This window comes from Neoakkermansia glycaniphila, from assembly GCF_001683795.1.
GTDB lineage: Bacteria > Verrucomicrobiota > Verrucomicrobiia > Verrucomicrobiales > Akkermansiaceae > Akkermansia > Akkermansia glycaniphila.
Genome location: NZ_LIGX01000011.1, coordinates 1 through 56116, shown reverse-complemented (window position 1 = coordinate 56116; position 56116 = coordinate 1). Strand labels below are relative to the sequence as shown.

Sequence of the window (56116 nt, the reverse complement as noted above, 5' to 3'; positions counted from 1 at the left end):
TCGGTGTCCTTTGTGAGGAGTTCGGCAGGGAGGGTTTTCTGGACGAGTTCCTTGCAGAAGCGGCGGATTTCGTCGATGTCCACGTCTTCGGTGTGCTGGGTGGAGACGACGACGTTGAGGATGCGGAGTGGCTGGCCGTCTTCGCCGTATTCGACGGCGACCTGAGATTTGCTGTCGGGGCGGAGCCAGGAGATTTTTCCGCTTTTACGTACGCCTGCAAGTGCTTGCATGATTTTGTGGGCGAACATGACGGGGGCGGGCATGAGTTCTTCGGTTTCGTTGGTGGCGAAGCCGAACATGATGCCCTGGTCTCCGGCTCCCTGTTCTTCACCGTCTTTGCCTGCGGCGGCGCAGGCGTCTACGCCCTGCGCGATGTCGGGGGACTGGCGGGTGAGGAGGTTGGTGACGGTGACGTTGTCCGCATGGAAGACGGGGTCGTCCTTTTCGGTGCAGTAGCCGATTTCCCGTATGGCTCCGCGGACGATTTCCTCAATGTCGAGTGTGGCGGAGGTGGTGATTTCTCCGGCGAGGATGACGCGGTTGCTTTTGACGAGGGTTTCACATGCGACGCGGCTGGCGGGGTCCTGTGCCAGGCAGGCGTCCAGAATGGTGTCCGAGATGAGGTCGGCTACCTTGTCCGGGTGACCTTCACCGACGGATTCGGATGTAAAGATATGAGGGTTTTTCATGAAAAAAGCGCTTGCCCGGCGAGTATGCTCTCGATCGGCAGTCAAGTCAATCTCGCCTTGTGTCCGCATCGGTATGCGAGACGGCTGTCCGGCAAAGTTCAGTAGAGGTTGTTGTCGTTGGAGATGTCCTGAATGACGCGGTACGGCGCGATGAGGGGCATGGCGATGTTGTAGAGGGCGGTGCCGGGGATGTCCACAATGATGGCATCGAGTACGGCCAGCGTCTGCCATGCCCAGGCGGAGGAGGTTTCCTTTTCGCTGCGGATGGCGGCAGTCTGGAGGCTGGGTTTGTCTTTGTCGCCGACGATTGCTTTGGACGGGATGCGGCGTGCGCCTGAGGCGGAGAAGGAGGGTTCCGGTATCCACGCATCGGGGGTGGCGTCGAGTTCGGTGTGAAGCTGGTTGAGCATGTCGAACCCGTTGGTGTGGACGAGGGCGTAGGCGACGTCCGGCGAGATGCGGTGGAAGGCGTAGAGGGTTTCGCCTTCCTGCTGAAGGGGGATGTAGGCAGGTTGCAGTTCCGGTCGGAAGACGGGGTCTTTGACCCACGGGTAGTGCAGGCGGAATTGCTTGTGCGGGCAGCGTACGTAGTAGTTGCCTCCTTTTTGCCAGACGGCGTCCACCCCGGTGATTTCGTAGCCTTCGTAGGTGGTGCCGCGTTCGGCGACGTCGAGTGAGGTGCGGCAGATGGAGCAGCTGGTGCAGGCTGTCGCCGCGGCGGCGGTCAGGAGGATGAGTCGCAGGTGGCGGAGCATGTGCGTATTGTAGGCGCCGGCAGGGTGGTTGTCAATGCCGGGCGGAGTTTCAGATGGCTCCCGGGGTTTCTTCCGTCCAGTCGGAACCGGATTGGATGGAGGGAGGGAGCGGCTGTGCGGGGGCGGCAGGCGCCGGAGTGGCGGGAGCGGCAGGTGTGTTTGCCGGGATGGAGGCCTGCGTTTCCGGTGCGGCAGCGGCTGCCGGGCGGGTGAGTTTCGTTTTGCCGATGGGCGTGTTGTAGATGCGCAGGTCTTCGTTGTCGATGTATTGCTGCACCTGGCATGAGGCGCAGAAGAGGACGGACAGGATGGCAATTCCCCGGTGCGGTTTCATGGTTCGAGTGTAACAAAGGAAAATGTGTTGTCAAGTTGGGATGCGCCGGGATGGTTGGCGGGCGGCTGTGCAAGCATGGACGGAAGGGCCGGAATAAATGTTAGTTTATCTGCTCGCATCCTTGCGGGGGCTGTTCTAGTATGCTTGCAGATAACCCCAATTTCAATTTTATGATGAATCAAACGATTATCAATTCGATTAATGAACAGGTGAAGCTGGAGATGGATTCAGCCAATCTCTACCTGTCGATGTCTTCCGCCATGCACGAAGCCGGGTTGACCGGTGCGGCCCACTGGCTGCGCGTGCAGTACCGGGAGGAGAACGATCATGCCCTCAGGCTGATCGATTACCTGATTGCCCGCGATGCGAAGATTGTCGTCCCCGCAGTGGATGCACCGCAGTACGACGCCAAGACGGCATGCGAGATTTTCGAGCTTGCCCTTGAGCACGAGCGTCTCGTGACGCGCAGTGTGAACAATATGGTCGCTCTGGCCAAGCAGGAGGGAGATTATGCGACGGAGATTTTCCTTCAGTGGTACGTGACGGAGCAGGTGGAGGAGGAGCAGAATGTGACGGATATTATCCATAAGCTTCGCCTCGCCCGCGATTGCGGCCAAAGCCTGCTGTTGATCGATGCGGAGCTGGCGAAGCGCGCCTACGTGCCGCAGGCATCGCAGGGTTGAGCCGGTGATGTTGTTTTCCGGGCCGGGGATGCGCTGCCGCGATGCTGCGCTTCCCGGCTTGTTTGTTTTCCGGGTTCGTGATATGCTGCGCGTATGGATTTGTCGAGTTTTAGAGAGGAGTATCTCAAAGGTACGTTGCACCGCAAGGATTTGCAGGAAGATCCGTTCAGGCAGTTCGATCTGTGGTTCAAGCAGGCGCTTGAGTCCGGCATTCCGGAGCCGAATGCGATGAGTCTGGCTACGGCCACGGCGGACGGCCGCCCGTCCCTGCGTACGGTGCTGCTGAAGTATTTCAATGAGGAGGGGTTCGTGTTTTTCACGAATTACGGGAGCCGCAAGGCGCATGAGATCGCGGAGAATCCCGAGACGTGCATGATGCTGCCCTGGGTGGTGCTGGAGAGGCAGGTGATCATTTACGGGCGTTGCGAGAAGATTTCGCGCATGGAGTCGCTGAAGTATTTCATGTCGCGCCCGAAGGAGTCGCAGCTCGGTGCGTGGGTGTCGCAGCAGAGTTCGGTTGTTTCCGGCCGCAAGCTTCTGATGATGAAGTTGCAGGAGTTGAAGAACAAGTTTTCCAATGGGGAGATTCCTTTGCCTTCGTTCTGGGGCGGCTACCGTATTGTGCCGCACCATTTCGAGTTCTGGCAAGGCGGCCCCGGCCGCGTACACGACCGTTTCATGTATACGAAGCAGGAAGACGGTTCGTGGACGATTGAGCGGTTGCAGCCGTGAGGCGTTTCTGTATGAAATGGCCTAGGTATGATTGAGTTGCCCGAGAGTCGCGTGCGGGTTGCCCAGCTTGAGGCATTGGTGTGATCCGTCCGCGAGGCATCAGCGGTTTTCTCGATTTCGTGCAAAAACGAGGGGTTATTCTGCTGCGTTGTGTTCAGGTGAAGGCTTTGAAGAGGGCTTGCATTTCGTCTTCGATCATGTCCCGGTTTTTCAGGGTTTGTCCGATTTCTTCGCGGAGGAGTTCGCGGTAGCGTTTGCGGAGGCGGTGGGTGTTGACGCGCAGGTAGTTTTCACTGAATCCGTGGCTGGCGGCGGTTTCGGCGTATTTGGCATCGTCCCTGTCGACGGTGAGGAAGATTTGCAGGAGGTCGAAGAGGGCTTCCTTGTGTTTGGCCTGCCATTCGGAGCGGAGGCGTTCGAGTACGTTCTGGAGGAGGGCGAAAGCCCATTCGCGGTCATAGATTTCATCCGGGGTGCCGGAGGTGGTGTCGGAGATTTCGAAGCGTGTTCCGGCTTGTTCCCAGTCGAGGGAGAGGTGCGGTGCCGCTCCGCCGCGTTTCAGGGTTTTGGCTTTGTCGGCTGCGTGGGAGATGTAGTGTTTGAGCGAGGCGAGCAGGAAGGAGCGGAATTTTCCTTTTTCCGGCGAGACGCGGTTCAGGTCCTGACGTTCGAACAGGGAGAGGAGGAAGCCCTGTACGATGTCTTCGGCATCTTCTTTGGCGGCTCCGTTGCGCCGGGCATAGGCGTACAGGGGGTACCAGTAGATTTTGCAGAGGTGCTGCCATGCCGTTTCGGAGGACGGTCCTTCCGAGTCTCCGGCCCGCAGGACGAGTGTCCAGCGGGTAGTGGAGAAGGTGCCGTGTGTCCGGTCGTTTTTCATGGGGTGGTGCAGAGGGTGGTTATAGGATGTGTTTGATGTCGTATCCGTAGAATTTCCAAGGACCGGGGTTCGTGTTCTGTCCGTTCGGCCTGGAACGGTACATGGTCACTGTTTCTATGCGTTCCGCCGTGTTTTTGTCCACGATGCAGGATGTCGCGAAGCGGATGCTGATGAAGTCGAATTTCTGTTCTTTTTGCGTTTGCAATAGTTCTTGCGCTTCATTTTCTACGTGAAAATGGGCGGGGTTGGTGTCTTTCCATTGCCGTGAGATGACCGGTCCCGCAGCTCCCCGGCAGGTGGCCATGATGCGTATAAATTCTTTCTCTGAGGGAAAATACGGGACGATGTTTTCCTGTTTGACGTAGCTTTTTTTCCATATCGCATAGAATTCTTCATATTTTCCGCTATCAAGGAGTTCCAGCCATGCCATGGCGGTTTTAACGCATGGTTCTTCCGCTCCTTTTCCGATTGGTGCTGGAGGTTGATCCGTTTGCCGGGATGGAGAGGTTATCGTGTCCGGATCCGTGGACAAAGGTTGAGCGTCGTATGAATAGACTTTCCATGTTCCATCGCTTTGCTGCTGCATGAATACCGTTTCGAGTACGGGGGCGCTTCCGGTGAGGGTGGTTTCAAAGTGGAGTTTGATCTTGTTTCCCTGGATCATGGTGGGGTCCAGATCATGGTCGGGAATGGAATATTTTTTTTGTCTGTTTCGGTCGGTGATCAAGGTGCGTTCGATGGTTTCGCCAAAATGCGTTCTGAGCCATTGGAGCCTGCGTGTCCATTTCAAGGAAGGCATGTGTGTTTTGGCTGCATCGGCCAGTTGCCTGTAACTTTCATCATATTTGAGCGTATCCAGCAACCGGAGCCATGCCTGAGCCGTCTGAATGCATTGTTCCGGTATATCCGTTTGTTGTTCAGGCTTTGTTTCGAGATGTGTTTGCCGGGTGGTCTCTGCCTGGTTCTGTTGAACGGCGGCGACGATGCCCGTCGTCAGGCAGAGGGTGCCGCAGGAAAAGAGGGCAGAAACGATGTGCTGTTTGCACCTTGGTGTTTTCATTTTGTTTGTTTCGTGGTCGTTGTTTGATTCCGAGCGGTTTATTGAATGTCGTGCTTGAGAGGGTTCCAGTCGCCGCCTTGGAGCTGTTTTCCGTTTTTCCCTTGTCCTCTGACCAGTACGGCGGTTTCGACGGCCTCAAAGGTGGCGGTCATGTAATCTCCGTGCGGCAGGCGCCGAGGAGGGCAAGGAGTGTTCGGCGAGCAGGAGGACAGCGAGGTAACAGGATGACATGGCCGTGCGTCTGTGTGCGGTGGTTGGTCGGTCCTGTAAGCCGCCTTTCTTTGATGATCGGCTTACAGGAGCGTGGGGCGACTGGTTATGGAAGGGGCTCGTCGGATGGGAGTTGCTCCGCATAATAGGCGGCCACTTTGCATGCTCCGTTGGTGCGACGATATACGATCACCGTTTCAATGGTGATTCCGTCGTAGCGGGATGAGCGGGTCGAGAACTGGATCGTGCGGGCATTGTATTCCTGATCCTCTGCCGGTGAGGTTGCACTTTTGCCGTCGTGAGTTTCTACCCATTCCTCTTCGAGGCGGGTGATGCTGTATCTCTTGTCGGGATCGGTGATCTGTTCCCTTTTGATAATCAAATCTCTTTCGGAAGGAGAGCTGAGGTCGGGCCGGTGATTTTTGATCCACGATATCCATTGAGCGGGGGAACAGTTTTCTTTGAGGCTGAAAGGGAGTTGCACGTAACTTTCGTTGTACTTGCCCTGGTCGATCAAGGCGAGCCATGCCAGAGCGGCCGCGGAGCATTGCGCCAAGTCTTCGGCATCGGCCGTGGGATTATCTGGAGCGGCGCTGCCGGATGCTGCCTGTTCCATGCCGGGAAGGATGAAGGCTGCGTCCGGCTGATCCCGGTTTGAAGTGGTGAAGAGCAGTTCTTCTTTGGCGACGGTCCATGTTCCGGTGTCCGGCTGTTTGGCGAGTACGAGCCGTTCGAATAAGGTGAGCAAGGGCATGGAGGATGGCGAGGCTTTGAAGGTGACGAGCGTATAGTCTCCGTCCGGCAGTCCTTTGAGGGTGCGGCAGGATTCCGTTTTCTGGTGTTGCCGGTTGTTGATTGTACCGAACTGTTGTTGCAATGTGTTCCATGTTGTCGTCCAGTCGGCCAGGGAGCGGTTGGTTTTGCCGGATCCGTCAAATTGGTTGTAGCTTTTTTCGTATTGGCCTGCGTCGATTTGTTCGAGCCATGTGCGAGCGAAGTCGGTCGGCTGGATTTCTTGGTGAGCCTGTGCCCCCGTTTTCGAGGCGGTGGAGGCGCTCTGGACGGCTGCGACGACTCCTGTGGTGAATGAGAGGGTGCCGCAGGCGAAGAGGAGGGGGACGAGGTATTTGTTTTTGAGCGTTGCTTTCATGATGATGTGGAATTGTTTGTGGATATGGAAGCTGTGTTGTCGGGGACGAATGCGTGTAAAGAGTTGTGTGGGTTTTCGTGAGGATTATTGTTCGAGGAGCGGTTTTGAGGGAATCATGGCCGGGTCGCGAGCTTCCGGAATGTCGAGGATTCTGCCGGCAGGGAGCCATTCACCGTTTTTCGGTTGTTTGATAAGGACGACGGATTCGATCAGTTTTCCCTCGGAGGCGGCAATGCCTCCCGGTATTGTTCCTGTGCCGGTGGCCTTGATGTATTCCCTGATCAGAGGAGCCGATGTTTCAGCGTGAAATGTGACGATCATCCACGAGTTTTTCGGCAAGCCCGGGGTTTCGGCGAGCATTTCGATTTTGATGTAACGGCGGCCGGTGATGATGCCGAAGTGCGTTTTCATGCTGTTGCAGGATTTTGCCCAGTCGGGCAATGTCAGGTTGTGGTTGCCGATGTGTTTATCCATTTGGTTGTAGCTTTTTTCATATTGGCCTGCGTCGATGAGTGAGAGCCATGATTGGGCTGTTTGAACGGCTTGGGATATTTCGTCCGATGGTGGTTCTTTGCCGGTTTCGGTACGGTCGTTCTGGACGGCTGCGATGACTCCCGTGGTCAGGGAGAAGGTGCCGCAGGCGAAGAGGAGGGGTATCAGGTGTTTTGTGAGATTATGTGTTTTCATGTGATTTTTTCATGGCCCGATGGATGAGGAATGAGGCTGCCAAGAGGATGGCTCCAGCGGCAATGAGGGTGGCGAAGGTTCCCTTATGGATGAAGGCCGGAGATGCATAGATGCCGAGCGATGCGCCTGCTGCGATGCCGATGAGGCCGCCTGCGGTGAGCCGCCAGTTGAGGTAGGTTGGGTGGGGAGGGGTGGCGGAGAGGGTTTCGAGGCTCGTTTTCATGATGCCGGCCTGCTGGTAGCGTTTGCCGGGGTCGCTTTCCAGTGCTTTTCGGACGATGTCGTTCAAAGGAGCGTCGATCGCGTTTTTGCGGAAGGGGGTGGAGAGTCGTGTGCCGGGGAGTTCTCCTGTAAGCATTTGGTAGAAGACGACGCCAAGGGCGTAGATGTCTGCCCGGTGGTCGACGTCGGATGGTGTTTCGAGTTGTTCGGGAGCCATGTAGGCGGGGGTGCCCATGACTTTGCCGTCGCGCGTGAGGACGGACGCATTGGAGTTTTCCTGCTGCGCGATGCCGCCGGTGGCGGAGGTTCGCTGTGCCGGTACGAGTTTGACGAGTCCGAAGTCGGCGACTTTGACGGTGCCTGCTCTGTTGAGGAGGATGTTTTCGGGTTTGATGTCTCGGTGGACGATGCCGCGGTCATGGGCGTATTGGAGGGCGTCGCAGATTTGGGGGACGATGGCGAGGGCTTCTTTGGGGTTGATGAGGCCGCGTTCCATGATGGTTCGCAGGTTGGTGCCGTCCACGTATTCCATGACGATGTAGTAGAGGTCGTCCTTTTTGCCGAATTCGTGGATGGCGACGATGTTGGGGTGGTTGAGTGTGGCGAGGGCTTTGGCTTCGCGGGTGAATTGTTCGGAGAAGGCGGCGTCTCCTCCGATTTCTTCAGGCAGGATTTTGAGGGCGATGAGGCGGTCGAGAGCGCATTGCCTGGCCTTGTAGACGGCTCCCATGCCGCCTTCTCCGATCAGTTTGATGAAGTCGAGTTCCGGGAAGAGCGGGGCGAGTTCTTCGAGGGAGGGAGCATGGAAGGGGGGCTGTGCGTTGTCTCCGATGGTGTCCGGCCGCATGCCCTGCCGGAGGAGGTCTGCGGGGTTCATTCCCTGGGGGAGGTTGTGGTCTGGTGAGTGGTGCATGGGATGGAAGGGGATGATGGCTTCCAGTGGTGAAAGACGGAAGCATGTTCTATTGTTACAATAAAAGAGGGTGAGGTGGCAATCTTATTCACGGCGGCGGAGGGGGAATGCGCGGGGAGAGGCGTCCGGCAGACTCCTGCCGATGATGGTGCAGGTTCCCGTGCTTGACGGGAGGCGGGCTTTCCTTTACTCTGTGTGTGCATGGCTTGCGGTGATGTTTTGGAAATTATGGCTCCGGCGGGTTCGTTTGAATCTCTCGCGGCGGCGTTGAGGTCCGGTGCGGATTCGGTGTATTTCGGCGTGGGCGAGTTGAATATGCGTGCTCGCGCTTCGGCCAATTTTACGCGTGACGATTTGCGGAAGGTGGCGCGGCTGTGCCATGCGGCGGGTGCAAAGGCTTATCTGACGTGCAATGTGATCGTGTACGATGAGGAGATGGCGGAGATGCGTGCGCTGTGCGATGAGGCGTTGAAGGCCGGGATCGATGCGGTGATCGCTTCCGATATTGCGGTGATTTCGTATGCGCATTCGATCGGGCTGCCGGTGCATATTTCGGTGCAGGCGAATGTGTGCAATCTGGCGGCCGTGCGTTTTTATGCGGCGTTTGCGGATGTGATGGTGCTGGCGCGGGAGTTGAAGCTTTCGCAGATTCGGCATATTATCGAGGGGATTGAGCGTGAGGATGTGCGGGGGCCTTCGGGCGGTCTTGTGCGGGTGGAGGTGTTCGCCCACGGGGCGTTGTGCATTGCGGTGTCCGGCAAGTGCTATATGAGTCTTGCGGGGTATAATTCTTCGGCGAACCGGGGGGCGTGCTATCAGCTTTGCCGCCGGGCGTATAAGGTGACGGATGCGGAGACGGGGTTCGAGCTGGAGATCGATAACAAGTATGTGATGTCTCCCCGGGATATTTGTACGATTCGCGTGCTGGATCAGTTGGTGGATGCGGGGGTGTCGGTGTTCAAGCTGGAGGGGCGTGGGAGGTCCGAGGATTATGTGGCGGCGGTGACGCGGGTGTATAAGGAGGCTGTGCAGGCTTGCCGGGAGGGGGCGTTTACGCCGGAGCGGGTGGAGGCATGGGAAGCGCAGCTGCACGGGGTGTTCAATCGCGATTTCTGGCACGGCGGGTATTATCTGGGCGAGGCGTGGGGCGAGTGGAGCGGCTGTTCGAATAGCCGTGCGACGGAGCAGCGGGTGCATGCGGCGAAGGTGACGCGTTTTTATGCGAAGAATGGGGTGGCGGAGCTGTTTCTGGAGGCTCTGGGGCTGGAGGAGGGGCAGTCGATTCTGGTGTGCGGGCCTTCGACGGGGGCTTTGCGCGTGGAGGTGGCGGAGATGCGGCAGGATGTGGATGGAGTGACGCAGCGTGTGGCTGCCGCTCCGAAGGGAGCGACGGTGTATGTGGCTGTGCCGGAGCGGGTGCGGAGGAATGATCGTGTGTATCTGGTGCAGCCTCGGGCACTGGCATGATGCCGGGAGTTTTTTCTGTTATGATGAAGGATGATTCATGGAACGAGTTGGTGAAGGCGTACCGCATGGGCGCCGAGTTGGGTGAGCCGGAGGCGCAGTTCCGCCTGGGTTCCTGCTTTGCGAACGGGTATGGCGTGGAGCAGGATAAGGAAGAGGCTGCCGGGTGGTATGCGAAGGCTGCGGAGCAGGGGTATATGCTGGCGCAGGCCGCGCTTGCCTTGTGCTATAGTTTCGGTAACGGGGTGCCGATGGATAAGGAGAAGGCGTTCGGCTGGTATCTGAAGGCTGCGGAGCAGGGCTATGCGAATGCCCAGTGCAATGTGGGCAATTGCTACGAGCTTGGCGAGGGTGTGCCCGTGGATCGGGCTGAGGCTGCAAAATGGTACCGATTGGCCGCCGAGAACGGGCAGGTGGACGCGATGATTTATCTGGCCGAGTATTATACGGCAGGGACGGGCGTGGAGAAGGATCTGGAGGAAGCCGCCAAGCTGTATTTTCGTGCCAAGGAGCTTGGTGCGGAAGAGGTGCCTGAGGGTTGATCGGTCAGGCGGAGAGCGGTTTTCTTGCCGAAGCGGAAGGCTGGTCGCCGTTCAGTTTTTGGCCTCCCAGATGAGGCTGTCCGGGTCGTAGGGCGGGTCTACCCGTTCTTCGTCGGGGACGGGGAAGTTGATGGCGCTGTAGAATTCTTCCGCGCTCGGCGAGACGAAGTTGGTGCGGAAGAGCTGGTAGAGCGGGGTTCCTTTGTCCGTGCGGTTCGGGTTGGTGTCGTCAAGGTCTTCGATGAGGAGGCAGAAGCCGAATTTGCCGCCTCCGATTTCGGAGATGAGCATTTCAAAGTCGTACCATTGTCCGGCTTTTACCTGAAAGGTGTCTCCTGTTTCGAAGCCGCCCGGCAGGTTGTTGGGTTCCATGGTGTCGAGTCGCAGGGCGTAGAGGGAGCGGCACAGGAGTTCGGTGTCAGTGGCGGTGCCGTATTGGGATCCATCGTGTATGGGTTGTTCTATTTCCCGTTCGCCGATGATTTTGCGTTCGCGGCCGGGGTCGATGGGGCCGTCTTCATAGATGGGGACTTTGACTTTTCTCGTGCCGACGACCCGGTATGTGGGTACTTCGATGTCTGTCGTCATGCCTTCGGGCATGGGGATGTGGGCTCTTCCGGCGTTCCATTGGAAGAGTTTGCACCAGTAGTCGATGCCGGGGTAGGTGACGGTGTCTTCTCCCCGGTCGAAGAGTTGTTTGCGGTGGGTTTCCCATGTGCCGTCCTGCAGGGAGTGGAAGCCGCACTGGAAGACGTTTTTTCTGTTGAATCGGACGGCCATGACGGAGTCGCCGATGCCGACGAAGCGGAAGCGGCCGGTTTTGGGGGCTTTGACTTTTCCTTTGTAGATGGCAACCCAGCGGGATTCGCTCATGGTGTCCGAGCAGCGGTAGGCGTGCGGTGCTTCTTTGTCTTCGCTGTTGGGCATGTAGAAGCAGGAGGTGTACAGTTTCGTTTTCGATTTCCAGAAGCGGCCCAGTAGGGAGGCGTTCCAGTTGCTTTTGTAGAAGTCGGCCAGCAGTTTGACGACTTCGGCGTTGGATTGGCTTTCCGCGTAGATGGAGGGTGCGCCGCTCTGGGTTTGCTTGAGGTCGTAGAGGGTGCCGGCGAGTGATGAGGCTCCGGCTTGTTCGCTGCCCATGCCGTATCCTCCGGCGCCAAGGTCGGTGCTGACGGAGCCGTTGCCGAATCCGGCAGCGATGACTTCGCCGGTGCCGAAGTCCTGTTCAGGAGGGGAGATGTCGATCTGGGGCATGGCGATGCTGCCGGCCGTTGCGGCAACGGCGATGGACGGTGCGATGGAGGATGCGGCGCTTGCGGGGCGGGATTGCAGTTGTTTGGTGACAGGGGCTTGCTGGCTGGGGGGTGCGTCGTTGGGTGGAATGTAGTGCGTGAGTTGGGCGGGGGGAGTGGTTTCGAAGAGTTTGACGCAGAAGTAGAGGATGGCTGCGGAGAGGAGGAGGCAGAGGAGGGTGACGGAGAGGGAGACCAGCCGTGCCTGCTTCAGGCGTGTTTTCAACGAGGCCAGTGCCGAAGGGGTGTTTTCGATGTGTATGGCCATGGTGTCAATAGGCGGACGGTGAGGAGGCTGTGGGAGGGTTGATGTAGGTGCCATCAAGCCGCCTGTTGTAGAAGTAGGGGTGGGACATGCCGTACGTTAGCGCCTTTTTGAGGTCGTTGGAGGAGTAAAATCGGGACCGCTGCAGGGAGGAGAGTGTGTTTTCCAGTTTGCGGAAGGCTTCCTGTACCTTGGCGCCGTACTTGGCCTGTACTTCGTTGTAGAGGGCTTTCGTGTAGGGAGTGATGCCGATGACGGCCCGGTTGTGCTGCATGATGCGCGTTTGCAGGGCGGGGATGCGGGTGGCGGCAGCATCGGCATCGGATTTGCTTTTGACTCCGGAGAGGAGGGTGTCGAGTTCGTTGACGATGGCGATGAGTTCTTCGATGGCGGCTTTGCGGTCTTCGCTGATGGTGGCGGAGGCTGCCGGGGGTGCGGCATGCAGAGTCAGTGCCCGGAGGCATGGCAGGATGGCGATGAGCACGGACAGGTGGCGTAGCGAAGTGAGGAGTTTCATGCGATGTGCGGGTTCAACATCCGGGGAGACGCGCGGTTACGGGATGAAACGTTTCTACAATCGGAAAGAGAGATTCGTTTCATATTGGATAATAATGTATTGCTGAGTTCGTGTCAATAAAAAAATGATGTGTGTTTGCGGATGGTCGGGAGGTGTGTCCGGGAGGTTGCAGACGGTTATTTGGAGCGGAAGATTTCGGCCAATTTTTTCGATCCGTAGGCGCGGGCGTGCATGATGCGCTGCATTTGCGTTTCGAATGCTTCACGCGTGTTTTTTTCGATCAGTGTTTCCATGCTTTGTCCCTTGTACGGTTCGCTGTGCATGACTTGTTTGATTTCCGACATCAGGCGTTCGAGTTCCGGAGCTGCCAGATCGGCGCTTTCTTTGTCGCGGATGTCGTTCAGGATGGAGATCGTTTGCCGGAAGAGGCCGTTCGGGCTGTTGTCGGAGCAGGCGGCAAGGATCAGGCAGAGGCCGGAGGCGGCAGGTATGAGGATGTGTGTTTTCATGTGTTCGATTGGTGTGTCAGGGGAAGGTGATTGTGATGGGAACATTGTCGAAGCGGGTAGCGTAGGAGAATCGGTCGCAAGCCAGATAGCCGCGCAGGGTTCCCGTGTAGGTGTTGCCGTTCCGTTGCGTGAAGGTGATGATGGCGGGAGGTTCGTTTTCTTTTTCCGGGTCGGGGTATGGGTGCTGTTCGTTGACGTTCCGTCCGATGAGTTGGTAATTGTAAAATTTGTGGGGATTGTGTGTGTCCGTATAGATGAAGCCGAATTCGGCTTTTGAGCCGTGCGGGTTGTATTCGATGGCGTTTAAGGAGTATGCTCGGTCGAGGCGGCCTTCGGTGCCCGTTTGCATTTCGATGAGTATGATCCGGTCATTTTCATCGGACGAGGCGAATCGTATGGTTGCTCCGGCGAGTGATGCAGGTGCAGTGATGGCGGGTGCTGTTTGGCCGACCGGGGCGGAGGGCTGGGTTTTCAGGCGGGCAGCGGCCTCTTTGTGTCCCAGTTCGGCAGCGGTTTGAAGGTTTTTGCGGGAGAGTTTGCGGTATTCCGTTTGTTGCTGCCCTGTGGTTTGAAGGGCACGCCGTTCGTAGTGGATGCCGAGCCGGTAGGCGGCGTGCGGGTCGCCTTTTTCCGTGAGGCGTTCGAGCCAGTGTTCGATTTGCCGGTACCGTTCCGGTTCCGTGGTGCCGGGCGGCATGCCTTTGCGTTCCTGATAGATGTCGGCCATCAGGGTTTGGGCGTGCGGGTCGCCGTTTTCCGCATCCTGAAGGATGAGGTTCCGAATGAGGGCATGGCGTCTGGTGTCGCTGCTGCCGAAGTAGATGCGGGCGAGGAAGACGCGGTATTCGGGCTGAGGGTCTTCCGCCAGGGCTCTGTTGATGAGTTCTACGGCTTTGTCCGTGTTTTGCGTGAGAGGCGGGATGCCACGGTAGTGTTGTTCGGCCAGTTTGAGTTGCGCCGCCGGGAGTTGCCTGGCGGCTAGCTGTAGCCATCGTAAGGCTTCGGTATGGTTTTTTTCGGTTCCTATGCCTTTTTCGGACATTTCATAGAGGATGGCTTGTGCCTGGGTGTGTCCGGCTATGCCGGCCCGCAGGAAGTGGGTGTGGGCTTTGTCCGGATCGGGTTCACTGTTTTTCTGGCCGATGTAGATGCATCCGAGCTGGTAGTCGGCTTCCGGGCTGCCGAGGGCGGCGGCTTTTTCAAAGCAGGAGATGGCTTTGGCGATGTCGGGCAGTGCGCCGGAATCCGTCGATTGTCCGGATAGAGTCAGGCCTTGTTCGAGGGCTTGTTCCATGGCAAGTTGCCTGCGACGTTTTTCGATTTGTTCCTCGGTTTCGGCTGGGGCAGGGTTTTGTTTGGGGGATTCTCCGGCAAGAGTGAGTTCCGGGGTGATGAGCTGAAGCGGCTGGGGCGTGTGTGCTGGCAGCGGGTGTTTTTCCGATTCGATTGCCGGGGGCGCGGTGTCGGGGGTGACTGCTGTATGCGGAATAGGCTGTTGTGCAAGGTACCATGCGGCTGCTCCTCCGCCGACGAGGAGTGTCGGCAGGAGGATGGCAAGCGTTATTTTGGTGGAGGATGAAGATGGCCCGGAGCAGGGTGAGGGTTGCCATGAGGGGTTGTCCGGCGGTTCGTTTTGCTGGCGCGTCCTCGTTCGGAGTGCGGGCGATGGATGGATCGGGGTTTCATCCGCCTTTTCGCCGGATGGCGAAGAGTGGTTGTCCGTTTCTTCTCGAAGAGGGAGGTGAGGGACATAGACCGGCACGGATGTGCGGTGTGCCGGGGTTGCCGTGTTTTGCCCGGCGGGAATGCCGGGCTGATTTTGTGTTGCCGCAGAGGGGGGCGGTGCGGCGGTGGGGCAGGGAGGGAGTGCGATGGATGTTTTCTGGGGTGGTTCAGGCAATGAGTCAACGGGGCGGCCGGGAGTGCAGCGCAGTGGCGGCAGATCAAGGGATGCTCCGGTTTTTCTGCGTGGAGGGGCGGGGAGGTCGTCGTTCATCGGAAGGTGGAGGTCGGTTTGTTTTGGTTTTGAGGGGTAGGTGATTAGGTGTTGTCCGGTGAGTTGGTGGCGTCGGGTTGCGTTTTTTTGTTTTGCAGGAGGTTGTCGACTATGTCGAATACAAGGGAGGATGCACAGAAGACGAGATAGATGACCAGAGGGAGGATCAGAGGTACGATGTTGCTTGCCAGTTGAAGCATGATGTAGGCTATGACGGAGTCGATGATTTTTTCGATGTTGAAGGTGGAGATGGTTCGATATCCTGCATCCAGCAAGCTGCCCCATGATGGGCCGGAGATGGCTTGGATGAGTTTGGTGAAGATTTGGCTGGCGAGGATGACGGGCATGCAGATGTGCGCGACGATGCAGGTGACGCGCAGGCAGAAGCGGGCGATGGAGATGCATTCCCTCCCCGGCTGGATGTCTTGTTTTGCAATGGTGACGAGGTAGCGGTCCGCCCGGAAGCATAGCCATGCCACGACTCCGCATACGGCAATTGCGGCGATGTTGCCCGGGATTTGCCTGCTTTGGATGAAGAGGCAGACGATGTAGTAGAGCTGGGCGATGAGGGCCAGTGTGCCGATAAGTCTGGGGATGAGCATGCTGACGAATGTGATGCGGCCCGATGTCAGTAGTTTGGCGTTGGTGGTTGTGAAGAGGTAGCTGATGTACTGGAGGAGGAAGCCCAAGATGATGCCGGGGAAGACCATGATCCATCCCCAGTCGCGGGAGACGGTGAGGCCTAGGGCGAGGCAAAGGACGGGCGTGCCGATCAGGGTGAGCATGACCTGGAGGGCGCCGATCTGGTTCATGCGGCCGCGCAGGGTTGCCGTGTTGTCGGGGTTGAGTTTCCCGAAGGTGATGATGGTGGTGAGCAGTTGGGAGATTTTATGATCCATGGCGAGGATGCCGCGTTGTTCGGAGTCGATGGCGGATGGCAGCTTCGGTGTATGGGTTTTATGGTTTTTCAGAATTTGCCCGACGGTCGTCCATTGTTTGTCGATGATGGAGATGGCGTAGGTGTCTTTCCCGATTGTGCCTTGTTGCAGGTGGGAGCGCAGGTCGTCAATGGTCATGGGGCCGATGTTTTCTTCCTGTTCGTTGCGGTAGCAATAGATGGCTTGAGTGTTCATTGCGGTGCAGGTGTGTGGTCAGTATGTTTGGCGTGTTTTTGCCTGGGTTTGTTTCAGTTTTTGCTGCCTTGTTTCCAGTGTTCGTTCTTGCTGCTGTTGTCGTGTGTGGAGCTGCTGCATGGCGCTGATGCGGTTTTGGGTTTCGTCCGGTGTCCAGAATATGCCGTCCGTACGTGCGCAGGAGGTGAGGCACAGGATGCCTGTCAGGATGAGGAGGGTTCCGTTCATGGCAATGTTATTTGATTTGCAGGGATGCGAGCTGGGAGCGTTGCGAGGCGTATGTTTTCCGGCCGGCCTGCATGCGTGCGATTTCGCCCCGGAGCTGAGCCAGTTCTTCACTTTTGGCCGTGTTTTGGGTGGCTTCGCGAGCGATGCGGATGTCGGTGTCGAGGACGTTGATGTTTTGGTCGATGCGTTGCAGTCCTTCGTTGATGGTTTTGTTGTGGGCAGCGATGGATTCGGTGGTTCCGGCTTTTTTCAGGGCTGCTTTTTGCTGTTTCATTCCGGAGATGTCTTTGGCGAGGGCGGTGTTGCCTCGGTTGAGCTGCGTGATGCGTTTACGGCTTTGTTCGATGTTGGCTTCCAGATAGGCGGCGTGGGATTCGTAGGCGGCGCGTTCCCGGACTTTGGATTTCCCCCAGTTTTCGCCGATTTTGTAGCCGATGAGGCCAGTGATCAATCCGGCGCCGGCGGCGATCAACCCAGCCGTTTTGTTGTCGGCTCCTGCCAGCCGGGCGATGCCGTAGCCTGCTGTGGCTCCGGCCAGTGTGCCTCCGGCGGCGCCGATCGTTTTTCCCTGGGCTACGGTTTTATCGGCTTCGGTGCCCTGGTAGTTTTCCAGAAAGGCGCAGGAGTTGACGAGGGGGAGGCTTGTTGCGAGGATGAGATGGGCGATGATGTTCGTTTTCATGTGGATGTTTCGATGGAGGTGGGCCATGCGGCAGAATGGAGGGCCGGTTTTTCCATTCTGCCGCGAGGAGGGGGGCTCAGAAGGCGTAGGATGTGCCGATGCGGGCGTTTTGCTGGACGGTGTCGCCGGTGGTGGTGATGCCGTATCCCGCGGTGAGGCTCCAGTTGTCCGTCAGGCTGTAGGCTGCGCCGAGGTTGAATTCGAAGGCGCAACGGCCGGGGTCTACTCCTCGGACAGTGGCGCGGTTGCCTTGGGCATCCTGTATGCGTGCGGCGGGGTTGGTTCTTGCTATGTCAGGGATGACGGAGGCATCGGCCATGAAGGACCATGCCGCCAGGTTGTGGCGGATGCCGATGCCGATCGGGATGCGGGTGCGGTTCAGGCTGTTGCCCGTGAATCGGTAGTCGCCGTTTTCACCGGGGAGGGTGAATGCGTCTTGCTTGCCTGTGGCATATTGGATTCCGGCGAAGGCATATACTGCCGTGGATTGGGTGACGGCATACGACCATGCGAGGCGCATGTCGAGCTGCCAGACCGTTTCATCCCATGAGCCGCGGATGCCGATGCCGGGCAGGTCCGAGCTGGCGATGGTGCCATGGTTGCGGGCGATTCCGAATGCTCCGGTCGTGGACAGCCAGAGGCTGTGCTGCTGCTGTTGCATGAGCCTGATGTTGGCATAGGCCCCGCCGAGCAGCGTGTCCTGATCAATGCGGCCATAACCGAGTTTGGTGGTGTTTTTGCCGAAGGTGTGGCCCAGCCCTGCGCCGATCTGGAGATGGGGTTCTACTTGATATTCGCCGCCCAGCGCTGCCCCCCATGCGGAGTAGTCGTATCCGGCGTGGGTGCCGTTCGAGCTTTGGCGGTAGAAGTTGCCGATGGTGTCGAACCAGACGGCGCTGCGTCCTGTGGTATCGAGGCTGATCCGGGTGGAGTGGTTCCGCAGTATTCCGGAGAAGCTGTCCAGATTTTGGGTCGATGCCCAGAGGGTGTTGATGGAGGCGTCGGCCAGTCCGGCGGGGATGTCGGCGTTTTGCGGGTGTCCGGGGTCGCCCGGGGTGTCCGGCGTGCCGGGCGTTTCTTCGGGGTCTCCGGCGATGCCGGGTTCATCGGGGTCGGCCGGTTTTTCGACGGTAATGTTTTCGGAGGTCCATGTCCACGTTTTCGTTTCCGGGTTGTAGGCGAGTTCCGATTTGTCTGCTGTGATGCCGACGAGGTTCAGGGAGATGGACGAGGTTTGCGATAGGTCGCCGTTGATTTGCAGGAGGGTGTATGTGCCGCTGGAGAGGGTTGTGTGGCCGTTGTCCGCCAGGAGGTTGAAGGTTGCTCCGCTGAGGTCGGCGTTTCCGGTGAGCGTGAGTAGGGGCGCCGATCCGGTTCCTGAGAGGCGGAATTCGAGGGTGGCTCCTTGCATGGAGACGCTGGCAGCGCTCAGGCCGACCGGGCGATCGCCGGATACGATGAGGGTGGAACCCGGAGCAAAGACGGCTTTTTGCTGGAAGTTCATCAGGCCGCCGTTGCGGAGATGGGTGATGCTTCCGGCTTCAGTCTGGTAGTTGCTGCCCTGGTAGACGGCGTTTTCCTTGACGAGGAAGGTTCCTCCGTAGAGGGTCGTTTCTCCTTTGACGGATGTCAGGCGTGACTGGGCGAGTAGTCGTTCCCGTGTTGCAGCATCAGGATTCAGACTTTCCCTTGCCAGAATGGCCTCCAGATCGACAGCAGTATGTTCGCCGGAAAGGACGATGGTTCCGGTAGCGACTGTTGGTGTGTCGGCTCCTTCGGGAATGTAAGCGTTCAGGATGACGGGGGCTTCCGAGTCCAGTGTGATGGGGTCATAAAAAGTGATGTTCTGTCCGTCGTTGGCAGCAAGTTCGAGTTCGCCTAAAGTATATGGAGATGCTTGATAGATGGCATTTAAAGCTGCACCGTCCGGAGTTTTTACATAGTTTCCACGGAAGACAGTACTCTTGTTGTCGATGATGGATAGATCGAAGTTGAAGTTGATCGCTCCACCCAGATTGCCGGCGCTGTTGTTTGAGAATATAACCGAATTATTCCCCTTAATCATGAGTGTGCTGCCGGACAGACGGATCGCGCCTCCGTCGACCTGTGCCGTGTTGGAATCGAAAATGATCGAGTTGTTGTTGCGGATTTGTGCTTCGTGATGATATCCCGAGTTATCAAGGAAGATCGCTCCTCCATTTTTGCCTGATGTATTTCCGAGGAATGAACAGAATCCGTTGTCCGAAAGGTTAACGTCGCTACGGAATGAATGGATGGCGCCTCCGGATTCCACTGCTGTATTTTTCGTGAATTCGATTCTTTCGTTATGATTCAGGTTCAGGGTAGCTGCATATGGTGCCGAGGTGGCAATGGCTCCTCCATTTTTGCCTGAGGTATTTTTCTGCCATAGGATGGTGCCATTGTGGTTGATGTCGATATTCGAACATCGAATGGCTCCTCCCGATTCCGTGCTGGCGTTTTCTTCAAAGACGAGTTTGCCGTTTTCAAGAATGGAGCTCAATGAAGAAGGAGAGGCGTAAATGGCACCTCCTGTGGATTTGGTGAAGTTCTTTGAAAATTTCACATCGTCGTTCTGATTCAAGGCCAGCGTGCCGGAGATGGCTCCTCCGTCGCTCGTCGATTTGTTGGCGCTGAAGGTGATGTCTTTATTGTCAAATATGATGATCGTTTTTCCGGATGAGTTGATGGCCCCGCCGCTTCCTTGAGTGGCTTCATTCGAAAGAAATGCCAGAATGCCGTTGTCGGTGATTCGTAAATTGCAGTCGTACATCTGAATGGCTCCACCGTTACTGGCGGTGTTGGATGAAAATTCGACATAGGCATTTTGGCTGACGCTCAGTGGGCTGCTGTCATTGTTGGCATTGTCGATGGAATGATGGTAAATGGCGCCACCGGAGGTGTTTCCGCATGAGTTATTCGAGAAGATCACTCTACCGTTGAGTGAGAGTGTGACGGGGCTGTCCCATGCCGCAATGGCACCGCCTGCTCCGTTGGGGGCATGATTGTTATCGAAAATAACGCTGGTGTTGAGGCGCAACATCACGGAACTATCAGTCGCCTTGATTGCGCTACCGCTCGTATTGTATGGCTGGCGGTGGTTATGGGCATAAAATCCGAGTGTATTTAAATTTTCAATCATCAGGCTGGATCCGTTATCCAACTGAATTGCCTGTCCGCTGTAGGTGGCTGAATACGCCGGACGGAAGATGACATCGAATAAACCTTTGTCCTCAATGCCCGCAGCAAGAAAGAAAGATGTACCGGACAAGGAGATTCTCGTCGCGGCGGGAGATTCTGTACCGGAGCCGTAGGAGGTAAACACCAGGCTGGTAAGGACGGGATAGGATGCCGGATTTTTGAATCCGACGAGAGGTACATCGCTGGGAGGTTGAGCAGCAGCGTATACACGATTGGTTTGAAGGCATGCTGAAATGCCGATGGGTACAATGAGTGCGCGAAGAGGAAGAGGTAAATGGATTTTCATAATGTGAGCGGAGGGATATAAAATTGGTATGAGGTGATAGGTTGGGATGGAACGAAGTGGTTATTTCAGGGTAATGGTGACAGGCGTATTCCGATAGACGCTTTCCGTTGTCTGCCATCCGCCGTCGATGACGTATCCGTTCAAATATCCCTTGTATGTTTTTCCTTGGCGGCTGGTAAAGGTGATGGTGGCAGGTTTGGTCGAGTCTGCGTAATTTTCGTCGCCGGAAAGAGTATATGTATTTATTTTGCGTCCGTTGTCAATCGTATACGAATATTCAAAATTCGCCTTTTTCCCGCGTGGTCGGTAGGTAATACTATCGGTTGCGACAGAGTTGACGGTGCCGGAGGTCGCGGTTTTCATGCGGATTGTGTCACCCCCTTGTATGGAGATGGTGGCTCCGGCCAAGGAGGCGGGCGCCTGTACAGGGCCGTTTCCTCCAGAAGTGGCTGGGGCAGGGAGGATGGTGTTGCAGTTGGACAAGGTGCCGCAGGCGGCCAGTACGAGGAGGTGCGTGGTTTTTTTCATTTTGGTGTTTCTTGGTTGTCAGTGTTGTGGATGCCGTTATGGAGACGGAAGTGTTTATTGTCGAAGGCTTGTCATGCCTGTTGAATGTTCAGAAGCGTACCGATTCCCAAAACGCCTGAGAGCCGAAGGCGTTGGTGAACATCATGCGTGCGAATTGCATGTCCAGTTCTTTGGCGACGTCGGGATCGAGGAGTTCTTTCCATGGTTTGTCCGGTCCGGCGGCTTCCTTGAGTTTGGAGATCAGTTCTTTGATTTTAGGGGCGGCTACGTCGGCGCTTTTTTTGTCGGAGACGTTTTTGATGGTGGAAAGGAGCTGTTTGGCTAGTCCGTTTGGCGAGTTGTCGGAGCAGGATGAGAGGCAGCAGGCGATTAAGGCGACTGTGGCCGCGGAGAAGACGGAATAGTGTGTCATGACGGTGTTGTATGGAGAGGTGGTGGATGAATGCGGGAAGATGGGAGATATGATCCCGCCCGCAGAAGTGGATGGATCAGCTTCCGCGGACGGGATTCCCACAACGAAATCAGTTGCCCTTAACGGTGGTCGTGTAGGTGGTTACGACGCCGAGGATGTTTTTCCGGTGCGTATCTACGCTGGAGACGGAGGTGATGCCGCCATTCTTTTTGGCGGCTTCAATGGAAGAATCTCCCACTGCGACGAGGCCGAGGTAAGAGGTGGCTTCGGCTGTGCCTGTGCGGCTGCCCCCGGAAGCCGTGGCGGCGATGGGGTCGGCGGCGTTGGTGTAGATGACGCCGATGGGGCGTTCGGTGATTCCTCCGCAGCTGCAGAGGAATGAGGCCGCAGCAATGAGGCAAACGGTGTTTTTCATGTTGGTATCTATTGGTTATTCGGTTTTCGATGATGCCACCAAAGTTTGTTTTGGTGGATTACGACACAATAGATACTGTATTTGTAATACTGTGGCCGCCGGATGGTTGTCTGCCTTTTATTCCGTTTACGGTGAGGCATTTGTTTTGAGGTATGAAGGCTGTTTTTCCTTGATGCGTTTTCCGGCGGTTTGCCATGGAGATGCTATCATTTTCCCATTTGTTCATTTTAGGCAGATACTGCATCTTTTTTCTTTCTTTTTGTTGACACAGTATTACAAATACAATGATGATTTCAGACTATCAATTGGCTCAACGGTTTGTGGAGTCGTCCGGAATGCGGTGGTGCGATGCCGTGCGGCTTGTGTTGGATTTGTACGACCATGTGCCCGAGAATGTGCGCCGTTCCGCTGATGCCTGTTTTCTGCGGATGAAGGAGATGGTGGAGCTGGGTGCGGAGGCGCACAGGGTGCGCCATGCGACACGTTCTTTGTCCGAGGTGATGGAGCTGAGTATTTCTGCCCGTTTGCATCGGAGGTTTGCCACTCGTTCCGATTTGCGGTATTTTGCCCGCAGGATTTTACGATCGGTTCCGGAAGCGGCCGGGCGTCCTTTGCGGGCGATGAGTACGCGTGAATGCCGGGGTATTCTGACACGCACGTTTCATACGCCTGCGCAGTACAGGAAGGGGCGCGCTTTTCTCAGCAGTGTGTTTGCCTACGGGGTGCGGCAGGAGTGGTGCGAGGAGAATCCCGTTCTGCGTATCGAGGTTCCGGTGGTGCGGGAGGGTGAGATCAGGCCTTTGTCGATGGCGGAGATCAGGCGGCTTCTGGATGTGGCTGGGCGCGCGGAATTTCGGGCGATTGCTCCGGCTCTGGGGTTGATGCTTTGGGCCGGAATTCGCCCGAACGAGGTTCGGCGGCTGCAGGCGGAGGATGTCGATCTGAGGCGCGGGTTCGTGTATGTGAAGCCGAGGCATTCCAAGACAGGCGGCGGCAGGCAGGTGCCGATTCGTCCTGCTCTGCAGCGTTGGCTGCAAAAGCATGGGATGCCTTGCGCATGGAGTTTGTCCGGTTGGAGCAGGCGCTGGAGGTCTTTACGGGCAGCAGCGGGGTTTGAGCAGTGGCAGCAGGATGTGCTTCGCCATACGTTTGCGAGTTATCATGTGTTGTGTTTTGCCGATTTGCCGATGTTGCAGCTTGAGATGGGGCATCGTTCCGTGGAGTTGTTGAGGACGCGGTATGTGAATGTTTTGCGGCTGAGGCGGGAGGAGTGCCGCCGGTTTTTCGAGTGTATGTGAAGGGGGGGCGCTTCCGTGGCGGGATGCCCGTTTGTTGAGATCCGGTGTTGACTCTTTGTGTGGCAGTGGGTAGGATCGGGGAGATGGTTCGGTTGCTGCATGTGCTGGAGATGCTGGTTGGGTTCGTCGGGAAGAAGCCATGGTTGAGCGCTTTCGTGCTGTGTGCAGTTTGCGCCGTTGTGTCCAGGGTGGCGGTTCCGCCGTTTTTGCATAACGACGATTGCCAGATTCAGTTTCTGCTGGCGGATGGAGGGATGTTTTCCTTTTATACGAATGTTTGTCTGGCATCGGTGTTGGGATGGTTTTCCGATGCAGTGCCGTCGGTGAGCTGGTATCTGGTGCTGCTGGTGGGCGCGGGTTTTGCGGCTTTTTGGTGTGTGACGGGTTGCGCTCTGGAGGGTGCATTTGCACGGCGGCATGATGGAGGAAGGTTTTTTTTGTGGTCCAGATTGATGGTTTTGATTTTTTGCGCTTATTATGCGTTCGAGTGTTTGTCTTATATCCAGTATACGCAGATCGGTATTTTTTGTGTGCTGGGTGCCGTTTGGCTGTTGTTTTCAGCCGTTGAGGGGAGCAGGGGTGTTTTTGGTCGGAGGGTGTTGTATGCGTTTGGTCTGTGGCTGGTTGGAGTTTGCCTGCGCTGGGATGTGAGCTGGGTGGGATGGTTTTTCTGTGCCGGGTTTGCCGGCGCGCTGTGGCTGAAGAGGGCGTCTCGTGCGGCGCAGGTGCGGTTTTGGGCGGTAGCGGTCGTTTTCGTTCTGGCATGCCTGGGGTTGAAGTGGGTGCAGGAGGAGGCGTATGCCGGATGTCCGGAGTGGGAGGAGGCTGTACGTTTGCAATGGGATCGGGTGGCGGTGCAGGATTATCCGGATTGTTCCGGCAAGGATAAGTCGGATGCCTATGCTGCGCTGGGGATCCGGGGGTTCGAGCTGGAGGCGTTCAAGTCGTTCGTGTATGTGCCAAGGATGGACGATGCGGTTTTGATGTCGAAGGTGAGGGAGGTTCACCAATCGGGGGCGGCCGGGTTGTGGGGGGTGGAGCAGTTGGGCAGGCTTGGTTTTCCTCCTTTTGACGGTTCCAGAATTTTGCGGATGGTGGATAGCGGGGAGAAGGTTGCGTTCTGGGTGCCGTTGGGCTGTTTGTCGTTGCTGCTGGTGTTCTGTTCGTCGAGGAGAGGGGTATGGCCTCTGGTGCCTGTTCTCGGTGGTTTTGCAGGGTATGTGGCCGTGCTGGTTTTTTTGGATCGTTGCGTGCCGCGGGTGCTGAATCCTGCCGTGGCTGTGGCGGGGCTGGCGGTGATGGCGTGGATGCCGGCCTGTGCTTGTGCTGCAGGCCGCCGGAGGTGGGTTCAGGTGGCGGCAGGTTTCGCGTGTGCGGGCTGTGTGGTGTTTTTATGCCGGAATTACGGTTGGGTGTTTCGCAAGGCTTTCAGCGGGCAGGAGCGTGTTCCGGCTTTCGTTTTTTGCCAGTCGCATCCGGATGAGCTTTTTTTGCTGCTTTGCCAGCCGGGTGGGACGGGGCTGCTGCCGGAAGGTGTGACCGGTTTTTCGAGGGAGTTTTTGAAGTCGACCAATATGTTTCCCGTCGGGGACGGGTGGATGTTTTATTCACCTGTTTACCGGGCCGAGTTGCAGCGGAGAGGGTTGGAGCATCCTTTCGCCGCTTTGGTGAGGGATGATGTTTGGCTGGTGGCGCAAGATGAAGAGGGAGGGTTGCCCCGGTTTGTTTTGAAGTTGGCCGAGGATGCCTGCGGTTGCCGTTTGGAGGCGGTGCGTATGCAGTCGGTGGGCGGTTTCGCTTTCTGGAAGTTCAGGCGGGCCGCCGCGTTTTGAGGCAGGTGCGGTGTGTCCATGCCTGTTTTGCCGTCGCGCCGGGTTATGGCGCGGGGGCGACGGTGACCCATGTGCGGGCGGTTTGCGGCGAGAGGGTGCGGCGGATGTAGGTTTGCATGTCTGCGTGGCCGATGTGCCGGATGCGTTCGGCGTGTTGTTCGAAGTAGTCGGAGGGGAGTCCGAGGAGGGTGTCTACGGCGATGCTGGAGCAGATGCGTTTGTTGGATTGCCGGGCAATGAGGAGGGCCGAGAGGGCTGTGGCGCGGGTGCGTTCGAGTTCTTCGGGGGTGATGCCGGTTTGCGCGATGCGGTCGAGGAGTTGTTCGAGGGCTTTGCGGGCGGCGGGCAGTTGTTCGGGGGAGGTGCCGAGGTAGTAGACGATGTTTCCGGCGTCTATGCCGCAGAATTGGGTGGATGAGGCGTAGTAGGCGAGGCCGAGGCGTTCGCGGATTTCGGTGAAGACGGGGCCTGCCATGTCCTGGCACCATTCGTTGAGGAGGGAGGCAAGGGCGAAGTCCGGCGAGGTGACGGGAGCTCCGGGCAGGGCGACGGCAAGGACGGCCTGTTCTTTGTCGAGTACGAAGGCCGTATCCCCTGCGGTTTGTGGCGGCGTGGGCGTGGTCGAGGGGCGGCTGCCTGCAGGCATGCCGGAGAGGTGTTCGCGGATGTGAGTGAGGATGAGTTCCGGGTCGATGTCTCCGGTGATGCAGAGGACGGCATTTTCAGCGCAGATGATGCGAGCATGCTGGTCGATGATGTGCTGGCGGGTGATGCCGGAGAGGCTTTCGGGGGTGCCTCCGGTGGGGTTGCCGTAGCTGGCGGTGCCGTAGCACTGGCGGCGCAGGTTCTGGAAGGCGAGGGAGGGAGGGTCTTCGAGGATGTCGCGGGCGTCGGCGATCATGGCTTCGCGTTCGTTTTCGAGGGCATCTGCGGGGAAGGTGGGGCGGATGCAGATATCGGCCATGAGGTCGATGGCGGTGCCGATGTCGTCGCTGAGGCAACGGGTGCTGACGGTGAGCGTGTTGTTGCCGGTGGATGTGTTGATGGAGCCGCCGAGGTTTTCGAGGGCGGCGGCGATTTCTTCCGAGTTGCGGCTTTTGGTGCCTTTGAGGAGGCATTCTCCGAGGAGGGTGTTGATGCCGGCGGTTTGTTCCGTTTCCGTCGGAGATCCTGCGCCGAAGGCGATGCAGGCGTGGACGAGAGGGAGGCGCATGTCCGGACGAAGGATGATGCGCAGTCCATTGGGCAGTGTGTGTGTGTGGAGCTGTGGCCGGGCGGCTGTTTCTTCGGCAGCGGTTGACGGAGGGTTTGTGCCGGTGGGGTCGATGCTGATTTCAGTGAGGCGTTCGGTGCCGAAGTAGGTGCGGATGAGGGTTTGCAGGTTTTCGGCGGTGACGCGGGCGAGGGCTTCATGCCATTCCTGCATGAGGCCTGTGTTGCCCGTGTGGAACCACGAGAGGGCGGTTTCGCTGGCGAGGCCGTTGGCGGTGGAGATTTGCTGGAGGCGTGCCGATTGGATTTGTTTGACGGCGCGGGCGATGCCTTCGCGGAGGTCGGTTTCGGTGATGGCGGCGATTTCTTGGAGGATGAGGCCGCGCAGGGTGTCCCTCTGCTGCCGGTCGACGTCGGCTTCGATGACGAAGGCTCCTTCTTCACCCTTCCCGGGGATGATGGTGGTGCTGATGTCGTAGGCGATGCCTTGCCGATCATGCAGGTTGCGGTAGAGTAGGGCGGTGCGGCCCGTGCCGAGGATGTGGGAGAGGATGGCGAGGGGGGCTGCTTCGGGAGATTGGGCGTCGGGTATGCGCCATGCAAGCATGAGGGTGCTTGTGGGCTGGGCGTATTCCCGGCGTTCGGTGCGGCAACCCCATTGGCGCGGTTCGGGGACAGGGGGGAGGAAAGCAGGGTCGGCGGGGGAGAGGTGCCGGGTGAGAGCGGTTATTTTTCGGATGGCCGCTTCCGGGTCGATGTCTCCCGCGATGGTGATGAAGGTGTTGTTCGGGGTGTAGCGCGCGGCGTGGTAGTCGAGCATGTCCTGCCGGGTGAGGCGGTCGAAGGCTTCCCGTTCGCCGAGGACGGGGAGTTTTCGCGGGCTGCGTTTGTAAAGGGTGCCGATGAGGGTGCGGTACGCGAGGTCTCCGGGGTCGTCCTGGTACATGGCCATTTCCCGGCGGATGACTTCTTTTTCCTTGTCGAATTCTTCGGCGGGGAAGGTGGGGTGGTAGACGAGTTCGGCGAGGAGTTCGAGGAAGGTTTCCCATGCTTCGGCCGGGCCGTCGATGTGGTAGACGGTGCGGTCGGTGGAGGTGTATGCGTTCCAGTGGCCGCCCAGTGCCTGTACCTGTTCCGCGAGTTGCTGCCCGGTGTGGTTCCGTGTGCCTTTGAAGACCATGTGTTCCAGCAGGTGGGAGAGTCCGCTGCCCAGGTGGCTGCCTTCCTGCATGGAGCCTGTGCGTACCCATATCTGGAGGGAGACGACGGGGTGCGCGGCGCAGGGGCGAAGGAGGACGGAGAGGCCGTTGCCGCAGGTGTGGGCGCGGGTAGGTATTTGCATGGGAGGATTGTAGTACGCGCGGTGCTCGGCTGGCAAGCGCCAAGTCCGTGCTGTGTTGTTTTATCTGTCTGCTGCAGGGCTGGCAGGGTATGAAAAACGCGTCCATGCAGGCATGGACGCGTGGTTGTTCGAAAACGGTTCAGGCTGTGCCTGCCGCAGGGTTACTTTTTGGCCGCAGGAACGACGACGGACGGTACGGTTTCCGTCGGAGTGGGCTGTTGCTGCTGGCAGCAGCAGGAGGCAAGGAGCATGGCGGCACCTGTGAGGGCGAGCATGGAGATGGTTTTCATCGTGTTTTTGTGTTTTATGGTTTTCCTGGCCCGTGGATGGGTAGGCTGAGGCTAGATTAGCATTCGTTGCCGTTTGTTGGCAAGTGCAAACCGTATGGTTTGCCCGGCACTGAAGACAAAAAACGCGTTCATGCATGTCATGAACGCGTTGTACGTACTCGAAAGATCGTATTTGCTATCGAGAGGGCTTACTTTTTGCAGCCCTTGGTGATTACCTGATTGCCTTGATCGACGACGGGATCCGGCTGCTTCTGCTGGCAGGAAGCGAATACGAAGGCGACGCTGGCGAGAGCGATCATGGAGATAGTTTTCATATCTTTGTTTTTCTTGTTGTTGGGTTACCCTCAAGTCCGCAGGGGCTGAGGTCACAGGAAATATAGTGTTCTTTTGTCTGTTTGCAAGCTCAAAGTGAGGGGATTCGGGCGTTTTTTTCATTTTGTGCGCTGTTACGTGCAGAGAAGTACACAAAATGTGTTTCCGGGAAGGTGCTGCCAGCGTTGCAGCTGAATAATCGAGAAAGGAGGCGGAGGTCCCTGTGGCGATTTTTAGGCTTTTACCATATGCAAAACGCGTCCACGAGTGATCGTGAACGCGTTTGAAATGGTTGTGACGGGAGGGTCATGCCTCCCGGATCACTTACTTCTTGTCCTTCTGGATCGTAACAACGGGGGGCTGTTCGACCGGCTTGACTTGCTGCTGCTGTTGGCAGGAAGCGAACACGAAAGCAACGCTGGCGAGCGTAAGCATGGAGATGGTCTTCATATGATGATGATTGTTGTTTTTGGTTTGATGTTGTTGTCCAATCTTCTTCCGAAGAGAGGAAGACACAGGCAATATAGGATATGGGCGTGCGTTTGCAAGTCTAAATTGAGGCTGCGCTGCATTTTTGCCTTTGCCGATAAGCAAAACGCGTCCACGAGTGATCGCGAACGCGTTTGAAATGGTTGTGACGGGAGGGTCATGCCTCCCGGATCACTTACTTCTTGTCCTTCTGGATCTGAACCTGAGGAGTCTGTTCGACAGGCTGCTGCTGCTGTTGCTGCTGCTGGCAGGAAGCGAACACGAAAGCGACGCTGGCGAGAGCGAGCATGGAGATGGTCTTCATATGATGATGATTGTTGTTGTTGTTTTGATTGGTTATCCTGCCCACGCAGTGAGCAGATGTCTGATTCACTATACATGCTGCGTGTCCGATTGCAAGCCCAAATTATCTAGAAGATAGAAAATTTGAAGGTGAGATGCGCTGATAATGTGCGTTTTCACGTTACCGCGTTCCTGCGTTTTTTATGGCGCGAAGAATGATGGCGGCAAGGATGCACGGGAGGCACAGCAGTGCTGCGATGCTCCAGCGGATGTAGGGCCAGCAGATGGCGAAGCTTCCGTCCTTGGCGTCGTAGACGTAGGTTTCCCGGTCGTCTGGCGAGATGAATATCCAGATGGCCGGCAGGAGGAGCCCTGCCAGTACGAGGAGGAGCGTTCCCGAAGACTGCGGTGCAGGAGGATGTTGGCGAGTCCGTTCTTCTGGCGGTTCGTTGCGTTCCAGTGCGCCGGTTGCATGGTGCCGGGGCGGAAGGAGGGGCATGCCGGTGTCCGCCGCTGGAGCGGCGGTCGACGCGGTTGGCGGCTGCTCAGCTGCCGGGGCGGATGTGTGTGCCGGCGGTTCGCTGCCCTGGCCGAGCGGCGCACCCGTGCGAACATGGATGTATTCCCGGCATTGCGGGCAGCGCATGACGGCTTTTTCCTCGATGTGTGCGGGGTAGGTGTACCGGTATCCGCAATAGGAGCATGTGGCGGGGAGCCGCTCGGTGTCTTCAGTCATCGATGGGGAAGAGTTCGGTGCGGGAGAGTCTGTTTTCCGGCGCCTGCCGGAGTTCGGTGAGGCGTGCGCGGAATTGTTCGCAAAGGTCCTTATGGGCTTCGGCGACGTTGTTGCGCTCCTGCGGGTCGTTTTTCAGGTTGTAGAGTGCGCCTGTGGCCGGAGCCTTGTCACTGGGAGAAAGGCCGTTGAGTCCGCGGCGAATCGGCGCGCCGGGCGGGACGTATTTCCAGTCTCCGCTACGGAAGGCGAGGTTTTGTCCCATGCTGTTGAGGATGTGTTCGGAGCGTCCCTGAGAGGTTTTTCCGAGCAGGGCGGGGAGGAGTTTCTGGCTGTCGGCGGGATGTTCCTGTTCTCCGGGGAAGAGCTGGCCGAGGGTGGCCATCAGGTCCATCTGGCAGAGGACGGCTGTGCTTTCACCGGGGCGGACAGCTTTGGGCCAGTGGACGATGAAGGGGATGCGCGAGCCGCCTTCGAGGATGCTGTATTTGCCGCCGGAGAGTGGCCCTGCGGGTTTGTGGCCGTTGGCGTCTTCATTGGCGCGGTCGGCGTAGCCGTCGTCCATGACGGGGCCGTTGTCGCTGGAGAAGATGACGAGGCTGTCTTCGGTGAGGCCTGTTTCGTCAAGGGCTTTCATGATGCGGCGTACGCAGTCGTCCATTTGGACGGCAGCATCTCCACGGATGCCGCACTGGCTTTTGCCGAGGTAGCGTTTATGCGGGTCGCGCGGGACATGGATGTCGTTGGTGGCGAAGTAGAGGAAGAAGGGCTGTTTGGCGGCAGCCTGCCGTTTGATGTAGTCGACGGCATGTTCGGTGATGTCGTCGGCGATGTTCTGGTCGTCCCAGAGTGCAGCTTTGCCACCTTTCATGAAGCCGATTCGGCCGATGCCGTTGATGACGGCATTGTTGTGCCCGTGGCTGGATTTGACGCGGAGGAGTTCGGGGTTGTTTTTGCCGGAGGGCAGGCCCGGGAAGTTGTGCTGGTAGGATACCTGGATGGGGTCTTTCGGGTCGAGGTTGCGGACGGTTCCGTTCTGGACGTAGACGCAGGGGACGCGGTCGGCCGTGGCAGCGAAGATGAAGCTTTCATCGAAGCCGCATTCTTTCGGCCCCGGGCTGATGGGTTTGTTCCAGTCTACCTTGCCGTTGCCGAGGCCAAGGTGCCATTTGCCGATGACGGCTGTTTTGTAGCCGTTTGCCTGAAGCATTTTGGGCAGGGTGGGGCCAGCGGGGTCGATGAGCAGGGCTGCATCGCCGGGAAGGATGTTGACGTCTTTGCGGCGCCAGGGGTAGGTGCCTGTGAGGAGGGCGTAGCGGGAGGGAGTGCAGACGGCGGATGAGCTGTAGGCATCGGTGAAGCGCAGGCCTTCGTCGGCGAGTTTGTCGATGGCGGGGGTTTTGATTTTTTCTGCGCCGTAGCAGCTGAGGTCGCCATAGCCGAGGTCGTCTGCATAGAGGAGGATGATGGCTTTGGGCGGTGTGAGCGGCTGGGCCGGGGCGGTTTCGGCGCAGCAGGCGCCGGAGATCCCCGCGAAGAGGGCGAGGAGCTGTCCGAACGGGCGGGTGCGGTTGTGTGCGGGAGCTTGCTTGTTCATGATGATTTTAGGTTGAAGCCGTGCGGGATGCCGGGATGCTGACCGAATGTGTATTCTTTATAAGAACGTAGCCCGAGAGCGGTTTCTATCAGGTTTGTGCCGTGCGGCGGAAGCTTTTCCAGACGTAGCGCTGGAAGATGACTTTGATCGCAGCCGTGAGGGGGATGGCGATGAGGGCGCCGACGATGCCTCCCAGGACGAGCGACCAGAAGAGGACGGAGAACATGACGGTGAGGGGGTGGAGGCCGACGGTGTTGCCGACGACGCGCGGCTGGATGATCCAGCCGTCCAGCTGGCTGACGCCTACGAAGATGGCTCCGACGACGGCGACGCTGCCCCAGCTCTGCCATTCGACCCATGCGATGATGAGCGCCGGGATGGCTGTGAGGACGGGGCCAAGGTAGGGGATGATGCCAAGGACTGCGGCGGCGGCGGCGATGGTGATGGCGTAGGGGAGTCCCATGATTTTCAGCGCGATGGCAAGCAGGACGGCATCAATGAGGCTGACGAGCATTTGTCCCCGGACGAAGGAGATGAGGTAGGAGTTGATATCGTTGAGGGTTTCGACGCATTCGAACTGGAAGCGGGAGCGGCGCAGGGGGAGGTAGGTGTGCCATTTGCTGCTGATGGCGTCGCCTTCCTTGAGGAAGTAGAAGAGGTAGATCGGGATCATGACGAGGCCGATGATGGCAGCCGTGAGGCCGAAGATGGCCCGGCCTCCGGCTGTGAGCCACTGGGAGACGGCGTCGATGAGGCTGGCGGAGTTCTGGTCGAGGACGATGGCGAGCTGGTCGGTGGGGGTGGTGGCTTCGGAGATGCGTTTGAATTCTTCTTCCGTCATCAGGGGGTCGGTGCGGGCGTCTTTGACGGTTTTGGCGTAGATGACGTTGATTGCCTGGGAGATGCCGGGTTGCTGGGCAAGGTCTTCGGCGGCATGGGTTGCCTGTTCCCAGATGACGGTGCGGTTTTCAATGAGCTGGTTGGTCTGCGTGACGAGGGGTGGAACGATGGCTGCTCCGAAGCCGAGGACGCTGAGGCAGGCTGCACTGACGACGAAGATGGTGGCCCACGAGCGGCGGACGCCGCGTCTCTGGATCCATTCGACGACCGGGTTCAGGATGTAGGCGATGACTCCTGCTACGATGATGGGGAGGAGGACCGGCTCCAGATAGGAGAAGATGCGACCGAATCCCCAGAGGAGGATGCAAACGAGGCCGATGAGGATGACGAGGGAGATGCCGGAGAGTGCGCTCCATGCGACGTTCCTCTGGAAGTCGGACGGGATGGAGTGGCTTTTTTCCTGTTCTTCCGGGGCGTTGTGGAGGGAGTTCATTCAGTGCGGGGTGAGGGTGGTGCTGTTTGTGCTGCGGGAGGAGTTGCGTTGTCCGGAGCCGGTGGCGGGCTGGCGGTGGCTGCCGCACCGGGGAGGATGGCGGGTGGTTCCTGTGCCGGCTGGGCGGGCGGTGTGAGGGAGGAGGGGACGATGGTCGGGGGAAGGTTCCACTGGACGTCGAGGATGTGGTTGCGGCGTTTGACGAGTACCTGGGCGCTGCTGCCGGGCTGGGTGGTGACCTGGTCGAGGTAGGCGAGGCTGGGTTCTTTGTTGCCGTCTATTTGCAGGAGGAGGTCGCCGGAGCGCAGTCCGGCCTGCCAGGCTGGGCTGTTGTTCGAGACGACGGCGACATAGGGCGGGCCGTCGCCCTGTTTCGGGATGAAGGTGACGCCGACGAGGTTGAGGCCGTTCGGAGCGGGAGCGAGGCTGCGAAGGCGTGAGAAGTAGAGTTTGCCGCCGGGGCCGTCGAGCCAGAATTCGCGTTCGGCCAGTGCGCCGGATCCGAGCATGATGTCGAAGGCTTTGGCCATGCCCATGGTTTTGGGGTCGGCGAAGTTTTCGCAGATGACGACGTTGCGCATGGAGAGTTTGCCGACGGAGTAGTGGTTCACATAGACGCATTCCTTGACGAAGTAGCCGCCGGCCGCCGGGCTGTAGCCCGAGTAGGTGATGGGGGTGAGGTGCGGATATTTCTGTTTGAATGCCGCCCATTTCGCCGGTGAGAGGTAGACGGCGAACGGTGCGCCCGTGTCGAGGACGACGCTGCCGTAGCCCGGGATGTTGAGATGGGGAAGTGTGCCGTTTTTGCGGATGGCAAAGCTGTTCCAGCGGCTGATGCCAGGGGGGAGTTCGCAGGTGAATCCGTGGGAGAGGTCGGGGATGTTGATGTTCCAGACGTATTTCCGGATGGTTTCCCAGCCGATGAGTCCCTGGCAGGGGGCTCCCGGTGCATCGACGACGTAGGTCGGGGTGTCGATGCTGCCGCTGGGCGGGTTCAGCGTGACGTCGAGGGAGGTGGTGCGTACGGTTCCTTTGCCGCGGATGCGGCCGCCGAGTTCTTTGACGGTGTCTGCAAAGAGGATGACTGCTGGTTCCGATCCGGTGTCGAGGCCGAGGCTTATTTCCTCTTGTCCGACCCATGCGCGCGCCATGGGAGGCATTTCGGGCGGGTTGATGGCATGGATGGGAGCGGACGCATCATCCAGCACGGGAATCTGAGCGCAGGAGGCGCAGAGGAGGGCGCCCATCAGGATGGTGGTTTTCCACTTCATGAAGCGTTCCATGTTTATAGTCCCGGATCCGTTGGATGACAAGAGGAAAAAAGCGGATGCCAGGCAAAATGCCGACATCCGCTTCGCCTTTGAGAGTGGTGAAGGCCCGGAATCAGTCGATGATTTTCAATAACCGCATGTCTTCGTCGAGGTAGGCGAATCCGGCGCTTTTGATGCCGTCGCTGAGTTTGACGCGGTAGTAGGATTCTTCGGGGATGCCGTGGCTGCGGTTGTAGGCTTTGCTGGCGGTGTAGCGGTAGACGCCGCGGATGCGGATGCCTTCCTTGAGCTGCGGCTGGAGGCTGTTGGTGACTTCCTGTACTTTGTCCGCAGCGGCGATGAAGAAGGCGCAGACGAGGCGGCTGTGTTTGTCGACGGTGATGGAGCCGAGGCTGCCGTTGACGCGGAAGTTGACGGTGGTGTCGTTGTACAGGCGGCCTTCGCTGCTGACGAGTTCGAAACCGATTTTTTCGTCAGGGGAGAGGAGGGGGGAGAGTACTTCGCGTACGTCTTCCCGGACGGTGTCGATTCCCTGGGCGTGCAGGGCAGCCGGAGCGACCATGCAGATGGAGGGGATGAGGAGTTTGATTGTGTTCATTGGTGTATGTGTATTGATTGTGATGTGGTTGCTTTACATGCGGAAGTGTTGTCCGAGGTAGATGGCGCGCGTGTGCTCGTCGTTGGCGATTTCGTGGGCGCTGCCCTGTTTGATGACTCGGCCTTCAAAGAGGATGTAGGCGCGGTCCACGATGCCGAGCGTTTCACGCACGTTGTGGTCGGTGATGAGGATGGAGAGTCCATCCGTTTCCCGCAATCCGGTGACGATTTTCTGGATGTCCTGCACGGCGATGGGGTCGACGCCGCTGAAGGGTTCGTCGAGCATCAGGAGGCGAGGGTTGGAGGCGAGGGCGCGTGCGATGGTGAGGCGGCGTTTTTCGCCGCCGGAGAGCTGGATGGCCTGAGATTTGCGGATTTTGGTGATGCCGAAGCGATCCATCAGTTCTTCCGCTTTTTCGATGCGCATTTTTTTATCGAGGTCTTTGCGCGTTTCAAGGATGGCCATGAGGTTGTCTTCAACGCTGAGTTTGCGGAAGATGGATTCTTCCTGCGGGAGGTAGCCCATGCCGAGCCGTGCGCGGAGGTGCATGGGGAGGGCGGATATTTCCTGTCCGCCGAACCGGACGGTGCCTTCATCCGGGCGGACGAGGCCTGCCACCATGTAGAAGGAGGTCGTTTTGCCTGCGCCGTTCGGGCCGAGGAGGCCGACGATTTCTCCCTGGCCCACGGTCAGGCTGACGTGGTCGACGACGCAACGGGTTTTGTAGGTTTTGCAAAGACCCGAGGCTTCGAGGAGAGGTTGTTCGGTGGCTGTGTTCACGCGGTTGGATGAGGCTCTTTTGTTGTTTTGTGGCGTTCGGGCTTGATGATCTGCGTTCGGGTTTTGTCGCTTTCGACGAAGACGCTGCCGTCCGGGTGGAGGTGGATGCAGGTGTTCGGGCCTTCGGCGCGCAGGGCGTCCTGTTCGCGGATGACGATGGCTGTGGTTCCGGTCAGGATGCCTTCGCCCGTTTTGCCGTCGATGATGATTTTGTCGCCGTACGCGCGGTACGGGCGGCCCTGCCTGTCTTTGCCGTGGACGACGACGTTGCCCTCGGCGATGAGGAATTTCATGGCTTCGAATTTGGATTCCACGTTGTCCACATTCGATGTTTTTGCCGGTTTTGCCGCAGGGGTTTGCTTGTTGTCGTCCGATGCTTCCGGTTCTTCTTCTTTTTCGAAGTGGATTTGCATCTGGTCGGTGCAATCGATGTTCAGACGCGGGTCGCGCAGGCTGATGTTGTCCAGGAAGACGATGATTCCCTGTTTGTTGTTGATGTAGGCGTCGTCCGAGGTGATGACGGTCATTTCGCCCAAGGTGATGCCGTACGGGTCGTCCTCGTTGGCAGGCGGCTGCGCTGCGGCCATTCCGTCCGGAAGGGTGCAGGCAAGGCCCAGCAGGGCGCAGAGGGTGAGGAGACGGCGGCGCATGGACGGGTTATTTTTTCTTTTTATCCTTTTTGTTTTTGTCCTGCTGCATCCGGAGGTTGTCGAGCTGGGTCGTGGATTGCTTGCCTTTGGCGTAGACGTCGCCGTTTTCGTACAAGCGGATGAAGGAGCCTTCGCCCGTGACACGCTGGGCGTTGGTGTTGTTCTGGACGACGTAGAGGTCGGTGCCCGTCAGGATGGTTTCCCCGCTTTTGTTGTCATAGGTCATTTTGTCGCCATAAGCCCGGAAGGGTTCGCCTTTTTTATTGGTGCCGCTGATGAAGACGTCGCCGTCTGCGGTAATCAGTTTGACATCGTCATAGTTGAAGTCGACGTTGGCGATGGCCGGTTCGCCTTTTCTGGGTTCTGCCGGAATCTTTTTTTTCTTTTTCGGGTCCTTGGATTCTGCAAGGTAGATTTTGAGCTGTTTTTTACAGTCGACATTGAGGCGTGCAGAGCGTACCTGTACGTTGCGGGGGTAGACGAGGAGTCCCTTTTCCTTGTCGAAATAGAAGCCGCCCTCGTTGTTGATGACCATGGTGTTCGGCCCGACGGGAGGCATGGAGACGCCGGATGCTTCTTCGACTTCCTGTGCGATGGGGGCGGCGGGGGCCGGTGCGATGTTTTGCTGGCTGCAGAAGGTGTCGATGTCGCGGTTGACGGCGGCTGCCTGCATGGCGAAGGTTTGTGCCGTGTTCTGGAGCTGTTTTCTCTGTGCAGCCATGTCGACGGTCTCCATGGAAGTTTCGCGGGCTGCTGTTTCTTCGGGTGTGAAGTCGCGTACGATGTTCGCAGGCGCAGGGTCCTGCGAGGTGATGATGCGCGGGTCTTTGTCCGGCGGCAGGTCCTGCACGAAGTCGGGCAGTAGGTCGTCCTTGCTGCCGGCTGCCGATGCGATGCCCGAAAGGAGGGCGATGGCGGTGAGGGTGCGGATCATGGTTGCTGTTTGAGTTTTTTCTGCGTGATGGATGGTAGTTTGACGACGACGCTGCCCCTGAGGTAGCCTTCCTGCTTTTTGGTGTCGAGGTGCAATTGGTCGCCGTCCGCAATGAAGCGGGGCGAGGCGATGTGGACGTGGTTTTTGGCGATGAGCAGGCCCGTGTCCTTGAAGATGCGGGCGGCATCCGTGATGATGTAGGTGATTTCGCCTGCGAGGGAGATGAGTTCCGCCTTGACCTGTTCGCATTGAAGCTCGGTTTTGCTGATGACGGTGGCTTGCGTGATGCGGGCGATGGCCGTGGTTCTGGTGCCGTCTTTCTGGGGGAGGGCGATTCCTTTGACGACACTGCCCGGTACGAGGATTTTTTCCCAGGTGTCTTCTTTTTTGCCTTTGTCCGCATCGCGTGCATCGGATGCACCGAGAACCGCGCCAACTCCGGCAAGGCCGATGCAGACGATGGTGCTCGGGATGCTGTGCAGCAGGCGGCGCATGGTCAGGAGACGGCTTGGCGGATGGCTTGCAGTTTGGCGAGGGTGGCCTCGATCTGCGCAAGGGGGATTTGGTTCGGCCCGTCGGAGAGTGCATGCGCCGGGTCTTTGTGGACTTCCATGAAGACGCCGTCGATGCCGACGGCCATGGCGGCATTGGCGAGGATGGGAGCCAGTTCGCCGTCTCCCCCGGTCGTGCCGCCGAGTCCGCCGGGACGTTGGACGGAGTGGGTGGCGTCGAAGACGACGGGGAAGCCTTCCTGTTTCATCCAGTAGAGGCCGCGCATGTCTACGACGAGGTTGTTGTATCCGAAGCTGGTACCGCGTTCGCAGAGCATGAAGTTGTCGCAACCGAAGCTGCGCATTTTGTCGGCGATGTTGGCGGTGTCCCAAGGCGCGAGGAACTGGCCTTTTTTGATGTTGACGGGGCGGCCCGTTTTGGCGCAGGCTTCGAGGAGGTCGGTCTGGCGGCAGAGAAATGCTGGGATTTGCAGGAGCTCGATGTATTCGGCCGCAATGGCGGCTTCTTCGGCCGTATGGACGTCGGTGACGACGGGGACGCCGAGTTCTTTGCCGATTTCGGCGAGGATGCGGCAGCCTTCGCGTACGCCCGGACCGCGGAACGAGGTGACGGAGGTGCGGTTGGCTTTGTCGTAGGATGCCTTGAAGAGGAAGGGTACGCCGACGCGTTCGCAGATTTCCTTCAGGCTGCGGGCCATTTCCCAGGCGAAGTCTTCCTGTTCCAATGCACACGGGCCGAGGATGTAGAAGGGCTGTTCGCCTCCGATTTCGATGTTTTGGATAAGAAAGGACATGGCTGGTATGAAATTGTTGAACACACGGTGCCCGATTCGTCTTCTCAAGTCAAGAAGAGAATCAGGCATGGGAGCCGTGCTCCGTGCGGGTTGTGTGCGGGTGGTTTATCTGTCGACGGTGGCGCCGAGGAGCTGGGGAGTCAGTTTGTTGATTCCTTCTTCGGCGAAGTCGGAGGAGGGGTAGATGGCGCGGGCTTTGAGGTACCATGCCAATGCTGTGCCGTATTCGCCCAGCCCTTCTTTTTCCTGTGCGCTTTTCAGTGCGGTGATGAGGCCGGCGGCCGCCGGAGTGACGCTTTCGAGGGCGCGGCTGAGTTTTTCATCTTCGGAGAAGCGCTGTTCGGCGCGTTTTTTGGAGAGGAGTTCGTAGGCGACAAAGGCTCCGTAAGTGCGGTCTTTGCGTACGTATTCTTCAGCGGCGGCGATGGTTTGGTCGAGTTCGGCGATGTTGGAGGCGATCTGGTCGAGTGAGGTCAGGAGTTCTTCATCGGAGTAGATGGCTTCCATGTATTTTCTCTTGTTTTCAAGGAGGTAGCGGAATTTCTTTTCGTCGAGCAGGCGGCGGTATTCCTTGCGGAGCTGGCCGTACTCATCGACTTTGTCGTCGAATTGGGCAAGGCCCTGTTCCGCTTCGGTGAGGGCGGGGTTTTTGGGCCAGATGGATGCCGCTTTGGCGATTTCGTCGTTGAATTTGGCTTCGTCGCCGTTTTTAAGGGCGTTTTTGGCGTTGCGCAGGGCGAGGTTGCTGGCCTTGGTTTGTGCACTGATGTAGCCCGATGCGGCGCTGTCGTCGAAGTCCGTGTCGGTTTCCTTGAGGTGGTTCATGAGTTTGGTGGCCTGGTCGTAGTCCCGGCTGTTGATGCTCATGATGAGGCGTTGACGCGTGGTCCAGTAGTCGTATATTTTCTGTTTTTCCTCGAGGGGGAAGGTGATGAGCGGCTGGAGGAATTCTCCTGTCGCGTAGGCTTCCAGCAGGCGTGCGGTGGCAGCTCCGCGTTTGTTCTGGGCGAGGAGGAGTCGTACGCTGGCGATAGCTTTTTCGGCGTCGACGCGTACGGTGGAGGCGATGGAGTCGAGGGATGCGACGGTGGGGGGCATGCCGGCTACGTCGCCGAAGGCTTTGTCTGCATCGGATCCTTCCTTGATGCGCAGGCGGCTGTCGCCGTCGGCGAAGATGAAGCGGTAGGCGCGAGACCCGATGATGACGTGGTCGAAGCGGCGCTGCATGAAGAGCTGGACGAGGAGGGATTGGTACTGGACTTTGGCGAAGGCCGCGTCCTTGATGTTGGCCATTTTATTTTCCGCCCGGATGGCTTTGATTTCAGCTTCCAGGGTCATGTTGGTGGCGATGGCCTGAAGGTTTTTCTTGGAGCGCTTCTGGACGACCTGGCCCTTACTGTTCATTTTGTCGGCGACCTGGTTGTTGTTGTCCCATTCGTTGCGTTTGGACGCGAGTTTGGCGGCGTCGTCTTTCAGTTCTTCGTTTTCCTGCGTGCGGCGTGCGATGGCGCGGGTGGAGTCCAGGGCGAGGATGATGGCGTTGCCGAGGGCGCGGCTCTGGTCTCCGTCTCCCGGGAAGGAGCTGGCAAGACGAAGGTTTTTGCCTATCTGGATGAGGGCATCCGTTTTGACGGAGCGTTCCGTCTGGGTGATGATGTCGTTGATGATGGAGCGGTAGCGCTGGGCATCGGCCGAGTTGTCGGCCGGTTCGCAGAGGTATTTTTCGAAGCGTGCGCGGACGGCTCCGTTGTTGGCGACGTCCCATTTGGCTCCCATGAAGGTGACCTGGTTGTTGTTCGGGTCCATCAGGGGGATTTCATTGCCGAAGAGGGAGCGGTCGTCCTGTTTTTGCGGCGCGGAGGAGGGGGTGGTGACGATCTGGTCCTGCGCAGGGCCGGACGGCTGCGTCTGCGGGGCGGGAGGGGTGTAGACCTGCCCCAGAGCCGTGCCGATGCCGAAGAGGATGATGAAGTTTTTCATGTTGTCGATGGGGGGTTATTTGGGTGTGATGGTTTTGATGAGGAGGATGCCTTTGACGGTGTCTCCGTTGGCGTCCCTCCCGTTGCGGCAGAGGACTTCAAAGATGTAGGAGCTGTTGCGCGTGACGTTGACGTTGCCCGCCGCATCTTTTTTCAGGATGAGGGGGAGGCGGATGTTTTTGTCCGTGTTGCCGGCAGGGATGACGGAGAGAAGGGAGTCGTTGTCGACGGTGAGGATGTTGTCCACTTTGCCCTCGAAGATGTATCTGTTGCCGGTGATGCCGGATCCGGCATTCATGTAGGAGCTGGTGTCGAAGCGTCCCGCCGTGGTCGCCTGTTTGCCCGAGAGGCTGATGACGACAATGACGATGATGAGGACGGCGACGGGGATGCCGATGGCCAGATAGAGTTTATGTGGCGAGGCGGCTTTCTTTTTGCGTGCAGTGCGGCGTGACATAAGAGTGTGGTGGAGGTTAGTCCCATTTGGCGCGTTTGAGTCCGATGTAGGTGAGGACCATGCCGGCGATGATATGGGCGATGAGGATGTAGAAGCAGAGGTCGGCTGCCGAGAATTCGGTGTTGACGATGGCTCGGACGGCCTGTTTGATGTTTTCCGCCAGTCCTCCTTCGATGCTGCCGGACCATGCCCAGTAGGCCGAGATGAAGGGGTGGACGATGGGTTCGAGGATGTTCGGGAGGGCAAGTACGGCGCCCGAGAGGGGGAGCTGGAAGCCGACGAGGTAGATGCTGAGGAGGGATGCCTGGTCCGGAGTGCGCGAGAGGGCGGAGATGCCGAGGCATACGGAGGTCATGGCCGCATTGGCGAGGATGAGGAAGCCGAGGTGGGTCATGCTGTCTCCCCGGTAGGGCCACCACCATTCGACGAAGGCGAACATCCATAGGGATTGGACGAGGACGAGGATGCCGAGGAAGGCGTATTTGCTCATCATGTAAGCGCCGGTGCCGACTCCGGCGAATTTTTCCTTTTCGACGATGAGGCGTTCTCCTGCGATTTCCCGTGCGGCGTTGTTGGAGCCCATGAGGCCGAGGAGGATGACTTCGAACATGATGATGCCGGAGACGGCGGAGCCGACTTTGGCCCGGTTTTCCTGTACGTCCTGCGCCTGCTGGATTTCTGTGGTGAGGTTCTGGCTGCGTTCGGCGGTGAATTGGATGATTTGTTCCTGCCCCTTGGAGGAGAAGAGGGATACCATGATGGGGAAGATGAGGATCATGGCGATTTGCAGCATGAGCTGCGTGCGGTCGCGGGAGAGGATTTTCCAGCGGCGGGAGAAGAGTGTCCAGAATTGGCTGAAGGCACCGGGCTGTGAGGGTTTGCCGGGCAGTTCTTCTTCGTTTTCATCGGCGATGGCGACGGAGCGTTTGGCCGCGGGAGCGGGTGTTCCGGTTTCGCGCAGTTTGTGTTCGCGTTCGGTGTCGAGCCGTTCGTAGTAGGATTCCCGGTGTTTGATCCAGGATTGTTTCCAGTCGGCGGGTTTCCGGAGGGCGAGTTTGGGGTAGATTTCTTCGAGGTTGCCGGTGCTGAAGTAGTGGCCGATGGTGCGGGGCGATCCGTGGTAGGCGATGCAGCCCTGGTGGAGGACCATGATGGAGTCGTACATGTCCATGTCCGCGAGGCTGTGGGTGACGGAGATGACGATGCGTCCGTCTTTGCGCGCCAGGTCGTGGAGCAGGGTCATGATTTCCTTTTCCGAGCGGGGGTCAAGGCCGGAGGTGACTTCGTCGCAGAGGAGGATGCGGGGGGAGGAGACGAGTTCCATCGCGAGGGCGAGGCGTCGTTTCTGGCCTCCGGAGAGGTGTTTGACCTGGCGGTCGGCGATTTCGGAGAGTCCGGTTTCATCAAGGGCTTTGTCGATGATGTCGTCGAGTTCGTCTTCGGAGTCGAAGCGGCAGCGGAGGCGTGCGGCGCTTTCGATGCTTTCATCGACGGTGAGTTGGTCGTAGGCGATGCTGAACTGGGGTACGTATCCGATTTCGTCCGGCTCGAAGTCTCCGTCTTCCGCGAGGTTGCGGCCGTTCCAGCAGAAGTGGCCGTCCGTTTCGGTGATGATGCCGGCGATGGTTTTGAGAAGGGTGGTTTTGCCGCATCCCGAAGGGCCGACGATTGCCATGAAGTGCCCTTCCGGAATGCAGAAGTCGACCCCATTCAGGAGGAGGAGCGGTTCTTCTTCCTGTTCGATTTCATAACAAACGTTTTTTGCCTCAAGCATACTTGAATTTGTTTATCATACAGGCGCGGATTCGTCGAGAAGAAAGTGGAGAGTGCTATCGACAAATAGCGGGGACCGGGGCGTTGTTACACTGTTGAGACGTTGTTGCAAAGTTGTGATTTTGGTGCGGCCGTTTCATCTTGTTTGCCGGTGTTGTGCCCGATACAGTGGGGGTTGTTCCCCTTGAGGGGAGTTTTCAAACCAATCAACAATCAACCCCAATTAAAATTATGTCACTCCATATTGAAATGATTCCCGAAGCGGAAGCCGAGATGAAAAGGGCTTGCCGCCGCGATCGCCTCGCTTCCGTTGCCGTGTCCCTGACGAGCTGTTTTCTGGGAGGCCTTGCGCTGTATTTGACGGTCAAGCTTTTCGAGTCGCCTGAATCGGCGACGTTCCAACCCTATGTTCCGGTGCAGGAGGCTTTGCCGCCGACCCCTCAACCCCGAGTGAAGGAGGTGCATGCGCAACTGTCCGGCGCTTCGCCGAATATAGCTCCCGATATTGCGGTTGCCTTTACTGCCGGGCCAGTGTCGCTGCCTGTCGTGGATGTGCCGAACGATAGCGAGATGTTCGGCCAGGGGATTTCACTGGGCGCCGGGTTCGGCTCCGGAACTTTGGGAGACGGTATCGGTACGGGTACCGGCGGCCTTGGCACGGAGAATGCCGGAGGTTCGACGCTGGAAGGTTCGTTTTATGATTTGAAGCAGACGGCGGCCGGCGCGTCGACGGGTATGAATCCCGGCAATTGCAAGAAGATTCTGCAGGAGTTTGTGACGACGGGCTGGAACAAGAGTATGCTGTCCAAGTATTTCATGGCTCCGACGAAGTTGTACACGTCATGCTTCTACATGCCGGTGAGCAAGGCGGCCGAAGCACCCTATGCCTACAAGGTGGAGGATAAGGTGCAGCCCAGCATGTGGGCGGCGGTGTACCGCGGCAGGGTCGTGGCGCCGAAGACCGGGAAGTTCCGGTTTGTCGGCTACGGGGACGACGCTCTCGTCGTGAGGTTCAATGGCAAGAATGTGTTCGATTACGGCTGGGAGCACATTACGTCCGGCAGGATGATGGGCGGACAGCCCGGGAATCGTGCCGAATTGAAGGACGATAAGGGCGAACCGAGGAAGTTCTACAAGTACACGAAAGCCGGGCACGACTGGAATGAGGGCGCCGGAGGGATGTGTTCGGGTGATGTGTTTTCAGTCGAGGTCGGCAAGAGCTACCCGATCGAGGTGATGATTTCGGAGATTCCCGGCGGCAAGTTCGGTTTCGTGCTGTTGATCGAAGATGTCGATTCTCCGCCGGCGCAGAAGGACGGGACGGGATCTCCGATTTTCCAGCTGTTCCGTACGAATTTTGCAGAGCCGAATGTGGACGAACTTTACAAGAATATGAAGGAGCCGCTGCCCGGCGAACGTTCGGAGGTGCCTTACGATAAGGATTGCCTGATTTGGCAGTCCATATAAAGCCGGATATTCCGTGCAGGATTTCAAGGCCGGGGATCTTTTTCCCGGCCTTTTTCATTTTGGTCGCATCGTTGTTCTATCATTATTTTTTTTGTTGGCGTGGCTGGAAGGTTTGTATAATAAGGGTTGTTACACTCTTGTGATTTTTCTTGTCCATTTTCTGCTTGTCCAACAGAGTACATTTGATACATTGAAAACGGACACGGCATGATGCCGTGTGATTTACGATTTATGAAACACTAAATGATAATTTTATATGTCTCTGCATATTGAAATGACACCGGAGGCGGAAGCCGAATTGAAACGGACGGTTCAGCGGAACCGTTTGTCGTCGATCTCCATTGCGGTCTTGTGCTGCTTTCTTGGCGGCTTGACCTTGTATTTGACGGTCAAGCTGTTCGAAGAGCAGGAGCCCGCCGCGCTGACGAACTATACGCCTCCGCTGGAAGATCTTCCTCCGACCAAGCAGCCGGTGACGAAGCAGTTGCAGTCCCGCCCGGCGAGCGCGTCCTCGAGCGTGGCGCCCAGTGTGGTGGTGGCCGCTGCAGCGGGGCCCGTGGCAATGGCCGAAGTGGACGTGCCGACGGACAGCATGGATTTCGGCACGGGCATGGAGCTCGGCGTGGGCTTCGGCACGGGCGGTCTCGGCGACGGGATCGGTTCGGGCGGTACGGGCCTTGGTACGGAACAGGCCGGAGGTTCGACGCTGGAAGGTGTGTTTTACGATCTGAAGCAGACGACGTCCGGAGCTCCTACGGGAGTTGGCAATCAGGGAGCGCTTGATATCGTGCGGGATTTCGTGCGTGCCGATTGGAATAAGAGCGTTTTGTCCAAATATTTCCAGGCGCCGACCAAATTGTACACGTCCTGCTTCTACATGCCTCTTTGCCAGGCCGAGGAGGCTCCGCACGCCTACAAGGTGGAGGACAAGGTGCAGGCTACGCGCTGGTGTGCCATCTATCGTGGCAAGGTGAAGGCGCCGAAATCAGGCAGGTTCCGTTTCGTCGGTCTGGGCGACGATGCCATTGCCGTGCGTTTCAATAACAAGCTGGTTCTGGATTACGGATGGCACAGCCTGCTGAACGGCACATGGGGCAACCCCGGCGCCCGTGCGGGGTTGCAGAAGCAACTGGAGGATGCCAAGGAAGAGCCTTTAAAGCTATTTTCATATCCGGGTAATGGCGCATGGAATAACGATCTTGGCGGGTTGGGCGCCGGACTGACATTCTCTGTCAAGGAGGGCCAGACGTATCCGATCGAAGTGCTGATTACGGAAATTCCCGGCGGTGTGTTCGGTTTCGTTCTGCTGATCGAAGATCTGGATAATCCGTCCGCGCTCAAGGATTCGAACGGTACGCCGATTCTTCAATTGTTCCGCACGAATTTTGCCGAGCCGAGTTCCGAAGAACTTTACAAGAATATGAAGTTCCCCAATGGCAGTACGGGGCGGACGAATGTGCCGTACGACAAGGACAGCCTGATCTGGCAGTCCGTGTAGGCGTTGTTGACAGAGAAAGATATGCAGGCTGCGGTGATCCCGCAGCCTTTTTTTGGCTCGGAAGCCGGATGCGGCAGTTTCGAGGAAGGGTCGGATAGGTATTTGGCTGGTATGGAGTTTCGTGTTCTGATTATTGCAATATATTTATTTTTAGAGGATATGTGGTCTTGTTTTCCCTGTTGTGCGTCCTAGGGATTTTCTTCTTGAGAACTACAATTCATTTGGTAAATTTATGCGCGCCTGCAATTTTAATTGTATTTCGGGCGAATGAGCGGAAAATGCCAAGGAATCAGTTTATATGTCACTCCATGTTGAAATGACGCCGGAGGCGGAAGCCGAATTGAAACGGACGGTTCAAAGGAATCGCCTGTCATCGATTGCAATCGCGGTTTTGTGCTGTTTCCTTGGGGGGCTGACGCTGTATCTGACGGTCAAGCTGTTTGAAGAGCAGGAGCCAGCTGCGCTGACGACCTATACGCCTCCTCTTGAAGATCTTCCTCCGACCAAGCAGCCGGTGACGAAGCAGTTGCAGTCCCGCCCGGCGAGCGCGTCCTCAAGCGTGGCTCCGAGTGTAGTGGTGGCCGCTGCGGCGGGCCCTGTGGCGATGGCCGAAGTGGACGTGCCGACGGACAGCATGGATTTCGGCACAGGCATGGAGCTCGGCGTGGGCTTCGGTACGGGCGGTCTCGGCGACGGGATCGGTTCGGGCGGTACGGGCCTCGGTACGGAACAGGCCGGAGGTTCGACGCTGGAAGGGACGTTTTACGATCTGAAGCAGACGACGTCAGGTGCGCCGACGGGGATGACGCCCGCTTTGTGTAAAAAGATACTTGGTGATTTCAATGCCAGCGGCTGGAGCAAGAGCGTGCTTTCCAAGTACTATCAGGCACCGACGAAACTTTATTCCTCCTGCTTCTATTTGCCGATCTGCAAGGCCGACGAAGCTCCCTATGCCTACAAGGTGGAAGACAAGGTGAAGCCCAGCATGTGGGCAGCGATCTATCGCGGCAAGGTGAAGGCTCCGAAGACCGGGAAGTTCCGTTTTGTAGGACTGGGCGACGATTTGCTGGCTGTGCGCTTCGGCAACAAGACGGTGTTCGACTTTGGTTATTCAAGTCTGGTCTCCGGTAAGAAGCTGAGCCTGATTGCTGCGAACCGCGCTGAACTGAAGGATGACAAGGGGCAAAAGCGCCAGTTCTACAAGTACAGTACCGCCGGATCTGCCTGGAATGATGAGTTGGACGGGCTTTGCACGGGCGACGTGTTCGAGGTGAAGGAGGGGCAGACGTACCCAATCGAATTGCTGATTTCGGAATTGCCGGGCGGCTATTTCGGCTTCGTTCTCCTGATCGAGGATATGGATTCTCCGCCTACGAAGAAGGATGGCATGGGCTCGCCGATTTTCCAGCTGTTCCGTACGAATTTCGCCGAACCGAATACGGAGGAATTGTACAAAAACATGAAGGTGCCCGGCGAGCGTCGCTCGAATGTGCCGTACGATAAGGATAGCTTGATCTGGCAGTCCGTTTAGGCATGGTTGCCCACGAATGATGTTCCGGCTGCGAGCAGTCCGGCAGCCTTTTTTGTCGCGCTGAAAGCTTGGTGTGGCCATTTCGAGGTAGGGAGTATTGAGGGATGACATGCCCGAAGTGCTGCTTTTTGATGTTTGTAAGATGTTCATTTTTAATGAAAAAATTACTGCTGTTACATTCTTGTGATTCTTGTTCATGATTTTCTGCTTGTACCTTGCAATGCATTTGGTACATTGATGCCCGTCTGTGGCGGGAGGCGTGTCGCAGAAGCATTATCAAGTTCAAGCATTAAGGAATTAATCACATGTCACTCCATATTGAAATGACGCCGGAGGCGGAAGCCGAATTGAAGCGTACTGTCCAGCGGAACCGTTTATCATCCATAGCCATTGCCGTTTTGTGCTGTTTTTTGGGAGGTTTGACCTTGTATTTGACGGTCAAGCTGTTCGAAGAGCAGGAGCCTGCGGCTCTGACGACCTATACGCCTCCTCTTGAAGATCTTCCTCCGACCAAGCAGCCGGTGACGAAGCAACTGCAGTCTCGCCCGGCGAGCGCGTCCTCAAGTGTGGCTCCGAGTGTGGTGGTGGCCGCTGCGGCGGGCCCTGTGGCGATGGCTGAAGTGGATGTGCCGACGGACAGCATGGATTTCGGTACGGGCATGGAGCTCGGCGTGGGCTTCGGTACGGGCGGTCTTGGCGACGGGATCGGTTCGGGCGGTACGGGCCTCGGTACGGAACAGGCTGGAGGTTCGACGCTGGAAGGGACGTTTTACGATCTGAAGCAGACGACGTCCGGTGCGCCGACCGGGATGAACCCCGAGATGTGTAAAAAAGTTCTCAGCGAATTCAATTCCAGCGGCTGGAGCAAGAGCGTGCTTTCCAAGTACTATCAGGCACCGACGAAGCTTTATTCCGCCTGTTTCTACATGCCGATCTGCAAGGCCGACGAAGCTCCCTATGCCTACAAGGTGGAAGACAAGGTGAAGCCCAGCATGTGGGTAGCCGTCTACCGCGGCAAGGTGAAGGCCCCGAAGACCGGGAAGTTCCGTTTCGTAGGGCTGGGTGACGACTCTCTGGCTGTGCGCTTCGGCAATAAGACGGTGTTCGACTATGGCTGGTCGAGCGTATCGTCCGGCAAGATGCTGGGCGGCAATGCGGCGAACCGTGCCGAATTGAAGGATACCAAGGGGCAGGGCCGCCAGTTCTACAAGTACAGCACGGCCGGAGCCGACTGGAACAATAACCTGGACGGGCTTTGCACGGGCGACGTGTTCGAGGTGAAGGAGGGGCAGACCTATCCGATCGAACTTCTGGTTTCGGAAGTGCCCGGCGGTTATTTCGGCTTCGTTCTCCTGATCGAGGATATGGATTCTCCGCCTACGAAGAAGGATGGCATGGGCTCGCCGATTTTCCAGCTGTTCCGTACGAACTTCGCCGAACCGAATACGGACGAATTGTACAAGAACATGAAGGTGCCCGGCGATCGCCGTTCGGATGTGCCGTACGATAAGGATAGCCTGATCTGGCAGTCCGTGTAAGGTTGGCAAAAGGACAATGATATTCAGGCTGCGGCAATCCCCGCAGCCTTTTTATTGTCGCGGCGGGGCGCCGGATAGGTTGTGGGGGCAGAGAGCACTCCGGAGCATGACCGGGTTGGAGTATCGTGTAATGCTGTGGTTAATATGTTCATTTTCAAGATAAATGTGATTTTTGTGACGCTTTTGTGATTGTTCTCTGAGATTTTCTGCTTGTCCAACAGTGTACATTTGGTACATTGAAATACGGGCACGGTGTGGAGGTACATGCCGTAAAATTATCACATATCAAGAAACGATTCCATATGTCACTCCATATTGAAATGACTCCGGAGGCGGAAGCCGAACTGAAACGTACCGTTCAGCGGAACCGTTTATCGTCGATCGCCATTGCCGTTTTGTGCTGTTTTTTGGGAGGCTTGACCTTGTATTTGACGGTCAAGCTGTTCGAAGAACAGGAGCCCGCCGCGCTGACGAACTATACGCCTCCGCTGGAAGATCTTCCTCCGACCAAGCAGCCGGTGACGAAGCAGTTGCAGTCCCGCCCGGCGAGCGCGTCCTCAAGCGTGGCGCCCAGCGTGGTGGTGGCTGCTGCAGCGGGCCCCGTCGCGATGGCCGAGGTGGATGTGCCGACGGATAGCATGGATTTCGGCACGGGCATGGAGCTCGGCGTGGGTTTCGGCACGGGCGGTCTTGGCGACGGGATCGGCTCCGGTGGCACGGGCCTTGGTACGGAACAGGCCGGAGGTTCGACGATTGAAGGTACGTTTTACGACCTGAAGCAGACGTCGTCCGGCGCCCCGACGGGGATGACGCCCGGCAATTGTAAAAAGATTCTTCAGGAGTTCATCACGACCGGCTGGAGCAAGAGCATGCTTTCCAAATATTATGTGGCTCCGACCAAGCTCTATGTGTCCTGCTTTTATATGCCGGTGAGCAAGGCTTCGGAAGCTCCCTACGCCTACAAGGTGGAGGATAAGGTGAAGCCCAGCATGTGGGCTGCCATTTATCGCGGCAAAGTGGTTGCTCCGAAGACCGGGAAATTTCGCTTCGTCGGTTACGGTGACGATGCCCTCGTCGTGCGCTTCAACGGCAAGAATGTATTCGACTACGGTTGGGAACATCTCACTTCCGGTAAGATGATGGGCGGTCAGCCTGGAAATCGCGCTGAGTTGAAGGATGATAAGGGAGAGCCGAGAAAGTTCTACAAGTACACGAAAGCAGGGCACGACTGGAACGAGAGTGCGGGCGGTATGTGTTCGGGTGATGTTTTCTCCGTGCAGCAGGGTAAGAGCTATCCGATGGAAGTCTTGATTTCGGAAATTCCGGGCGGCAAATTCGGCTTCGTTCTCCTGATTGAAGATGTCGATACGCCTTCGACGCTGAAGGATGGAACGGGCTCCCCGATCTTCCAGTTGTTCCGTACGAATTTTGCAGAGCCGAATGTAGATGAGCTTTACAAGAATATGAAAGAGCCGTTGCCCGGCGAACGCTCTGAAGTGCCCTATGACAAGGACAGTCTGATCTGGGCCGGGGAAGCAGCGTAAGAATCGAAAGACAATTTCCTGTATGATGAGGTAAAGCCGCGGCTCTGCTGCGGCTTTACTGGATAAAGGGGGCAGTCCGGTGGTTTTCTGCTGGACTTCCCGCAGCGAATGACTAATATAAACAAAACACTGAAAATACTTACATACCATGGCCATGCACGTTGAGTCTCCTCCAAGTGTCGAGGAGGAGTTGAAATTGCTAAAAAAGCGTAATACAATATCCGCCGTATCTGTCTCTGCCGGTTCATGCCTCCTGCTGGCATTACTGCTTTGGATGGTTAAGATCCTGGTGGAAGCGCCGCAACAAGCAGAATTCGAAGGTTACGTTCCTCCCCCCGATCCTCCGTCCGAATTGCAGCGTCCTTCGATGAATCCGGCGCCCCGCCCTTCGGGAGGCAATCCGGATGTGATGACGAATGTGATCGTTTCCGTGGATACCGGTCCCATGGTGATGCCGGATATCGAAATTCCGCCGATCGAAGATACGGGCATGGGCATGAGCGAGACTGCCGGTACGGGGTTGGGAGACGGTGAAGGGGACGGCGTCGGTTCCGGAATCGGGATGGGTGGCACCGGTGGCGGAGGTTCGTCCTTCTGCGGTTCGTTTTATGACCTGAAGCAGACGAAGTCGGCGGCTCCTTCTCCTTATAAGGAGCATACCCAGGCCAATTGTGAAGGCGTGTTGAAGGAGATCAGCCATTTCTACAATTCCGGCTGGCCCAAAGGGTATTTCGACAAATATTTCAAGTCGCCTACCAATCTGTATGTGGCTTGCTTCTACATGCTTCACAGTCTGGACAAGGAAGCTCCGTATGCATACAAGGTGCAGGACAAGGTGGAGCAGTCGCGCTGGTTGGCCGTTTACTCCGGCCGCGTGAAGGCTCCGAAGTCCGGCAAATTCCGCTTTGTGGGTATTGGCGACTCCGTGCTGGCCGTGCGTTTCAACGGGAAGAATGTGCTAGCCTGCGGTTTCCATACGCTGGAAGACAATGTGTGGAACGGCAACAATCGTCCGACCTACCGGCAGGGCAAGGATTTCTATGCCTATGAAGGCTGCGACGCATGGAACAACCTGTTCGGCGGTTTCCAGGCCGGAACGCCTTTTACGGTAGAGAAGGATCAGTGGTATGAAATGGATGTGCTCGTCTCCGAAATCGGGGGGGGGGCATTCGGCTTCTGCCTGCTCATCGACGATATGGATGATACCGCAAAACCTCGGGATCGCCGTGGATCGCCGATTTTCGAACTTTTCCGTACAAGTACGGTGGAGCCTACCTCGGAAGAGGCCTATGCGCAGATTTCGTTTCCGGATGACAATATGCGGGTGGATCCTCCCTATAACAAGGATAGCCTTGTGTGGGTAGCGAAACCGTCCCGCGGCAGTTCTATTCTGAACAAGAGGCAGCCCAAGGATAAGTAAGGGCGGGCCGAGGTGCCTGTTTTGTGAAAGCCGGACGCGAGGGGCGTTCGGCTTTTCTGTTTGCGAGGCAGGCCGCTGGCAGGTGATGACGGTTCTGCGGGCAGGGTGATGATAAAAAACGGACGGGAAAGCCCCGTCCGTGGAATAAATGGTTTGCCGGAAATGACTTAGACCCAGCGCGCTCCCTTCTGGATGCTCATGACGAAGTGTTCGCGTTTGACGCGGATTTGGAGATCCGCCAGAGCATTCATGTAGTAGATGTAGCCTTCGTAAGGCGAGGGGTACGGCGTGAAGCAGTTTTCCTTCTGCATGTACTGGAAGTGGTCGGCGCTTTGCAGCTTCCGCCAGACGTGTATGAGGTCGGGATCCATCGAGTCCTTCACGGAACCTTCGAGGTTGTATATTTTGCGGATGGCTTCCTTTTGCATGTCGTTGCTGGTCCACAGCTCCATGTCGCCAGTGGCGGAGCAGGAGATGTTCTGGGGGCAATCGGCAATCGCTTTGGGTTCCAATTCGGCGACGGCCTGTCCGGGGGTGACGAAGGTGTTGCCCTGTTCAATGGCTGCGAGGATGAGGGTGCGCCAGAATTCGAAAACGCCCGTGGCATCGCTTTGCCGCTCGCCGAGGGTTTCGTAGTCCATGGCGATGTTGACGGCTTGCCCGTGTTGCTGCGTGAGCCAGTCGGCAAACGTGTAGGGAGACAGGGGGTATTCGCTCCACGCGGGATTGGTGCGGTTGTTGGCCAGGTCGTTGGAAAGTTCGCGGTTGCGGAAGAGCGTCGTGGTTTTCGAAACGGCGGGAGCGCGGTGCAAATCGTTCGTGTAGAGGTTGGGAATGGCTCCGGTGTTGCCATCCGCCATGATGCCGCTCAGCCCCATTTCTTCCGCCTGCGCTGCAATGGCGTTGGAATACAGCATGCCCGTGTTCCAGAGGACGGTGGGAGTTTGCCCGAACAGGCGATGGATGAGCTGCGTATGCTCGGCCACCTGGTCGGCGAATTCGTTCGGCGAATAGATGGATGCCAGCGAGGAGTAGTAAGGCATGGCGAGGAATTCGACATGGCCTGTATCCGCCAGTTCCCTGAACGATGTGATGAGGTCAGGGCGATGGTATTCCGCCTGCTCGAGGATGACGCCGGAAATGGCGAGAGCCATGCGGAACTGGCCGTCCGACAGTTCGATCAACCTCTTCATGAGGCGGTTGGCAGGCAGGTAGGAACGCTCGGAGACGGCGTTGAGGACGCGGGCGTTCATGTCGTCATCTTCGTAGAAAGCGTGTTCGCCGATCTTGAAGAAGTCGTACGGAATGAGCCTGTTGGGCTGATGGGCGTGGAATGTCAGGGTGATCTTCGGCATGGTCTGTGGGTGGAGGTAGGGAGGTTAACGCCTGAGTACGTGATTGTACACTCGGATGACTTTGTCTGCGGCCGTGTCCCATGTGGAAGCCTTGATGTCTTCCGTACTCTGTGCGACGACGTGCTGGTAGAGTTCTTCATCCGTAATGAGGTTGACGATGTGTTCGGCCATTTTGTTCACATCCCAGAAGTCGGCCTTGAGCGCGCCCTTCATGACTTCGGCCACGCCGGACTGCTTGGAGATGACGGCCGGGATGTGGAACTGGGCCGCTTCCAGAGCGGAGAGGCCGAACGGCTCGGAGACGGACGGCATGCAATACACATCGGTGATGCTGAGCAGTTCGTTGACTTTCTGCTTGTTCAGGAATCCGGTGAAGTGGAATTTGTCGCCCACGCCGTGGAAGGCTCCGGTTTCGATGAGCTGGCGGAGCTTTTCGCCCGTGCCGGCCATGACGAAACGCACATTGTCCGTCTTTTCGAGAACTTTGGCAGCGATTTGCAGGAAGAATTCCGGCCCCTTCTGCGCCGTGAGGCGGCCGAGGAAGAGGACGAGCTTTTCGGGAAATTTTTTCTTGCCCCGGAAGACTTCGACGGGATCTGCACCGTTGTGTACGGGGAAGATTTTGGCCGGGTCGATGGCGTAATGCCCGCTGACGACCGTGCCCGTGTATTTGCTGACGGGGATGACGGCGTCCGCCTGTTCCATGCCGTATTTCTCGATATCGTAAATCCAGCCGCGCGCATCGGCTCCGGCACGGTCGAACTGCGAAGCATGCAGATGCACGACGAGCGGTTTGCCGGTGGCTTTTTTGACTTCGACTCCGGCAAGGTAGGTCATCCAGTCGTGAGCGTGGATCACATCGAAATCCTGCTTGAGCGCCAGCTTGGCGGCAATCTTGGAGAATTCGATGACTTTGCGGGCGAGATCGCCCGCGTAGAGGTCTTCCTTGGAGGTGAAGAGGCTTAGATCCTCCCGGTGAATGCGGGAGAAGATGAGTTTGCCCTCGTGGGTGAATCTGACCACATCGGTTCCGCCTTCTTCGCTGACGTAGGGATCGAGGCTCATCGGGGCGCGCTCGACCATGGCAAAGCTTTCGTAACGGTAGCCGTCTTCGCAGGACTCGACCTCTTCAAATTGAAGATTGTTCAAGCCAAGGAGATCGAAGCCATCATACCTTGCCGAAGGATCCGCTTTGGGCACAATGACATGCAGATCCACCTTCTTGGCCAGGGCTTTGGAAAGCCCCATGCAGGCAACGCCGAGACCACCGTTGATCAGCGGCGGGAATTCCCAGCCCAATTCAAGTACTTTGATTCTGTTCATGTCGATAGAGGGATGTAAAAGAGTGAATAATATAAAATACGCTTTTGTTTCGCCTTCCATTGAAAACCACCCGGCCCGGAATGTCGAGATGAAAGTGGTTCTTGTTTGAAAAAATATCGTAAGAAAACAAAAGAGTTACGCGTATCAATGCGTAACCCTCTGTCATAATTTCCTCTTGAGGGAGGAAACCGCTGTCGTTTTCTTGAGGAAAACCTGAAGACGGATGCAGGATTAATCCTGCTGCTGCTGTTGTTGGCCTAGCGCCTCGCGAATATCTTGAAGCGCTGCGATGAAATCGTCGAGGATTTCGGCTGGCACCATGATGCGGTCGCGATTGGAGCTTACCTTTTCTGTAATGCGAACCACATGGCCGCGTGCATTCTTTTTGAGATCCAGGAAAAAAGTCTTGCGATCCGTGATGAGTTTTTCCGTGCAAATTACGTCGTCGTCCACTGTATGTATATACCTCCGGTAAAGTTTAATTGTTGAACTTGACTACGATAGCATTCCTGCAAATATAGTCAATCCTTATTTTTATGCCGGGTCCAGATATCCATGATGAATGTGGTAGCGTTCGGATGGGCGCTCGTCGTATCCTTGGTAATTTTCGTGTCGACTTTCCAGAAGACGAAATCCGACAGCGCCGCTTGCTGAAAGCCGGGTGTGTCGATGAAGTCTCAAGAGGCGCGTGAAAGCTGTGGGGATGTCGTGGCATGCCACGGCTTGTGGCGCAGAAGCATATTGACCTTGGATCGCAGAAATGCTATATGGGAATCCTATGTATGAACGTCTGCTGATTTTGCCCGTGTTTGGTGCGATGATCGCTTGTGTCTCCTGTGCGGCGTCGCCTGGTGCAGTGAAACCGGCGGTGTCGACCCAGAGAAGGATTGTGCATGTGAAGGATGCTGCGCGTGATGCGCGCTTGCATGCATCGCTGCAGGAGGAAGGGCTGAGTATTTCCTTTCGTGAAGAGGGCAAGCTGGTAAGTAAACCGCTCGCGGTCGGCGACAAAGAGCAGGTGCGAATGCTGATGAAGAAGGCTTCTCCTTTTACGTACGAGCCTATGGGCATCTCGCCGCATCCCAAGCCTTTCGATTTTGTGCTCGTCTGCGGGCAGAATGAACAGCTCGGCGGTTTTGTGCATGATGACCGCGTCTCTTTCTGGATGGTGGATGTGCCTGATGCGGATGCCATGGCGCTGAAGCCTGTGTTGGCCCCGTATTTGGGGTAAGGTATCGATTTCGGCAATACTCCTTCCTGAAAGGCGGAAGAGCTGCCTAACCCATGAGAAAAGGATGAAAAGTGAAACAGTCGCTTGATACGGTCCGCTATCTTGATCGTGCCTGGGGCTGTCTCGTGCGCGCGTAATCGCGACAAAGAAACAAGTGCATCTGTATCGGAGGAACAGAATGCCGAGCGAGAAACCTGCGGATGCAGGAAGGATCGGCAATGTTGCCAATAAGCGCGCCTGGTGATAAGCGTATTCAGAGAACATGGAAAGCCTGGATACCTAAAGAGAGGTTTCTCATGCTGAATTCGGCGAGATATAGTTCTGATATCGCAATAAAGACTCCGAAAAAGGGGGTAAAGAGGCAGGTGCTTGTGAATCCCCTCCCATGTTTCGTCAAAGAAATCATAAAAAGTAAAAAACGTATAAATTGTTCAAGGCTAGCAGTTATGGTGGTATATTGAGGGTGGTTTGAAGGGGATGAGGAGAAAAAAAGAGTGAAAAAACCTTGACGTGAGAGAAAAAAAGAGTAAACTCTCCTCACCCCACTACGGGGCGCCGCGAAAGACGCGACACGGAACGAACCGGAAGCCGGCAAGGCAAGGGCGAGTGAGAGTGAAGCGAGGGCCGCGGGCAAACTCTTCAGGAGAAGAGGCGAACACTTTACAGGAAAGACTTTCGAAGTGCTGAAGCCGGGAGACCGGCAGCGAGGAGACGAAACCTTGCGGAGAGCACTTGAGAGGAGGAAAAAGAGAGAGGAAAAAGTCGTGACGCACGCCGTGCTGAACTAGGCGAAGACCCGTTCCGAAAGGGATGGAGAGCAGGGGACGCATGGCATCCGCAGAATCGAAAGATTCGAGCGGAAACCAGCAATTTCTAAAAAATATAATATGGAGAGTTTGATTCTGGCTCAGAACGAACGCTGGCGGCGTGGATAAGAC

53 protein-coding genes (1 of these 53 cut by a window edge) are annotated in these 56116 nt (G+C 57.3%); 13 read left to right on the top strand and 40 right to left on the bottom strand.

Going from position 1 to position 56116, the window contains the following annotated elements; genetic code table 11:
• From metK to AC781_RS03245, 3 genes are all read right to left on the bottom strand, one after another.
• A protein-coding gene (gene metK, locus AC781_RS03255) for a methionine adenosyltransferase (RefSeq protein WP_067773447.1) crosses the window boundary here: on the bottom strand, positions 1-689 show its 5' portion. It extends 487 nt beyond the left edge of the window; 689 of the gene's 1176 nt are visible here — the first part of the coding sequence; its start codon is at positions 687-689; its stop codon lies beyond the left edge, outside the window.
• Between the two features lie 98 nt (positions 690-787).
• On the bottom strand, positions 788-1444 hold the full coding sequence (locus AC781_RS03250) for a hypothetical protein (protein ID WP_067773444.1): 657 nt from the start codon (positions 1442-1444) through the stop codon (positions 788-790).
• Positions 1445-1493: 49 nt separating this feature from the next.
• On the bottom strand, positions 1494-1778 hold the full coding sequence (locus AC781_RS03245) for a hypothetical protein (protein ID WP_067773441.1): 285 nt from the start codon (positions 1776-1778) through the stop codon (positions 1494-1496).
• A gap of 170 nt (positions 1779-1948) precedes the next feature.
• Between AC781_RS03245 and AC781_RS03240 the strand changes: the two genes are divergently transcribed.
• Both AC781_RS03240 and pdxH read left to right on the top strand, forming a co-directional pair.
• Positions 1949-2461 carry a ferritin gene (locus tag AC781_RS03240; RefSeq protein WP_067773454.1) on the top strand — a complete coding sequence of 171 codons (513 nt, stop codon included), beginning with the start codon at positions 1949-1951 and terminating at the stop codon, positions 2459-2461.
• Between the two features lie 93 nt (positions 2462-2554).
• Complete coding sequence (gene pdxH, locus AC781_RS03235) at positions 2555-3193, top strand: pyridoxamine 5'-phosphate oxidase (protein ID WP_067773438.1); 639 nt, start codon at positions 2555-2557, stop codon at positions 3191-3193.
• Positions 3194-3347: 154 nt separating this feature from the next.
• On the opposite strand, the gene AC781_RS03230 is transcribed toward pdxH, so the two are convergent.
• The 5 genes from AC781_RS03230 to AC781_RS03210 all read right to left on the bottom strand — a co-directional run bounded on the left by AC781_RS03230 (position 3348) and on the right by AC781_RS03210 (position 8315).
• Positions 3348-4073: an RNA polymerase sigma factor gene (locus AC781_RS03230; protein ID WP_067773435.1), complete on the bottom strand. Its 726-nt coding sequence runs from the start codon at positions 4071-4073 to the stop codon at positions 3348-3350.
• 19 nt (positions 4074-4092) lie between these two features.
• Positions 4093-5133, bottom strand: a complete 1041-nt coding sequence (locus tag AC781_RS03225; protein WP_067773432.1) for a DUF4019 domain-containing protein — start codon at positions 5131-5133, stop codon at positions 4093-4095.
• 316 nt (positions 5134-5449) lie between these two features.
• The gene (locus tag AC781_RS03220) at positions 5450-6493 is read right to left on the bottom strand and encodes a DUF4019 domain-containing protein (protein ID WP_067773429.1); all 1044 of its coding nucleotides are present in this window, start codon (positions 6491-6493) and stop codon (positions 5450-5452) included.
• A gap of 84 nt (positions 6494-6577) precedes the next feature.
• On the bottom strand, positions 6578-7180 hold the full coding sequence (locus AC781_RS03215) for a DUF4019 domain-containing protein (RefSeq protein ID WP_067773426.1): 603 nt from the start codon (positions 7178-7180) through the stop codon (positions 6578-6580).
• The gene (locus AC781_RS03210; protein WP_083076483.1) at positions 7167-8315 is read right to left on the bottom strand and encodes a serine/threonine-protein kinase; all 1149 of its coding nucleotides are present in this window, start codon (positions 8313-8315) and stop codon (positions 7167-7169) included. Before AC781_RS03210 ends, AC781_RS03215 begins: the two co-directional genes overlap by 14 nt.
• Before the next feature lie 228 nt (positions 8316-8543).
• On the opposite strand from AC781_RS03210, the gene AC781_RS03205 reads away from it, so the two are divergent.
• The gene (locus AC781_RS03205; protein WP_245741082.1) at positions 8544-9782 is read left to right on the top strand and encodes a peptidase U32 family protein; all 1239 of its coding nucleotides are present in this window, start codon (positions 8544-8546) and stop codon (positions 9780-9782) included.
• A gap of 20 nt (positions 9783-9802) precedes the next feature.
• A complete protein-coding gene (locus AC781_RS03200) occupies positions 9803-10321 on the top strand; it encodes a tetratricopeptide repeat protein (protein ID WP_172801770.1) in 519 nt (172 codons plus the stop codon).
• A 51-nt stretch (positions 10322-10372) separates the two neighbouring features.
• On the opposite strand, the gene AC781_RS03195 is transcribed toward AC781_RS03200, so the two are convergent.
• The 11 genes from AC781_RS03195 to AC781_RS03145 form a co-directional block, all read right to left on the bottom strand.
• Complete coding sequence (locus AC781_RS03195) at positions 10373-11881, bottom strand: hypothetical protein (RefSeq protein ID WP_067773414.1); 1509 nt, start codon at positions 11879-11881, stop codon at positions 10373-10375.
• A gap of 4 nt (positions 11882-11885) precedes the next feature.
• On the bottom strand, positions 11886-12395 hold the full coding sequence (locus AC781_RS03190) for a DUF4211 domain-containing protein (RefSeq protein WP_067773411.1): 510 nt from the start codon (positions 12393-12395) through the stop codon (positions 11886-11888).
• A gap of 176 nt (positions 12396-12571) precedes the next feature.
• Entirely contained in the window at positions 12572-12904 is a 333-nt protein-coding gene (locus tag AC781_RS03185) for a hypothetical protein (RefSeq protein WP_067773408.1), read from the bottom strand.
• A 16-nt stretch (positions 12905-12920) separates the two neighbouring features.
• Entirely contained in the window at positions 12921-14900 is a 1980-nt protein-coding gene (locus tag AC781_RS03180) for a tetratricopeptide repeat protein (protein WP_067773405.1), read from the bottom strand.
• 44 nt (positions 14901-14944) lie between these two features.
• Positions 14945-16033, bottom strand: a complete 1089-nt coding sequence (locus AC781_RS13935; protein WP_067773402.1) for a GYF domain-containing protein — start codon at positions 16031-16033, stop codon at positions 14945-14947.
• Between the two features lie 18 nt (positions 16034-16051).
• Complete coding sequence (locus AC781_RS03170; RefSeq protein WP_067773399.1) at positions 16052-16261, bottom strand: hypothetical protein; 210 nt, start codon at positions 16259-16261, stop codon at positions 16052-16054.
• Positions 16262-16268: 7 nt separating this feature from the next.
• Positions 16269-16943 (bottom strand): hypothetical protein, encoded by a 675-nt coding sequence (locus tag AC781_RS03165; protein ID WP_067773396.1) that lies wholly within the window; start codon positions 16941-16943, stop codon positions 16269-16271.
• A 76-nt stretch (positions 16944-17019) separates the two neighbouring features.
• Positions 17020-20448, bottom strand: a complete 3429-nt coding sequence (locus AC781_RS03160; RefSeq protein ID WP_067773393.1) for an autotransporter family protein — start codon at positions 20446-20448, stop codon at positions 17020-17022.
• Positions 20449-20508: 60 nt separating this feature from the next.
• Complete coding sequence (locus AC781_RS03155; RefSeq protein ID WP_067773390.1) at positions 20509-20976, bottom strand: hypothetical protein; 468 nt, start codon at positions 20974-20976, stop codon at positions 20509-20511.
• A gap of 88 nt (positions 20977-21064) precedes the next feature.
• Entirely contained in the window at positions 21065-21388 is a 324-nt protein-coding gene (locus tag AC781_RS03150; RefSeq protein WP_067773387.1) for a hypothetical protein, read from the bottom strand.
• A 109-nt stretch (positions 21389-21497) separates the two neighbouring features.
• Complete coding sequence (locus AC781_RS03145) at positions 21498-21803, bottom strand: TRL domain-containing protein (RefSeq protein WP_067773384.1); 306 nt, start codon at positions 21801-21803, stop codon at positions 21498-21500.
• Between the two features lie 284 nt (positions 21804-22087).
• Here AC781_RS03145 and AC781_RS03140 point away from each other — a divergent pair, with 284 nt between their 5' ends.
• Positions 22088-23101, top strand: coding sequence for a tyrosine-type recombinase/integrase (locus AC781_RS03140; protein ID WP_067773381.1), 1014 nt, complete (start codon positions 22088-22090; stop codon positions 23099-23101).
• An 83-nt stretch (positions 23102-23184) separates the two neighbouring features.
• Positions 23185-24933 (top strand): hypothetical protein, encoded by a 1749-nt coding sequence (locus tag AC781_RS03135; protein WP_067773377.1) that lies wholly within the window; start codon positions 23185-23187, stop codon positions 24931-24933.
• Between the two features lie 43 nt (positions 24934-24976).
• On the opposite strand, the gene AC781_RS03130 is transcribed toward AC781_RS03135, so the two are convergent.
• The 18 genes from AC781_RS03130 to AC781_RS03065 all read right to left on the bottom strand — a co-directional run bounded on the left by AC781_RS03130 (position 24977) and on the right by AC781_RS03065 (position 42272).
• Complete coding sequence (locus AC781_RS03130; protein ID WP_067773374.1) at positions 24977-27487, bottom strand: M16 family metallopeptidase; 2511 nt, start codon at positions 27485-27487, stop codon at positions 24977-24979.
• Positions 27488-27648: 161 nt separating this feature from the next.
• Positions 27649-27777, bottom strand: a complete 129-nt coding sequence (locus AC781_RS14350; RefSeq protein WP_281241782.1) for a hypothetical protein — start codon at positions 27775-27777, stop codon at positions 27649-27651.
• A 188-nt stretch (positions 27778-27965) separates the two neighbouring features.
• Positions 27966-28091: a hypothetical protein gene (locus AC781_RS14345; protein ID WP_281241781.1), complete on the bottom strand. Its 126-nt coding sequence runs from the start codon at positions 28089-28091 to the stop codon at positions 27966-27968.
• Between the two features lie 322 nt (positions 28092-28413).
• Positions 28414-28539: a hypothetical protein gene (locus AC781_RS14340; protein ID WP_281241780.1), complete on the bottom strand. Its 126-nt coding sequence runs from the start codon at positions 28537-28539 to the stop codon at positions 28414-28416.
• Positions 28540-28753: 214 nt separating this feature from the next.
• Positions 28754-28882 carry a hypothetical protein gene (locus AC781_RS14335; protein ID WP_281241779.1) on the bottom strand — a complete coding sequence of 43 codons (129 nt, stop codon included), beginning with the start codon at positions 28880-28882 and terminating at the stop codon, positions 28754-28756.
• Positions 28883-29041: 159 nt separating this feature from the next.
• Positions 29042-29596, bottom strand: a complete 555-nt coding sequence (locus AC781_RS03125; protein ID WP_067773372.1) for a hypothetical protein — start codon at positions 29594-29596, stop codon at positions 29042-29044.
• Entirely contained in the window at positions 29589-31190 is a 1602-nt protein-coding gene (locus tag AC781_RS03120; protein WP_067773369.1) for a sulfatase family protein, read from the bottom strand. The genes AC781_RS03125 and AC781_RS03120 overlap by 8 nt, the downstream gene beginning before the upstream one ends.
• An 88-nt stretch (positions 31191-31278) precedes the next feature.
• Entirely contained in the window at positions 31279-32523 is a 1245-nt protein-coding gene (locus AC781_RS03115; RefSeq protein ID WP_067773366.1) for an AI-2E family transporter, read from the bottom strand.
• Entirely contained in the window at positions 32520-33794 is a 1275-nt protein-coding gene (locus AC781_RS03110; protein WP_172801769.1) for a PDZ domain-containing protein, read from the bottom strand. The genes AC781_RS03115 and AC781_RS03110 overlap by 4 nt, the downstream gene beginning before the upstream one ends.
• 112 nt (positions 33795-33906) lie before the next feature.
• A complete protein-coding gene (locus AC781_RS03105; RefSeq protein WP_067773359.1) occupies positions 33907-34392 on the bottom strand; it encodes a hypothetical protein in 486 nt (161 codons plus the stop codon).
• Positions 34393-34425: 33 nt separating this feature from the next.
• The gene (gene lptB / locus AC781_RS03100; protein WP_067773355.1) at positions 34426-35172 is read right to left on the bottom strand and encodes an LPS export ABC transporter ATP-binding protein; all 747 of its coding nucleotides are present in this window, start codon (positions 35170-35172) and stop codon (positions 34426-34428) included.
• Complete coding sequence (locus AC781_RS03095; protein WP_067773352.1) at positions 35169-35822, bottom strand: LptA/OstA family protein; 654 nt, start codon at positions 35820-35822, stop codon at positions 35169-35171. The genes lptB and AC781_RS03095 overlap by 4 nt, the downstream gene beginning before the upstream one ends.
• Before the next feature lie 7 nt (positions 35823-35829).
• Positions 35830-36756 (bottom strand): hypothetical protein, encoded by a 927-nt coding sequence (locus AC781_RS03090; protein WP_067773349.1) that lies wholly within the window; start codon positions 36754-36756, stop codon positions 35830-35832.
• Entirely contained in the window at positions 36753-37250 is a 498-nt protein-coding gene (locus tag AC781_RS03085; RefSeq protein ID WP_067773346.1) for a hypothetical protein, read from the bottom strand. The genes AC781_RS03090 and AC781_RS03085 overlap by 4 nt, the downstream gene beginning before the upstream one ends.
• 2 nt (positions 37251-37252) lie before the next feature.
• Complete coding sequence (gene kdsA, locus AC781_RS03080) at positions 37253-38062, bottom strand: 3-deoxy-8-phosphooctulonate synthase (RefSeq protein ID WP_067773343.1); 810 nt, start codon at positions 38060-38062, stop codon at positions 37253-37255.
• A 105-nt stretch (positions 38063-38167) separates the two neighbouring features.
• Entirely contained in the window at positions 38168-40042 is a 1875-nt protein-coding gene (locus AC781_RS03075; RefSeq protein ID WP_067773340.1) for a hypothetical protein, read from the bottom strand.
• A 15-nt stretch (positions 40043-40057) separates the two neighbouring features.
• Positions 40058-40498: a hypothetical protein gene (locus tag AC781_RS03070; protein ID WP_067773331.1), complete on the bottom strand. Its 441-nt coding sequence runs from the start codon at positions 40496-40498 to the stop codon at positions 40058-40060.
• 16 nt (positions 40499-40514) lie between these two features.
• Positions 40515-42272 (bottom strand): ATP-binding cassette domain-containing protein, encoded by a 1758-nt coding sequence (locus tag AC781_RS03065; RefSeq protein WP_067773298.1) that lies wholly within the window; start codon positions 42270-42272, stop codon positions 40515-40517.
• 230 nt (positions 42273-42502) lie between these two features.
• On the opposite strand from AC781_RS03065, the gene AC781_RS03060 reads away from it, so the two are divergent.
• From AC781_RS03060 to AC781_RS03030, 6 genes are all read left to right on the top strand, one after another.
• Positions 42503-43738, top strand: coding sequence for a hypothetical protein (locus tag AC781_RS03060; protein ID WP_067773290.1), 1236 nt, complete (start codon positions 42503-42505; stop codon positions 43736-43738).
• 256 nt (positions 43739-43994) lie between these two features.
• Positions 43995-45236, top strand: coding sequence for a PA14 domain-containing protein (locus tag AC781_RS03050; protein ID WP_067773285.1), 1242 nt, complete (start codon positions 43995-43997; stop codon positions 45234-45236).
• Between the two features lie 298 nt (positions 45237-45534).
• Positions 45535-46767 carry a PA14 domain-containing protein gene (locus AC781_RS03045; RefSeq protein WP_141675724.1) on the top strand — a complete coding sequence of 411 codons (1233 nt, stop codon included), beginning with the start codon at positions 45535-45537 and terminating at the stop codon, positions 46765-46767.
• Between the two features lie 305 nt (positions 46768-47072).
• On the top strand, positions 47073-48305 hold the full coding sequence (locus AC781_RS03040) for a hypothetical protein (protein ID WP_141675723.1): 1233 nt from the start codon (positions 47073-47075) through the stop codon (positions 48303-48305).
• A 302-nt stretch (positions 48306-48607) separates the two neighbouring features.
• Positions 48608-49849 carry a hypothetical protein gene (locus AC781_RS03035; protein WP_067773278.1) on the top strand — a complete coding sequence of 414 codons (1242 nt, stop codon included), beginning with the start codon at positions 48608-48610 and terminating at the stop codon, positions 49847-49849.
• A gap of 274 nt (positions 49850-50123) precedes the next feature.
• Positions 50124-51269, top strand: coding sequence for a hypothetical protein (locus tag AC781_RS03030; RefSeq protein ID WP_067773275.1), 1146 nt, complete (start codon positions 50124-50126; stop codon positions 51267-51269).
• Between the two features lie 167 nt (positions 51270-51436).
• Here the strand turns inward: AC781_RS03030 and AC781_RS03025 are convergent, their stop codons facing one another.
• The 3 genes from AC781_RS03025 to AC781_RS03015 form a co-directional block, all read right to left on the bottom strand.
• Positions 51437-52624, bottom strand: a complete 1188-nt coding sequence (locus AC781_RS03025; RefSeq protein WP_067773272.1) for a glycoside hydrolase family 57 protein — start codon at positions 52622-52624, stop codon at positions 51437-51439.
• A 24-nt stretch (positions 52625-52648) separates the two neighbouring features.
• Positions 52649-53947, bottom strand: a complete 1299-nt coding sequence (locus AC781_RS03020; RefSeq protein WP_067773268.1) for a glycosyltransferase family 4 protein — start codon at positions 53945-53947, stop codon at positions 52649-52651.
• A 231-nt stretch (positions 53948-54178) separates the two neighbouring features.
• Positions 54179-54400 (bottom strand): RNA-binding protein, encoded by a 222-nt coding sequence (locus AC781_RS03015; protein ID WP_067773267.1) that lies wholly within the window; start codon positions 54398-54400, stop codon positions 54179-54181.
• Between the two features lie 325 nt (positions 54401-54725).
• On the opposite strand from AC781_RS03015, the gene AC781_RS03010 reads away from it, so the two are divergent.
• Complete coding sequence (locus tag AC781_RS03010) at positions 54726-55178, top strand: hypothetical protein (protein ID WP_067773265.1); 453 nt, start codon at positions 54726-54728, stop codon at positions 55176-55178.
• Positions 55179-56116 lie beyond the last annotated feature (938 nt).

Excerpts from the sequence above, each read along its gene's own strand:
- AC781_RS13935 (WP_067773402.1), bottom strand. The coding sequence starts at position 16,033 with ATGAACACTCAAGCCATCTATTGCTACCGCAACGAACAGGAAGAAAAC.
- AC781_RS03045 (WP_141675724.1), top strand. The coding sequence starts at position 45,535 with ATGTCACTCCATGTTGAAATGACGCCGGAGGCGGAAGCCGAATTGAAA.
- AC781_RS03140 (WP_067773381.1), top strand. The coding sequence starts at position 22,088 with ATGATGATTTCAGACTATCAATTGGCTCAACGGTTTGTGGAGTCGTCC.
- AC781_RS03105 (WP_067773359.1), bottom strand. The coding sequence starts at position 34,392 with ATGAACACAATCAAACTCCTCATCCCCTCCATCTGCATGGTCGCTCCG.
- AC781_RS03010 (WP_067773265.1), top strand. The coding sequence starts at position 54,726 with ATGTATGAACGTCTGCTGATTTTGCCCGTGTTTGGTGCGATGATCGCT.
- AC781_RS03075 (WP_067773340.1), bottom strand. The coding sequence starts at position 40,042 with ATGAAAAACTTCATCATCCTCTTCGGCATCGGCACGGCTCTGGGGCAG.
- AC781_RS03250 (WP_067773444.1), bottom strand. The coding sequence starts at position 1,444 with ATGCTCCGCCACCTGCGACTCATCCTCCTGACCGCCGCCGCGGCGACA.
- AC781_RS03210 (WP_083076483.1), bottom strand. The coding sequence starts at position 8,315 with ATGCACCACTCACCAGACCACAACCTCCCCCAGGGAATGAACCCCGCA.
- AC781_RS03240 (WP_067773454.1), top strand. The coding sequence starts at position 1,949 with ATGATGAATCAAACGATTATCAATTCGATTAATGAACAGGTGAAGCTG.
- AC781_RS03170 (WP_067773399.1), bottom strand. The coding sequence starts at position 16,261 with ATGAACGGAACCCTCCTCATCCTGACAGGCATCCTGTGCCTCACCTCC.
- AC781_RS03225 (WP_067773432.1), bottom strand. The coding sequence starts at position 5,133 with ATGAAAACACCAAGGTGCAAACAGCACATCGTTTCTGCCCTCTTTTCC.
- AC781_RS03070 (WP_067773331.1), bottom strand. The coding sequence starts at position 40,498 with ATGTCACGCCGCACTGCACGCAAAAAGAAAGCCGCCTCGCCACATAAA.
- AC781_RS03155 (WP_067773390.1), bottom strand. The coding sequence starts at position 20,976 with ATGAAAAAAACCACGCACCTCCTCGTACTGGCCGCCTGCGGCACCTTG.
- AC781_RS03205 (WP_245741082.1), top strand. The coding sequence starts at position 8,544 with ATGGCTCCGGCGGGTTCGTTTGAATCTCTCGCGGCGGCGTTGAGGTCC.
- AC781_RS03030 (WP_067773275.1), top strand. The coding sequence starts at position 50,124 with ATGGTTAAGATCCTGGTGGAAGCGCCGCAACAAGCAGAATTCGAAGGT.
- AC781_RS03190 (WP_067773411.1), bottom strand. The coding sequence starts at position 12,395 with ATGAAACTCCTCACTTCGCTACGCCACCTGTCCGTGCTCATCGCCATC.
- AC781_RS03025 (WP_067773272.1), bottom strand. The coding sequence starts at position 52,624 with ATGCCGAAGATCACCCTGACATTCCACGCCCATCAGCCCAACAGGCTC.
- AC781_RS03165 (WP_067773396.1), bottom strand. The coding sequence starts at position 16,943 with ATGAAAACGAACATCATCGCCCATCTCATCCTCGCAACAAGCCTCCCC.
- AC781_RS03090 (WP_067773349.1), bottom strand. The coding sequence starts at position 36,756 with ATGATCCGCACCCTCACCGCCATCGCCCTCCTTTCGGGCATCGCATCG.
- AC781_RS03120 (WP_067773369.1), bottom strand. The coding sequence starts at position 31,190 with ATGAACAAGCAAGCTCCCGCACACAACCGCACCCGCCCGTTCGGACAG.
- AC781_RS03150 (WP_067773387.1), bottom strand. The coding sequence starts at position 21,388 with ATGACACACTATTCCGTCTTCTCCGCGGCCACAGTCGCCTTAATCGCC.
- AC781_RS14345 (WP_281241781.1), bottom strand. The coding sequence starts at position 28,091 with ATGAAAACTATCTCCATGATCGCTCTCGCCAGCGTCGCCTTCGTATTC.
- AC781_RS03185 (WP_067773408.1), bottom strand. The coding sequence starts at position 12,904 with ATGAAAACACACATCCTCATACCTGCCGCCTCCGGCCTCTGCCTGATC.
- AC781_RS14340 (WP_281241780.1), bottom strand. The coding sequence starts at position 28,539 with ATGAAGACCATCTCCATGCTTACGCTCGCCAGCGTTGCTTTCGTGTTC.
- pdxH (WP_067773438.1), top strand. The coding sequence starts at position 2,555 with ATGGATTTGTCGAGTTTTAGAGAGGAGTATCTCAAAGGTACGTTGCAC.
- AC781_RS03110 (WP_172801769.1), bottom strand. The coding sequence starts at position 33,794 with ATGAAGTGGAAAACCACCATCCTGATGGGCGCCCTCCTCTGCGCCTCC.
- AC781_RS03135 (WP_067773377.1), top strand. The coding sequence starts at position 23,185 with ATGGTTCGGTTGCTGCATGTGCTGGAGATGCTGGTTGGGTTCGTCGGG.
- AC781_RS03220 (WP_067773429.1), bottom strand. The coding sequence starts at position 6,493 with ATGAAAGCAACGCTCAAAAACAAATACCTCGTCCCCCTCCTCTTCGCC.
- AC781_RS03115 (WP_067773366.1), bottom strand. The coding sequence starts at position 32,523 with ATGAACTCCCTCCACAACGCCCCGGAAGAACAGGAAAAAAGCCACTCC.
- AC781_RS03160 (WP_067773393.1), bottom strand. The coding sequence starts at position 20,448 with ATGAAAATCCATTTACCTCTTCCTCTTCGCGCACTCATTGTACCCATC.
- AC781_RS03095 (WP_067773352.1), bottom strand. The coding sequence starts at position 35,822 with ATGCGCCGCCGTCTCCTCACCCTCTGCGCCCTGCTGGGCCTTGCCTGC.
- AC781_RS03065 (WP_067773298.1), bottom strand. The coding sequence starts at position 42,272 with ATGCTTGAGGCAAAAAACGTTTGTTATGAAATCGAACAGGAAGAAGAA.
- AC781_RS03200 (WP_172801770.1), top strand. The coding sequence starts at position 9,803 with ATGATGAAGGATGATTCATGGAACGAGTTGGTGAAGGCGTACCGCATG.
- AC781_RS03040 (WP_141675723.1), top strand. The coding sequence starts at position 47,073 with ATGTCACTCCATATTGAAATGACGCCGGAGGCGGAAGCCGAATTGAAG.
- AC781_RS03195 (WP_067773414.1), bottom strand. The coding sequence starts at position 11,881 with ATGGCCATACACATCGAAAACACCCCTTCGGCACTGGCCTCGTTGAAA.
- AC781_RS03180 (WP_067773405.1), bottom strand. The coding sequence starts at position 14,900 with ATGAACGACGACCTCCCCGCCCCTCCACGCAGAAAAACCGGAGCATCC.
- AC781_RS03035 (WP_067773278.1), top strand. The coding sequence starts at position 48,608 with ATGTCACTCCATATTGAAATGACTCCGGAGGCGGAAGCCGAACTGAAA.
- AC781_RS03245 (WP_067773441.1), bottom strand. The coding sequence starts at position 1,778 with ATGAAACCGCACCGGGGAATTGCCATCCTGTCCGTCCTCTTCTGCGCC.
- AC781_RS03020 (WP_067773268.1), bottom strand. The coding sequence starts at position 53,947 with ATGAACAGAATCAAAGTACTTGAATTGGGCTGGGAATTCCCGCCGCTG.
- AC781_RS03050 (WP_067773285.1), top strand. The coding sequence starts at position 43,995 with ATGTCTCTGCATATTGAAATGACACCGGAGGCGGAAGCCGAATTGAAA.
- AC781_RS03215 (WP_067773426.1), bottom strand. The coding sequence starts at position 7,180 with ATGAAAACACATAATCTCACAAAACACCTGATACCCCTCCTCTTCGCC.
- AC781_RS03230 (WP_067773435.1), bottom strand. The coding sequence starts at position 4,073 with ATGAAAAACGACCGGACACACGGCACCTTCTCCACTACCCGCTGGACA.
- AC781_RS14335 (WP_281241779.1), bottom strand. The coding sequence starts at position 28,882 with ATGAAGACCATCTCCATGCTCGCTCTCGCCAGCGTCGCTTTCGTGTTC.
- AC781_RS03145 (WP_067773384.1), bottom strand. The coding sequence starts at position 21,803 with ATGAAAAACACCGTTTGCCTCATTGCTGCGGCCTCATTCCTCTGCAGC.
- kdsA (WP_067773343.1), bottom strand. The coding sequence starts at position 38,062 with ATGTCCTTTCTTATCCAAAACATCGAAATCGGAGGCGAACAGCCCTTC.
- AC781_RS03130 (WP_067773374.1), bottom strand. The coding sequence starts at position 27,487 with ATGCAAATACCTACCCGCGCCCACACCTGCGGCAACGGCCTCTCCGTC.
- AC781_RS14350 (WP_281241782.1), bottom strand. The coding sequence starts at position 27,777 with ATGAAAACCATCTCCATGCTCGCCCTCACAGGTGCCGCCATGCTCCTT.
- AC781_RS03060 (WP_067773290.1), top strand. The coding sequence starts at position 42,503 with ATGTCACTCCATATTGAAATGATTCCCGAAGCGGAAGCCGAGATGAAA.
- AC781_RS03125 (WP_067773372.1), bottom strand. The coding sequence starts at position 29,596 with ATGACTGAAGACACCGAGCGGCTCCCCGCCACATGCTCCTATTGCGGA.
- AC781_RS03085 (WP_067773346.1), bottom strand. The coding sequence starts at position 37,250 with ATGCGCCGCCTGCTGCACAGCATCCCGAGCACCATCGTCTGCATCGGC.